Origin of the sequence: Phycicoccus mangrovi, from assembly GCF_018729305.1 — a bacterium.
GTDB classification, from domain to species: domain Bacteria; phylum Actinomycetota; class Actinomycetes; order Actinomycetales; family Dermatophilaceae; genus Phycicoccus; species Phycicoccus jejuensis.
The window spans coordinates 114,180-171,463 of sequence record NZ_JAHHWP010000011.1 but is presented as its reverse complement, the minus strand read 5'-3'; the positions used below and the strand labels follow the sequence as shown (position 1 = coordinate 171,463).

Here is a 57,284-nt window from a genome sequence, read left to right as displayed (position 1 = left end):
GCACGCACTACCCGCTGCTGACCGGCGTCATCTCCTACGTCATGGGGGACGACGTCACCCTCGTGTCCTCCGCCGAGGAGACCGCCAAGGACGTCTACCACGTCCTCGCCGACCGCGGCCTCCTGCGCCCGGACGACCTGCCGCCGCCGAGCCACGGCTTCACGACGACGGGTGACCCCGAGGAGTTCCGCCGCCTGGCGGTGCGCTTCCTCGGCGTCGGGTCGAGCGTCGAGCCGGTCTTCCCGTCGCCGCCGCTCGTCCGCCGGGCGGTGTTCGCGTGAGGCTCACCGTCGTCGGGTGCTCCGGCTCGTTCCCCGGCCCCGAGTCGCCCGCCTCCTGCTACCTCGTCGAGGCCGAGCACGAGGGACGCACGTGGCGCATCCTGCTCGACCTCGGCAGCGGCGCGCTGGGGCCGCTCCAGCGCCACGCCGACCCCACGGCGCTCGACGCCGTCCTCGTCAGCCACCTGCACCCGGACCACTGCGCGGACCTGCTCGGCCTGTACGTCGTGCGGCGCTATCGGCCGGAGGGTGCGCTGCCGGAGCGGCTCCCGGTCCACGGGCCCGCGGCCACCGGCGAGCGCCTGGCGATGATGTACCACGGGCTCGAGCCGGGCGGGATGGACGGCGAGTTCGCGTTCGTCCCGGTGCGCGACGGCGAGGCGTTCGAGGTCGGCCCGTTCCGGGTCACCCCGACGGGCGTCGAGCATCCGGTCGAGGCCTACGGCTACCGGGTCGAGGCGGACGGTGCCGTGCTCGCGTTCAGCGGCGACACGGACGACTGCCCGGGCCTGGACCGGCTGCTCGCCGGCGCCGACCTCGCGCTCCTCGACTCCGCCTTCGTCGACGGGCGCGACGACGCGCGCGGCATCCACCTGTCCGGGTCGCGCGCGGCCGCCGCGGCGCTGCGGGCCGGCGGGGTGCGCCGGCTCGTCCTCACCCACGTCCCGGCGTGGAACGACCGGGACGTCTGCCGCGCCCAGGCCGAGGCGGTGTGGGGCGGCCCCGTCGAGGTCGCGCGCGCGGGCGACGTGGTCGAGGTCGGCGCCGACGCCCCGACGGGGGAGCACGGCGTCGTCGTCGACCGTGCCTCCGCGTCGCGGATGTGGTCCGACTACCGGAGGGCCACGCCCGGGCTCACGCCGGAGGACGAGCCGTGGGTCGGGCACTTCGGCGACTCCCCGGCCATGGCGGACGAGCTGCTCGCGTACATCACCGACGGCCCGAAGCGGGCGACGGCCGGGCTCGTCGCCTCGTTCGAGCGCCACGGCGGGCCGCTCCCGCGCGTGGGGGGCCACTGGGTCGCGTGCGACGGCCGCGGGACCCCGGCGGTCGTCCTCCGCACCACCGAGCTGCGCATCGGGCCGCTGTCGAGCGTCGACGAGCGGTTCGCGTGGGACGAGGGCGAGGGTGACCGTTCGCTGGCCTTCTGGCTCGATGCGCACCGCAGCGCCTTCGGGCGCGAGTGCGCCCGGCTCGGCCTGGAGCTCTCCGACGAGCTCGAGGTCTGTTTCGAGCGCTTCCGCGTCGTGTGGCCGCCGGAGCACGCCGACGCCTGAGGCCGTGGCGCCGTCCGACCCGGGCCCGGGACGCAGCGAGGTCCGGGCCCGCCGATAGCCTGAGCGCATGACGCGACACGACGGACGGACCGCCGACCAGCTGCGCACGGTGCGCATCACCCGCAACTGGCTCGACCACGCCGAGGGGAGCGTCCTCGTCGAGTTCGGCCGCACCCGCGTCCTGTGCGCCGCCTCCTTCACCGAGGGCGTCCCGCGCTGGCTCAAGGGCAAGGGCACCGGCTGGGTCACCGCGGAGTACGAGATGCTCCCGCGCTCGACCAACACCCGCAGCGACCGCGAGTCGCGCCGCGGCAAGGTCGGCGGCCGCACCCACGAGATCAGCCGGCTCGTCGGCCGCAGCCTGCGCGCGGTCATCGACACCGCCGCGCTCGGCGAGAACACCCTCGTCCTGGACTGCGACGTGCTCCAGGCCGACGGCGGCACGCGCACCGCGGCCATCACGGGCGCCTACGTCGCGCTCGCCGACGCCATCGCGGACGCCCGGGCCAAGGGCCTCATCGCCGCCGGGGCGCAGCCGCTCACCGGCTCGATCGCCGCCGTGAGCGTCGGCGTCGTCAAGGGGGAGCCGGTGCTCGACCTCGACTACCCCGAGGACTCGACCGCCGAGACCGACATGAACGTCGTGATGACCGGCGACGGCCGCTTCGTCGAGGTGCAGGGCACCGCCGAGGGCGTGCCCTTCGACCGCGAGCTGCTCGGCCGACTCCTCGACCTCGCGACGACCGGGTGCGCCGAGCTGACCCGGGCCCAGTCCGAGGCGCTCGACGCCCCGGCCCGCGAGCGCGTGCTGTGACCCGCCGCGTCGTCCTCGCCACCCGCAACGAGCACAAGGTCCACGAGCTGCGGCAGATCCTCGCCGGGCTCGTCGACGAACTCGGCCTCGAGATCGTCTCGGCCGCCGAGGTCGGCGGTCCCGACGTGCCCGAGACCGAGGTGACCTTCCTCGGCAACGCGCGCCTCAAGGCCGTCGCGCTCGCCGAGGCCACCGGCCTGCCGTCGGTCGCCGACGACTCGGGCCTCGCGGTCGAGGTCCTCGGCGGCTCGCCCGGCGTGTTCTCGGCCCGCTGGTCCGGCTCGCACGCGGGCGAGGGTGCGCCGCGCGCGGAGGTCGACCGCGCCAACCTGTCGCTCCTGCTCGAGCAGGTCGCCGACGTGCCCGACGAGCACCGGTCGGCGGCCTTCGTGTGCGCGGCCGTCGTCGCGATGCCCGACGGCCGGGTCGAGGGTGTCGAGGGACGCGTCGAGGGCGCCATCGTCCGGGCGCCACGCGGCACGAACGGCTTCGGGTACGACCCGGTCTTCGTGCCGACCGGTGACACCCGGACGCTCGCCGAGTACACCGACGTCGAGAAGAACGCGATCTCGCACCGCGGCAACGCCTTCCGGGCGCTCGAGCCGGTCCTGCGCGGCCTGCTGGCCGTCGACGGCCCCGCCTGAGCGCAGCGGCGGGCAGGGCGCCCCGACGGCGGGCGGGGCGCCGATACAGTGGTCCCCGCGCGCGAGTGGCGGAACTGGCAGACGCGCCAGATTTAGGTTCTGGTGCCTTCGGGTGTGCGGGTTCGAGTCCCGCCTCGCGCACCACGCTCCTCGTCCCAACCGGGGGTCAAGACCGCCCCGGAGACACGCCCGGGCCGGGTCAAGCCCGCCCTACGGGACCTCAAAGAGTCGGTCAGGTTGGTCCGGTCGCGTTGCGACAGAGCCCGACCCGTGATGACGGTGGATGTCGGGCCCTTCGCGGGCCCTGTCAGAGCACCGGCCACCCCCGGTGCAGCCGACCCCTCAGGAGCACACCGTGAAGCACCGCAGCACCGTCATCGGCGTCCTGGTCGCGACCGCGGCCCTGGCCCTCGGCCCCGTCGCCGCGGCCGACACCCGGCCCGCGCCGGCGCCCTCGACCGGCGGCACCTCCGGATACACCCCGAGCCCCGCCGACGACGCGCAGAACGCACGCCTGCAGGCCATCGTCGACCGGGCCCTCGAGCAGCGTGAGAACGACGAGCGCAAGGGCATCAGCGACCGCGTCGCGGCCACGGTCGTCTACTACTCGACGAGCGGTGCCCCGTCGTTCCGGACCGAGATCTCGCAGTCCGCGCAGATCTGGAACTCGTCGGTGGGCAACGTGACGCTGCAACCCACCTCGAGCGGCGCCGACCTCGTCTACCGCGAGGGCAACGACCCGCGCGGCTCCTACGCGCAGGTCTACGGCCCGGGCAGCGGTTCGGTCTTCCTCGACTACTCCCAGAACCAGACCTACGACAGCCTGCGCGTCACCGCGCACGAGACCGGGCACATCCTCGGCCTGCCGGACAACTACTCCGGCCCGTGCAGCGAGCTGATGTCCGGCGGCGGCCCCGGCCCGTCCTGCACCAACCCCTACCCGAACGCGCAGGAGTCCGCGGAGGTCGACGCGGTCTTCGGCGGCGGCTTCGCGGCGCCGGGCCTCGCGGCCGCGGCCTTCGCCCCGACGCGCTGACCCCGACCCGGCTGCCGTCCACCACGCCGACCGGCGTGGTGGACGGGGCCCGGGCGGTCCGGGCGGCTCCTCCCCGACGGCGGGGCCGTACGGCGCGGTAGGTTGACCGGAACGGACCCGTTCCCCCACCCGCAGGAGTGCAGGACATGAGCGCGAGGCTCGAGGCCGGCGACGCCGCCCCCGACTTCACCCTTCCCGACGACACGGGGAAGGACGTGACCCTGAGCGACCTGCGCGGCCGCAAGGTCATCGTCTACTTCTACCCGGCGGCCATGACCCCCGGCTGCACGAAGCAGGCCTGCGACTTCAGCGAGTCCCTCGACTCCCTCGCCGCCGACGGCTACACGGTGCTCGGCATCTCGCCCGACGCACCGGCCAGGCTCGCGCGCTTCCGCGAGCGGGACGCGCTGACCCTCACCCTGCTCTCGGACGCCGACAAGGCCGTCATGACCGCCTGGGGCGCCTTCGGCGAGAAGAAGCTCTACGGCAAGGTCGTGCAGGGCGTCATCCGCAGCACGGTCGTCCTCGACGAGGAGGGCACCGTCACCCACGCCTGGTACAACGTCAAGGCCACGGGCCACGTCGCCAAGCTGCGACGCGACCTGGGGCTCGAGGGAGCGACCCGATGAGCCAGACCCCGTCGATCAGCCAGCTCGAGGCCGAGGTCGTCGCCCGCCGCGAGCGCCTCGCCCACACCGTCGACGAGCTCGTCGGCCGCGCGACCCCCAAGGCGATCTTCCAGCGCCAGAAGGAGGCCGCCCGGGCCCGCTTCGCCGACGTCGCGACCACCCCCGAGGGGGAGCTGCGGGTCGAACGCCTCGCGGCGGTCGTCGCGGTCGTCGCCGTCGTCGGGGGCGTCGTCGCCTGGCGGCAGCTCCGCAAGCGCTGACGTGGCCGCCGCGTCCGGCGGCCGGTCGCGGCTGCCCATCCGGATGCTCCACGACCGGGTGCTCGTGAGCCTCGAGGGCGAGGCGGGGGAGCGGCGCTCCGGCGGAGGCATCGTCATCCCGGCGACCGCGAACGTCGGCAAGCGGCTGTCGTGGGGAGCGGTCGTCGCGACCGGTCCCGGCGTGCGCCACGTCGAGCTCGGCGACCGGGTGCTGTTCGACCCCGAGGACCGCGCGGAGGTCGAGCTCGGCGCCGCCGAGTACGTGCTCCTGCGCGAGCGGGACCTGCACGCCGTCGCGGCCGAGCCGGCCGAGCCCGCGACCGAGGGCGGGCCCGGCCTGTACCTCTGATGGTCCCCGCCCGAGGGGGCGGTGCGCCGCCGCACGACGAAGGCCCCCCGGCTGACCGAGGGGCCTTCGTCGTCGTGCGTGGTGCGCCATCAGGGACTCGAACCCCGAACCCGCTGATTAAGAGTCAGCTGCTCTGCCAATTGAGCTAATGGCGCGCGTCGGAGACATTAGCAGCCCCCGTGCGTCGGAGCGAAATCGACCTCAGGCGACGGGGTCGGAGGGGCCGTCCGTGCCGGCGCGGCCGCCGCGGGCGAGCAGCACGCCCCCGCCGACGAGGAGCAGGAGCAGCACGACGAGGCCGACCGGCAGGAGCCATCCGGCACCGTCGGACGAGGTCTCGCCGGCCGCGACGTCCGTGGCGCTCGGGGAGGGCGTGGGGGTGCCGGCCGGCGTGGCGCTCGGCGAGGCGGACTCCGTCGGCGAGGGCGACGTGCTCGGCGTCGGCGAGGCGGAGGCGGCCTCCTGCGTCGTCGTGAAGGTCAGCGAGCCCGAGACCGGGTGGCCGTCGACGCTGACGACGCGGTAGGTGACCTCGTGCTCGCCGGCCGGGAGGTCGGCCGGCAGCGCCTGGGTCACCGTCGAGCCGTCGACCGTCGGCGCGCCGTCGGTCTCGTCACCGCCCGGACCCTCGACCTTGACCTGGAGGAACTCCTCGTTGACGTCCTCGCTGAAGGTCAGCGTCACCGCGTCCGCGGTCTTGACGCTGGCGCCGTCCTCGGGGGAGGTCCTCAGCAGCTGCGCGTGCATCGGGAGCGCGCTCGCGCTGCTCGCGAAGGTCGGCAGGGCGGAGGCCACGAGCCCGATCGTCACGAGGGCGACGAGGAGGACGGTGACGACGACGGACGCCTTGCGGGAGAACATGCGCCCCAGTCTCCCAGACCGACCCGGAAAGCCAGGAGAGGCCCGGAGCCGTGCGGCTCCGGGCCTCTCCTGTGTGTCCGGCGGACCGGACCGTGGGGTGAGCGACGGGACTTGAACCCGCGACCCTCGCGACCACAACGCGATGCTCTACCAGCTGAGCTACGCCCACCACGACGGGATCCGGACCTGCGAAGAGGCCCCGTGAGCCCGTGGCGCAGTTATCGTACCGGGTCCGCGGGGGTGGTCGTGACCACCCCCGGAACCTGCGCCCGTCAGTCGTCCGACGCGGTGGCGCCGGACGCCGCGCTCGCGGCCGACACCGGCGCCGAGTGGTCGACGACGTGCCGGGAGGCGAGATCGCGCAGCTCCTCGCTCGAGCGGCCGGGCGGGGCGACGAAGACGGCCTCGCGGTAGTAGCGCAGCTCGGCGATCGACTCGCGGATGTCGGCCAGCGCGCGGTGGCCGCCGCTCTTGGTCGGCGCCGAGAAGTACGCCCGCGGGAACCAGCGGCGCGAGAGCTCCTTGATCGAGGACACGTCGATGATCCGGTAGTGCAGGTGCGACTCGAGGGCCGGCATGTCGCGGGCGAGGAAGGCGCGGTCGGTCGCGACCGTGTTGCCGCCCAACGGAGCCCGGCCGGGCTCGGGCACCCACTGGCGGACGTAGTCGAGGACCATCCCCTCGGCGTCCTCGAGGGAGACGCCCGCGGCGAGCTCGTCGAGGAGCCCGGAGGTGGTGTGCATCCCGCGCACGAAGTCGTTCATCTGCTCGAGGGCGGCGTCCGGCGGCCGCACGACGACGTCGACGCCGTCACCGAGGACGGTGAGGTCGAAGTCGGTGACGAGCGCCGCCACCTCGACGAGCGCGTCGGCCTCGAGGGACAGACCGGTCATCTCGCAGTCGATCCACACGATGCGGTCGGTGTGGGTGCGGTCGGTGGTCGCGGACATGCTGGCCATGCTAGGCCGAGCCGACGCCGGTCCGGGCCCCGAACCCCGACTCCCCGCTAGGGTTCGGCGCATGAGCGGGGACCTCCGGGCGGCGCCGGCCGTGACGCAGCGGTCGGACCCGACGACCCGGTCGGCGCTGCGGTCCTGGGTGGTGGCGAGCGTCGCCGGCGTGGGGTTCCTCGTCGCCGCGCTCGTCGTGTCCGCCTACCTCGGAGCGACGTTCGGTCTCCAGACCGTGCTGCTCGCGCTCGCCGTCGCGGTCGTGCCGCTCGGGATCGTCATCCCCACCTTCCTCTGGCTGGACCGCTTCGAGTCCGAGCCGACGCGCTACCTCGTCGCCGCGTTCCTCTGGGGAGCGCTGGTGGCGACGCTCGTCGCGGCGGTGTTCAACACGAGCGCGATCGTGGTGCTGCGCAGCGCGACCGACCCCGACGCGGCCCTCGCGACGACCGCGGTGCTCGTCGCGCCCGTCGTCGAGGAGGCGCTCAAGGGGGCGTTCGTCCTCCTCGTGTGGTGGTTCCTGCGGCGCGAGTTCGACGGCGTGACCGACGGGATGGTCTACGCCGGCGTGACGGCCGCCGGCTTCGCCTTCACCGAGAACATCCAGTACCTCGCCCAGGCCTACACCGACGGCGGCCGTGAGGCGCTCACGGCGACCTTCGTGGCCCGCTGCCTGCTCTCGCCCTTCGCGCACCCGATGTTCACGATCCTCACGGGTGCCGGCATCGGGGTCGCCGCGACGAGCCGCTCCTGGGCCCTGCGGCTGCTGGCGCCCGTCGGCGGCTACCTCCTCGCCGTGGTCGCGCACGGCCTGTGGAACCTGGCGGCCGTGTCGGGCGGGACGGGGCTCGTCACCGTCTACGTCCTCGTCGAGGTCCCGGTCTTCCTCGCGTACGTCGCCTTCGTCGTCTGGGCGCGGCAACGGGAGGGACGCCTCATCGGCCAGTACCTGCGTCCGTACGCCGACGCGGGCTGGCTGACCCGGTCCGAGGTGTCGATGCTGTCCTCGATGGGCCGCCGGCGCGAGGCCCGGCTGTGGGCGCGGGCGAACGCCGGGACGCGCGGCCTGTCGGCGATGCGCGCCTTCCAGGACACCGCGAGCGAGCTCGCGCTGCTGCGGCGGCGGATGCACCACGACGCCGCGGACGAGCACGCCATCGGGCAGGAGCGCGAGCTGCTCGGCGCGCTGACCGCGCGGCGCGGCGAGTTCGTCGGCACCGCCGGCTGGTGATGGCAGGGTGGGCCGGGTGACCGCCTCCCTCGACACCGCCCACCGCCTCGGACCCGAGCTCGTCGCCCTGCGGCGGCGCCTGCACCGGATGCCCGAGATCGGGCTGCACCTGCCCGACACCCAGGCCGTCGTCCTCGAGGAGCTCGCCGGGCTCGACCTCGAGGTGACGACGGGGACGGGGCTGTCGTCCGTCGTCGCGGTGCTGCGCGGGCGGGCGCCGCACGAGGGGGAGCGCCCGGTGGTGCTGCTGCGCGGCGACATGGACGCGCTGCCGGTCACCGAGGACGTCGACGTCGACTACCGCTCCGAGCGGGTCGGGGCGATGCACGCCTGCGGCCACGACCTCCACGTCGCCGGGCTCGTCGGCGCGGCTCGGGTGCTGCACGAGCTGCGCGACGAGCTCGTCGGCGACGTCGTCCTCATGTTCCAGCCCGCGGAGGAGGGTCCCGGCGGCGCGGAGCCGATGATCGCCGAGGGGCTGCTCGAGGCCGCAGGCCGGCGGGTCGACGCCGCCTATGCGGTGCACGTCTACTCGGCCGACCACCCGCGGGGCACCTGGTTCGGCCGGCCCGGGCCGCTCATGGCCGCCGCCGACGAGCTGTTCGTCGACGTCCGCGGCGTCGGCGGGCACGGGTCGGCGCCGGAGCGGGCCAAGGACCCGGTGCCGGTGGCCTGCGAGATCGTCCTCGCGTTCCAGAACGCGCTGACCCGGCAGTTCTCCATCTGGGACCCGGTCGTGCTCACGGTCGGCAAGGTCGCCGCGGGGACGAAGGACAACATCATCCCGGACGACGCCCGCATCGAGGCGACGTTGCGGACGTTCTCGGCGCAGCAGCGGGCCAAGGCGCACGAGGTCTTCTCGCGCCTCGCCGAGGGGGTCGCGGCCGCGCACGGGCTGCGCGCCGAGGTGACCATCGCCAACGGCTACCCGGTGACCGTCAACGACGAGGCCGAGTTCGAGTTCGCGCGCTCGGTGGTGCTCGACCTGTTCGGCGCGCAGCGGTGGGCGGAGATGGCGAACCCCGAGGCCGGCTCCGAGGACATGTCGTTCGTCCTCGAGGAGGTCCCGGGCGCCTACCTCAACGTGTCGGCCTGCGCGCTCGAGGACCACACCCTCGCGGAGGACAACCACTCGCCGCGCGCCGCGTTCGACGACTCGGTCGTGCCCGACGTCGCCGCCGCGCTCGCCGAGATGGCGCTGCGGCGCTCGCGGGCGCTCGCCGGGGGCTGACCCGCCGTCCGGGTCGAGGTGATATCCGACCGCGAGCCGATCTCGTTTCACCTCGAACGGGGGGATGGCGCGTCGGGTCGAGGTGATACCCGACCACCAGCCGGTCTCTGTTCACCTCGATGCGGATGACGGGCGCCTCGGGTCGAGGTATCTCGCCGTCGTGAGGTGTCGGCCGGAGACCTCGACCGCGCTGGGGTGCCCGGTGGGTGCGCCTACGGCGGGTGCGCCCCCGGCAGGATCCGCCGTCGGGCTCTCCGCTCCTTCGTCGCGGCGAGCCCTCCGGCTCCCGTCGTCCCGCCGGGGTCGCCCGCTCCGATGCGCTCCACGCATCCGGACCGGCGCCCCCGGCAGGACTCGAACCTGCGACCTCGAGATTAGAAGGCTCTTGCTCTATCCAGCTGAGCTACGGGGGCCCGACGCCGTCGAGGCGCCGGCCCACAGTGTAGGGACCGCCCCGGACCGACCCGCACCCTCGCAAGAAGTGGGGACGGAGGCGCGGAGGGCGACCGAGACGCCAGGAGGACCGGAGCCGGCGGGGCGGGGCGGGCCGGTGGTCAGTCGGCGGTCGAAGCGCCGAGGGCGCACCGGGCCACGACCTCGTGCCGGGGCCGGTGGCCACGCTCCGTCGGCAGGTGCGAGTGGACGACGACGACCTCGTCGGCGATCCACTCCGGGCCGCGGTAGGTGTCGAGGACGCGCAGCCAGCGCGTCGGGTCGACCGGCCGCGGGAAACGCCCGAGGGTGAGGTGCGGCGTGAACGGCCCGCCCTCGGGTGCAGCGCCGACCACCGCGGCTGCGGAGCGCACGGCGCGCGACAGGGGCTCCAGCGCACCGCCGTCCTCCACACCGGCCCACAGCACCCGGGCGCGCGTGGGATCGGGGAAGCACCCTCCGCCCGCCAGGCGCAGCGTCAGCGGGGAGCGTTCTGCCGCAACGGACTCCACCGCATCGACGAGCGGTTCGAGCACGTGCGGCGGCATCCCGCCCGCGAACGCGAGCGTGAGGTGCCACTGGGCGGGAGACCCCCACCGCGGGCCCTCGACGTCCCGGCGGGGTTCGAGGAAGGAGTCGAGGTCCTCGACGACCTCAGGGGGCGGCAGGACCGCGACGAAGACGCGCACGAGCGACATCATCGTCCGCGGAGACGGGGAAACGCGGACCGGACACGGAGTCCTCTATAGGATTCGAGGGTGGGTGCGGACCGGGACGTGGAGGCCGTGGTCTCTGCCGTCGAGGGGCTGCGGACCGCGGTCGATGCGATGACCCTCCCGCTGGACGTCCCCGGACGGGACGCGGCGGAGGCCACGCGCCGCCAGCTGCTCGACCAGCTCGACGACTACGTCCTGCCCCGACTGCGCTCGCTCGACGCCCCGCTGCTCGCCGTCGTGGGCGGCTCGACGGGCGCCGGCAAGTCCACCCTCGTCAACTCCGTCGTCGGTGAGTCGGTGAGCCGCCCCGGTGTGCTCCGCCCGACGACGACGTCGCCGGTGCTCGTGCACCACCCCGACGACGCCCGCTGGTTCGAGGACGCCCGCGTCCTGCCCGGCCTGGCGCGCGTCACCGGCCACGACACCGGCGAGGACCAGCCCGGCACCGTTCGCCTCGTCCCCTCGCGGGCGCTGCGGCCGGGTCTCGCGCTCCTCGACGCCCCCGACATCGACTCCGTCGTCTCCGCCAACCGCGAGCTCGCGACGCAGCTGCTCGGCGCCGCGGACCTCTGGCTCTTCGTGACGACCGCGGCCCGCTACGCCGACGCCGTGCCGTGGGACCTGCTGCGGACCGCGGCCGACCGGGGCACCGCGGTCTCGGTGGTCCTCGACCGCGTCCCGCCCGAGGCCGTGGACGAGATCCGCCCGCACCTCGCGTCGATGCTCCGCGACCAGGGCCTGCCGACGGCCCCGATCTTCACCGTCCCCGAGACCCCGCTCGACGACACCGGCCGCCTCCCCGCCGAGGCCTTCGCCCGGCTGCGGGCCTGGCTCGAGGCGCTCGCCGGCGACGCGCGGGCACGGGACATCGTCGTCTCCCAGACGCTGCGCGGCGCCGTGGCCTCGCTCACCGGGCGGGCCGACGAGCTCGTCGCCGCCGGCCGCGAGCAGGACGCCGCCCGCGAGGCGCTCGAGGACGCCGTGACGGATGCCTTCGACGCCGGCCACCGGCGGGTCGCGGACGGGATGACCGACGGCGCGCTGCTGCGTGGCGAGGTGCTCGCCCGCTGGCAGGAGTTCGTCGGGACCGGTGAGTTCTTCCGTCAGGTGGAGTCCACGGTCAGCCGCTGGCGCGACCGCATCACCGCCGCCGTCACCGGTCGCACCGCGCCCGCCGAGGGCCTCGGGGAGGCGCTGCACACCGGCGTCGCCGCGCTGCTCCTCGCCAACCTCGAGTCGGCCGAGTCCGACACCGCCCGCACGTGGCGCCGGCTGCCCGGTGGGCCGGCCGTCCTCGCCGAGGTGCCGCCGGGGCCACGGGCGACCGGCGACACCTCCGACGTCGAGCGGCTGGTCCGCGACTGGCAGGGGGAGGTGCTCGAGCTCGTCCGCACCGAGGGCAAGGGACGGCGCACGAACGCGCGCGTGGCGGCCTACGGCGTCAACGCGATCGGTCTCTTCCTCATGCTCGTCGCCCTGGCCCAGACCGGCGGCCTCGTGGGGGCCGAGATCGGGATCGCGGGGGGCACCTCGGTGCTCGCCCAGCGCGTCCTCGAGGCCATCTTCGGCGACCAGGCGGTCCGCGACATGGCGGCGAAGGCGCGTGCCCGGCTGCTCGAGCTCGCCGACGAGCGGTTCCGGCAGGAGCGCGAGCGCTACGTCGGGGCGCTGGCCGCCCACGCTGCGCCGACGACGCAGGCCGACACCGTCGCGGCGGCCGCGGCCGGGCTGAGGGGGGTGCGGCTGTGAGCCCCCTCCTGATGGGCCGCGCCCAGGGCGCCACCGTGTCCCCCGAGCGCCTCGCCGCCGCCTCCGACGCCCTTGCGGCGGCCGTCGACGCAGGTGGCCGCGAGCTACCCGCGGCCGAGTCCGCCCGGGCGGCCCAGGTCGTCACCAAGGTGGGGCAGCGCACGGGGATCGCGGGCGGCCACACGGTCGTCGCGCTCGCCGGGGCCACCGGCAGCGGCAAGTCCTCCCTGTTCAACGCACTCGTCGGCGCCGACGTCGCCACCGTCGGGGTACGCCGTCCGACGACCTCGACCCCGACCGCCGCCGTCTGGGGCGACGAGCCCGCCGGCGAGCTGCTCGACTGGCTCGGGGTCGGCTCGCGCCACCTCGTCGAGGGGGAGGGACCGGGCGGTCAGCTCGGCACGCTCGACGGCCTCGTGCTCCTCGACCTGCCGGACGTCGACTCCCGCGAGACGCGCCACCGGGACGAGGCGTCGCGCGTGCTCGAGCTCGTCGACCTGTTCGTGTGGGTGACCGACCCGCAGAAGTACGCCGATGCCCGGCTGCACGACGACCACGTCGCCACCCTGGCGGCGCACGAGGCCGTGACGGTCGTCGTCCTCAACCAGGCCGACCGGCTCGCGGCCGAGGACGTCGCGCGCTGCCGCACCGACCTCGTGCGCCTCATGGAGCGGGACGGCGTCCCGGGCGCGACGGTCCTCGCGACCTCCGTGGCGAGCGGCGCCGGGCTCGACGAGCTGCGCCAGCGGCTGGCCAACGCCGTCGCGAGCCGGGCCACCGCCCGCGCACGCCTCGCCGCCGACGTCCGCTCCGTCGCCGGCGTCCTCGGGGGCGCGGTGGCCGACGCCGAGCCCGAGGTCGACGACGCGACCCGCGGCGAGCTCCTCGAGGCGCTGGCCCGCGCGGCCGGTGTCCCGACCGTCGTCGACGCGGTGGTGCGCGACTACCGGATGGAGGCCGCCTCCCGCACGGGGTGGCCGCTCAGCCGGTGGGTGCACCGGCTGCGGGCGCGTCCGCTGCGCCGCCTGCGCCTCGACGGGCGCGACGTCCGGGTGACCGAGTCCGACGTGCGCTCGGTGCTCGGGCGCTCGTCGCTCCCGCCGCCCACGCCGGCCGCGCGCGCCGCGGTCGCCCTGGCGACCCGCCGGGTCGCCGACCGTGCCGGTGGACCCCTGCCCGTGCCGTGGTCCGAGGCCGTCGAGCGCGCGGCGACGCCGGCCGGCCCCGAGATCGGCGACGCCCTCGACCAGGCCGTGGTCGGCACCTCGCTGCACGCCCGGCCCCCGGTCTGGTGGCGGGTCGTCGGTGCCCTGCAGTCGCTGCTGGCGGCCGCCGCGCTCGTGGGTCTGCTGTGGCTGTTCGCGTACGTCGTGGCCGGCTGGCTCCAGCTCGACACCCTCGTCCCCGACGTGCCGCGGGTCGGGGCGCTGCCGGTGCCGTTCCTCCTGCTCTTCGGCGGCCTGCTGCTCGGGCCGCTGCTCGCGCTGCTCGCCGCGTGGCTGGCCGCCGTGGGGGCTCGTCGTCGGGGCGCGGTGATGGACGCGCGCCTGCGCGCCTCGATCGCGCGGGTCGCCGACGCCGAGGTGCTCGGCCCGGTGCGGCTCGTGCTCGAGCGGCACGCGGCCACCCGTTCGGCCCTGCGCCGCGCCGCCGAGGTCTGAGCCGGCGCCCGCTCGGCCGCCGTCGTCCACAGGCCCGCTCCGCCACCGCCGTCGTCCACAGATCGCGCGCAGCCCGTTGTCGCCGTGCGCGGGGGCGTCGAGGGTGGTCCCGAGCGGTCCCGACGGTCGGGACCCGGGGAGGAGCACACGATGTACGAGACGCACGTGACGGTCCAGGGGCGCCTCGTCGCCGACCCCGTCGTCAAGCAGGGCCGCGCGGGGCCCTTCACCGTCTTCCGGGTCGCGCAGTCCGAGCGGCACCAGGACCGGACCGAGCCCGGCCGGTGGACCGACTCCGAGCCCAGCTACTACGACGTGACGGCCTACCGCACGATGGGCGACAACGCCGCGCGGTCGCTGCGCAAGGGACACCCCGTCGTCGTGCGCGGTCGTCAGCGGGTACGGCAGTTCCGCCGCGACGACGGCTCGTCCGGGGCGGTCGTCGAGATCGCCGCCGACGCCCTCGGCCATGACCTGCGGTGGGGGAGCACCAGCTACACCCGCAACGGGGATCTCGCGCCCGCGCTGCCGACGAACGGGTTCGGCGACCCGCTGCACGACGCCTACGAGGTGGTCGGCGAGGAGGTCGGTCACCGGGCCACGGCGGCCGACACCGGGCCGCTCGTGCCGCCGACCCGTGAGGACGCCGCCTGAGGGCGCGCGGCGGCGGTCGCCGCGGATTCGGGCAGGGGGTCTCGGCTCGTTAGGCTGGGGCCCATGCCCGAGTTCATCTACGTGATGTCGCGTGCCCGCAAGGCGCACGGCGACAAGGTCATCCTCGACGACGTCACGCTCTCGTTCCTGCCCGGCGCCAAGATCGGCGTCGTCGGACCGAACGGCGCCGGCAAGTCGTCCGTCCTCAAGATCATGGCCGGCCTCGACCAGCCGTCCAACGGCGAGGCGCGCCTGAGCCCGGGCTACTCGGTCGGCATCCTCATGCAGGAGCCGGAGCTCAACGAGGAGAAGACGGTTCTCGGCAACGTCGAGGAGGGCGCGGGCGAGATCAAGGCGAAGGTCGACCGCTACAACGCGATCTCAGCCGAGATGGCCGAGCCGGACGCCGACTTCGACGCGCTGATGGCCGAGATGGGCCAGCTGCAGGAGGCGATCGACGCCGCCGACGCCTGGGACCTCGACTCCCAGCTCGAGCAGGCGATGGACGCGCTGCGCTGCCCGCCGCCGGACGCCGACGTCACGGTCCTCTCCGGTGGTGAGCGCCGCCGCGTCGCCCTCTGCAAGCTGCTCCTGCAGAAGCCCGACCTGCTGCTCCTCGACGAGCCGACCAACCACCTCGACGCCGAGTCCGTCCTGTGGCTCGAGCAGCACCTCGCGAGCTACCCCGGCGCCGTCGTCGCCGTGACGCACGACCGGTACTTCATGGACAACGTCGCCGAGTGGATCCTCGAGCTCGACCGCGGCCGCGCCTACCCCTACGAGGGCAACTACTCGACCTACCTCGAGAAGAAGCAGGCCCGTCTGGCGATCCAGGGCAAGAAGGACGCCAAGCTCGCCAAGCGCCTCGCCGAGGAGCTCGAGTGGGTCCGCTCCAACGCCAAGGCCAAGCAGACCAAGTCCAAGGCCCGCCTCGCCCGCTACGAGGAGATGGCCGCCGAGGCCGAGCGCACCCGCAAGCTCGACTTCGAGGAGATCCAGATCCCGCCGGGTCCGCGCCTGGGCAGCAAGGTCATCGAGGTCAAGAACCTCACGAAGGGTTTCGGCGACCGCGTCCTCATCGAGGACCTGTCCTTCACCCTGCCGCGCAACGGCATCGTCGGGGTCATCGGGCCGAACGGCGTCGGCAAGACGACGCTCTTCAAGACGATCGTCGGGCTCGAGGAGGCCGACGGCGGCACCGTCGACGTCGGCGAGACCGTCAAGATCTCCTACGTCGACCAGAGCCGCGGTGGCCTGGACCCGACGAAGAACCTCTGGGAGACCGTCTCCGGCGGGCACGACTACATCAACGTCGGTCAGGTCGAGATCCCCAGCCGCGCCTACGTCAGCCAGTTCGGGTTCAAGGGCCCGGACCAGCAGAAGAAGGCCGGTGTCCTCTCCGGTGGAGAGCGCAACCGCCTCAACCTCGCGCTGACGCTCAAGGAGGGCGGCAACCTGCTGCTCCTCGACGAGCCGACCAACGACCTCGACGTCGAGACGCTCGGCTCCCTCGAGAACGCGTTGCTCGACTTCCCCGGCTGCGCCGTGGTCATCAGCCACGACCGGTGGTTCCTCGACCGCGTCGCGACGCACATCCTCGCCTACGAGGGGACCGAGGCGAACCCCTCGCGCTGGTACTGGTTCGAGGGCAACTTCGAGGCGTACGAGAAGAACAAGGTCGAGCGCCTGGGCGAGGACGCGGCGCGCCCGCACCGCGTCACGTACCGCAAGCTGACCCGCGACTGACCGACGTCGCGACCCGTGTCGCCCGAGCCCTCCGGAGCCGCCGTGCCGTCCGATGAGCAAGTCCCGCACCGGATCTCGGTCATCGTCCCGGTGTACCAGGGGCGCTCGACGCTGCCCGGCCTCATCACGGAGCTCGAGCCCCTGACGAGCGTCGGGACGACGCCGGCCGGCCGCGCGTACGTCGTCGACGAGCTCGTGCTCGTCGACGACTGCGGCCCGGACGGTTCCGATGCCGTGGTCCGCGCCCTCGCGGCCGAACACGACTGGGTGCGCGCCGTGTGGCTGAGCCGCAACTTCGGCCAGCACGCGGCGACGCTCGCCGGCATCTCGGCCTCGGGCGGCGAGTGGGTCGTGACGATGGACGAGGACGGTCAGCACGACCCGGCCCACATCGGCCTGCTCCTCGACGCGGCGATGTCCGAGCAGGCCGACGTCGTCTACGCGAAGCCGTCCAACGAGCCACCGCACGGTGCCGCCCGCAACCTCGCGTCGCGGTCGGCCAAGTGGCTCGTCGGGCGGATGGCCAAGGGGGCGCCGGCCGCGGACTTCAACAGCTTCCGGCTCGTCCTCGGGGAGGTCGCCCGCTCGGTCGCCGCCTACGCGGGGCCCGGCATCTACCTCGACGTCGCGATCTCGTGGGTCGCGCGACGCACGACGACGGCCGCGGTGCCGATGCGCGAGGAGGGCGGGCGACCCTCGGGCTACGACGTGCGCCGGCTCGCCTCCCACTTCTGGCGGCTCGTCCTGAGCAGCGGCACCACCCCGCTGCGCCTCGTGAGCGTGACCGGCGCCGGCGCGGTCGTGCTCGCCCCGCTCGTCGCGCTCGTCCTCGTCGTCGGCCGGGTGTCCGGCAGCTGGGAGGCGCCCGGCTGGACCTCGACGATGGTGCTGCTCATGGCCTCCACCGGCGCCATCCTCTTCGCGCTCGGTGTCATCGCCGAGTACGTCGGCATGGCCGTCAACATGGCGATGGGCAAGCCGCTCTACCTGCCGGTCCGCGACCGCCGGGACGGCCCCCTCGGGCGGGACGAGGCGTGACCCCCGGCCCCGCCGGCGCCCCCCTCGCCTGGGTCGTCGGCTCCGGCGGGCTCGTCGGACGGCACCTCGTGGCGGCGCTGCGCGCCGGTGGGCACGAGGTGACGACCTCGCGGGTCCCGTGGGCCGACGAGCACCGGTCCGTGGACGTGCTGCGGCGCGACCTCGACCTGTTCGCCGAGCGACGCGATGGCCGGCCGTGGCTGGTCGCCTGGTGCGCGGGCGCCGGCGTCGTGGCGACCGGGGCCGACGCCCTCGCCGCGGAGCAGCGCGTCTTCGAGCGTTTCTGCGCCCTGCTGCCGGAGGACCCGGACGGCGCCGGCGTCGTCGTGCTCGCGTCGTCCGCGGGCGGGCTGTACGCGGGGTCCGGTGCGCCGCCGTTCACCGAGGACACCGCCCCCGCACCGCTCGTCGCCTACGGCCGCACGAAGCTCGCGATGGAGGAGGCGCTGGCCGCAGCGGTCGCCCGCACCGGCAGCCGGGCCGTCGCCGCGCGGCTGGCCAACGTCTACGGTCCCGGCCAGACCCTGGGCAAGCCGCAGGGCCTGCTCTCGCAGCTCTGCCTCTCGGACGCCACCACACGGCCGCTCCCGGTCTTCGTGTCGCTCGACACCATCCGCGACTACGTCTACGTCGCGGACGTCGCGCGGATGCTGCTGCGCTGCGCAGAGCTCGTCCGGGACGAGCCGGCGGGTCGCCTCGTGCCGAAGGTCGTCGCCTCCGGGCGCCCCGTCACCGTCGGGCACCTGGTCTCGGAGGCGCGCCGGGTCTTCCACCGTCCCCTGCGCACGGCGATGGCGCCAGGCGGCCGGGGGCAGGTGCTCGACCTGCGGCTGGGCTCGGTCCGGTGGCCCGAGGTCGACGCCCTCGCGTCGACCCCGCTCGCGGCCGGGCTCGCGGCCACGGCTGCCGACGTGCGGGCCCGCGTCGTGGCCGGCGGTCCGCTCGACGCCTGAGGCGCGCGCCGCCGTCGGGGGTCAGCCGACCCGCGTGGCCCCGACGAAGACCGACGAGCCGAAGGGCAGGTCCGTCCGCGCGAGGAGGGCGCGGTCGAGCCGGCACATCCCGCGCAGGACCGCGTTGACCGGGCGGGGCACCTGCGGCACCTCGACGATGTCGGCGGCGCCGTCGGCGGTGCGATGGGTCACCTTGCGCGCGGCGCGCTCGGCGACGAACAGCGGGAAGACCGTCGTGAAGCCGTAGGTCGCCCGCTCGACGCGGAAGCCGGAGCGCTCCAGCGCCGCAACCGCGCGGCGTCGGGTGTACCGACGGTGGTGCCCGTTCGCGACGTCGAAGTCGCTCCAGGCCCAGGTGTACGCGGGGACGGACATGAGGAACCGGCCCCCGGGCCGCAGGACGCGGCGTACCTCGGCGAGGGCGTCGGCCTCGGGCGCGCAGTGCTCGATGACGTCGAAGGCGGCGACGGCGTCGAAGGAGGCGTCCCCGAAGGGGAGCGCGAGGGCCGAGCCGCAGACGCCGTTGGTCGTGAGCCCGCGCGGGTCGATGTCGAGCGACGCGGTGCGCCCCACCGACTCCCGGAACCAGGCGGCGCTCGGGCCGTCCGCGCTGCCGAGGTCGAGCGCGGTCCCGGCGCCGTCGACGAGGTCGCGCAACGCCGCCTCGAGGAGGTCGGCCCGCGCGACGTACCACCAGTAGTCGGGGGTCGCGATCGAGGGGGATCCGCCGTGGCCGTGCTCCGTCACCGCGTCAGGCTATCGGCCGGACGGGACCGGCCCGCGCAGCGCCCGTGGCGCCCGGCGCGGGCGGAGGGTCAGCGGCGTCCGCCGGCGAGGCGGACGGCGAGGTCGCCGTAGGTGCGCTCGACCATCTCGGGCGTGCGCCGGCCACCGGGGACGTACCAGCGGGCGACGTCGATGGCCATCGAGAGCAGGGCCAGCGCGGTCGCGGGGACGTCCTCGACGTCGAGCTCGCCGGACTCGACGCCGTCGCGCAGCACGTCGGCGACGACCCGGTCGATCTCCTTGCGCAGGTCGATGACCTCGGACTGGTGCTCCTCCGAGAGGTGGCGGAACTCGAACTGGACGATCCGGCCCAGCTGGTGGTGCTCGGCGTGCCAGCGCGAGAAGCCGCCGATGATCGCGCGAAGGGCCTCGGTGGGGGAGGCGGCGTCGGAGGCGGCGGCGACGAGGAGGTCGCGGGCCCGGGCGTGGCCGCGGCGGCTGATCTCGAAGAGCAGCTTCTCCTTGGACGAGAAGTGCACGTAGACGCCGGCGGGGGAGAGGCCGGCCCGCGAGGCGATGTCGCGCGTCGTCGTCGCGGGGAAGCCGTTCTCGGCGAACGCGTCGGCCGCGGCGAGCATCACGCGCGTGGCGGTGTCCCCGACGTCGGTGGCGCCACCCGGTCGCCCGCCCTCGGGCGCGAGCGCGGCGAGGACGGCGGTCTCGGTCGCAGGAGTGGTCGCGGGCACGGTTGACAGCATGCCGCACCGGCGTCAGACTAAGCAAGCGCTTAGTCAACGGTGGCGTGCCGCCGCCGTCCGCCCACCGAGCCGAGGAGCCGCATGCCCCGCAACGTCTACGCCGCCGAGCACGAGGACTTCCGCGCCTCCGTCGCCGAGTTCGTCGAGCGCACGCTCAAGCCGCGCGCCGAGCAGATGCTGGAGGTCAAGGCCGTCGAGCGCGACATCTGGAAGGAGGCCGGCAAGCAGGGCCTCTTCGGCCTCGACATCCCCGAGGAGTTCGGCGGGATGGGGGCCGAGGACTACCGCTTCAACGCGATCGCGGCCGAGGTCATCGCCGGCTTCAACTTCGCCGTGTCGTCGTGCTTCGGCATCCACTCCGACGTCTGCCCGCCGTACATCGTCGACCTCGGCACGCAGGAGCAGAAGGAGCGCTGGCTGCCCGGCATGGCGAACGGCGAGCTCATCGCCGCCATCGCGATGACCGAGCCGTCCGGCGGCTCCGACCTCGCGGCGCTGAAGACCACCGCCGTGCGCGACGGCGACCACTGGGTCCTCAACGGCAGCAAGACCTTCATCACGAACGGCTACCAGGCCGACCTCGTCATCGTCGCGGCCCGCACCGACCCGTCCAAGGGCGCCAAGGGCATCACCCTGCTCGTCGTCGAGGAGGGCATGGAGGGCTTCACCCGCGGCCGCAAGCTCGACAAGGTCGGGCAGGAGGAGGCCGACACCTCCGAGCTGTTCTTCGAGGACGTCCGCGTCCCCGACGCCAACCGGCTCGGCGAGGAGGGCATGGGCTTCATCGCGATGATGCAGCGCCTGCCGCAGGAGCGCATCGGCGCCGCCGTCGCCAACACCGCGCACGCCTTCCAGATCTTCCGCGAGACGGTCGAGTACACCAAGGAGCGCAAGGCGTTCGGGCAGCCCGTCGGCTCGTTCCAGCACAACAAGTTCAAGATGGCCGAGCTGCTGACCAAGCTCGAGGTCACCCAGGCCTACGTCGACGACTGCATCGCGGCCCACGCCGAGGGCAAGCTGACCCCGGTCGACGCCGCCAAGGCGAAGTGGTTCTCGGCGCAGGTGCAGAACGAGGTGCTCGACGAGTGCGTCCAGCTGCACGGTGGCTACGGCTTCATGAACGAGTACCGCGTGGCCCGCGCCTGGCGCGACGCCCGCGTCTCGAAGATCTGGGCCGGCTCGAACGAGATCATGAAGGAGCTCATCGGCCGCGACCTCGGCCTCTGAGCACCTGACGCGACGACGCCCCCGGACCGCAGCGGTCCGGGGGCGTCGTCGTGTCCGCGGGGTCGCGGTGTCGGGTCAGGACGGCTCGACGGCGCCGGGACCCCGGTTCGTCCACGAGACCCCGGTTCGGAACCGGGGTCTCGTGGACATTTCGGGGTGACCCCGAAAAGGGGAGGCGGGTGGGGAGCAGAGGTCAGTCGAGGGGGCCGCCGGCGACGTAGATGACTTGGCCGGACACGAAGCCGGCCTCCTCGGAGACGAGGAAGGAGATCGTCGCGGCGATGTCGGCGGGCTGCCCGACGCGCGCGACGGGGATCTGCGACGCCGTGTGGGTGAGGAAGTCCTCGAACGAGACCTTGAGCCGCTCGGCGGTCGCCCGCGTCATGTCGGTCTCGATGAAGCCGGGCGCCACGGCGTTCGCGGTGACGCCGAACTTGCCGAGCTCGATGGCGAGGGTCTTCGTGAAGCCCTGGAGACCGGCCTTGGCGGCGGAGTAGTTGGCCTGGCCGCGGTTGCCCTGCGCCGAGGACGAGGAGAGGTTGACGATGCGGCCGTAGCGCTCCTGCGTCATGTGCGCCTGGCAGGCCTTGGTCATGAGGAACGCGCCCTTGAGGTGCACGGCCATCACCGAGTCCCAGTCGCCCTCGGTCATCTTGAAGATGAGGTTGTCGCGGATGATGCCGGCGTTGTTGACGAGGACGACCGGCGGGCCGAGCTCGTCGGCCACCCGCGCCACGCCGGCCTCGACGGCGGCCGCGTCCGAGACGTCGACGCCCACCCCGAGCGCGCGGCCCCCGGCGTCGCGGATGCGCCCGGCGACCTCCTCGCAGGCGGCCTCGTCGAGGTCGAGGACGGCCACGGCGAACCCGTCGCGGGCCAGCCGCTCGGCGGTGGCGGCACCGATCCCGCGGGCGGCTCCGGTGACGACGGCGACGCGCTGGTCGGACATGGGGTTGCTCCTCGGGGTCGGGGGGTAGGGCTGGCCCGACAGTAACCGAGACCCGTGACGAGGGTTCGACGGCTTGGTCCGTCGCGTCGCACGTCACCGGTAGGTTGAGGAGTCCGCAGCGGCCGGTCGGCCGCGCGACGCCGGCAGCGCCGCTGGCCCTGCAGCGACACCCCACGAAAGGCATCACCTGTGGAGATCTGGCCCGGCACCTCCTACCCCCTGGGCGCCACCTACGACGGCTCCGGCGTGAACTTCGCGCTGTTCAGCGAGGTCGCCGAGCGCGTCGAGCTCTGCCTCATCGACGACGACGGCGCCGAGACCCGCATCGACCTGCCCGAGGTCGACGGCTTCGTCTGGCACGGCTACCTGCCGGCGATCCAGCCCGGCCAGCGCTACGGCTACCGCGTCCACGGCCCGTACGAGCCCGAGAACGGGCACCGCTGCGACCCGAGCAAGCTCCTCCTCGACCCCTACGCGAAGGCCGTCGAGGGCCAGGTCGAGAACGACCCCGCCCTGTTCAGCTACGACTTCGACGACCCCGAGGTCCGCAACACCGACGACAGCCTCGGCAAGACGATGCTCGGCATCGTCATCAACCCCTACTTCGACTGGGGCCACGACCGACCGCCGCGCCACGAGTACCACGAAAGCGTCATCTACGAGGCGCACGTGCGGGGCCTGACGATGACCCACCCCGAGATCCCCGAGGAGATCCGCGGCACGTACGCGGCCCTGGGCCACCCGGCGATCGTCGAGCACCTGACGAAGCTCGGCGTGACGGCCATCGAGCTCATGCCGGTGCACCAGTTCGTCCAGGACACTTCGCTGCAGGCCAAGGGCCTGACCAACTACTGGGGCTACAACACGATCGGCTTCCTCGCGCCGCACAACGCGTACGCGCGCGCCGACCGCGGCGAGCAGGTCACCGAGTTCAAGGCGATGGTCAAGGCGCTGCACGAGGCGAACATCGAGGTCATCCTCGACGTCGTCTACAACCACACCGCCGAGGGCAACGAGATGGGCCCGACGATCAGCTTCAAGGGCATCGACAACGCCGCGTACTACCGGCTCGTCGACGACGCCAAGGAGCACTACTACGACACGACGGGCACCGGCAACAGCCTGCTGATGCGCCACCCGCACGTGCTCCAGCTCATCATGGACAGCCTGCGCTACTGGGTCACCGAGATGCACGTCGACGGCTTCCGCTTCGACCTCGCCGCCACGCTGGCCCGCCAGTTCCACGAGGTCGACAAGCTCTCGGCCTTCTTCGACCTCATCCAGCAGGACCCGGTGATCAGCCAGGTCAAGCTCATCGCCGAGCCCTGGGACGTCGGCGACGGGGGCTACCAGGTCGGCGGCTTCCCGCCCCTGTGGACCGAGTGGAACGGCAAGTACCGCGACACCGTCCGCGACTTCTGGCGCGGCGAGCCGGGGTCGCTCGGCGAGTTCGCCTCGCGCCTCACCGGCTCGAGCGACCTCTACGAGCACAACGGCCGCAAGCCGATCGCGAGCATCAACTTCGTCATCGCCCACGACGGCTTCACGCTGCGGGACCTGGTGTCCTACAACGAGAAGCACAACGACGCCAACGGCGAGGACGGCCGCGACGGCGAGAGCCACAACCGCTCCTGGAACTGTGGCGTCGAAGGCGAGACCGACGACCCGGAGGTGCGCGCCCTGCGCCGCCGCCAGCAGCGCAACTTCCTCGCGACCCTCCTGCTCAGCCAGGGCGTGCCGATGATCGCGCACGGCGACGAGATCGGCCGCACCCAGCAGGGCAACAACAACGTCTACTGCCAGGACAACGAGCTGTCGTGGGTCGACTGGGACCTCGACGAGGAGCAGCGCGACCTCTTCGCCTTCACGAGCGCCGTCGCGAGGCTGCGCAGCGAGCACCCGGTCTTCCGCCGACGCCGCTTCTTCGCCGGCAGCGCCGACCACGGCGGCCAGTCCGAGCTCGGCGACATCGCGTGGTTCCAGCCCGGCGGCGAGCGGATGGGTGACGGCGACTGGAGCGACGGCGAGGCGCGGATGATGACCGTCTTCCTCAACGGAGAGGCCATCCCGAGCCCGGACCTGCGGGGCCGACCGGTCGTCGACGACGACTTCCTCGTCCTGTTCAACGCCGACCACGAGGACCACGAGTTCGTCCTGCCCGGCGACGAGTGGGGCGAGCGCTGGTGCACCGAGATCGACACCGCCGCCGACAGCGTCGAGCCCGAGTGGCACGACGCGGGCTCGACGGTCACGGTCTCGGCGCGCTCGGTCATCGTCCTGCGCGACCCCCGCGAGGTGCTCACCCCCGCGGCGGGAGCGGCCGGCGCGACGAGGGTCTGACCCGTGGTGGCCCACCGCCCCGACCCCTCCCGCGTCGTCCCGACGGCGACCTACCGGCTCCAGGTCCACGGCGGGTTCGGCTTCGACGACGCCGCGGCGCAGGTGCCCTACCTCGCGTCCCTCGGCGTCTCGCACCTCTACCTCTCGCCGATCCTCCAGCCCGCGCCGGGGTCGATGCACGGCTACGACGTGCTCGACCACACGCGGATCAGCGAAGAGGCGGGCGGGCGCGAGGCGTTCGACCGGCTCGTCGCGGCCTGCCGTGAGGCCGGCCTCGGCGTCGTCGTCGACGTCGTGCCGAACCACATGGCCGTGCCCTCGCCGGAGCACCTCAACGCGCCGTTCTGGTCGCTGCTGCGCGAGGGCCGGCGCTCGCCGTACGCCGGCTGGTTCGACGTGGACTGGGTGGCCGAGGACGACCGCATCCTCATGCCGGTGCTCGGCGCGTCGCTCGAGCAGGTCCTCGACCGTGGCGAGCTCGTCCTCGCCGCGGACGGCGGTCCGGGCGGGGCCGACCCGGTGCTGCGCTACTACGACCACGAGTTCCCGGTCGCGCCCGGCACCGAGGAGCTCCCGCTCGCCGAGCTCGTCGAGGCGCAGGCCTACCGGCTCTCGAGCTGGCGCGAGGGCGACGCCCTCAACTACCGGCGCTTCTTCGACGTGACGACGCTCGTCGCCGTCCGCGTCGAGGACCCCGTCGTCTTCACCGCGACGCACGCCCTGCTGCTCGCGCTGCACGGGCACGGCCAGGTCGACGGCTTCCGCATCGACCACCCGGACGGCCTCGCCGACCCCGGCGGCTACCTCGAGCGGCTCGCCGACGCCACCGGCGACGCGTGGGTCGTCGTCGAGAAGATCCTCGAGGGCGAGGAGCGGCTGCCCGACGCGTGGCGCTGCGCCGGCACGACCGGCTACGACGCGCTCTTGCGCGTCCAGCAGGTGCTCACCCCGGCCGACGAGACCGGCACGCTCGACCGCCTGTGGGCCGAGGTCGCCCCGGGGGAGGAGTCCCTCGAGGGGGTCGTCCAGGAGAGCAAGCGCCTGGTCGTCGACGACGTCCAGGCCGCCGAGGTCGACCGGCTGATGCGCCTGGCGCGCCGGGTCGTCCCGGACGCCGACGCGGTCGCCGTCCGCCGAGCCCTCGAGGCGCTCCTGGTCTCGATGGACCGCTACCGCGCCTACGTCGTGCCCGGTCGGGGCGTCGACCCCGAGCAGGCCGCGGTCGTCGACGACGCCGCCGCCCGGGCGCGCGGCATCCTCGCGCCCAGCGACGAGGACGCGCTCGACCTCGTCGTGCGCCTCGTGCTCGACCGCGACGTCCCCGAGGCCGCCCCCGACACCGGCCGCGTCGCCGACGAGCTGCGGGTGCGCTTCCAGCAGACCTGCGGGCCGGTCATGGCCAAGGGCATCGAGGACACCGCGTTCTACCGCTGGTTCCGGCTCTCCGGGGCCAACGAGGTCGGCGGCCACCCGGAGGTCCTCGCCTCCGACGTCGACGCCTTCCACGCGTGGTGCGCCCGGCAGCAGGCCGAGTGGCCGACGTCGATGACGACGCTGACCACGCACGACACGAAGCGCTCCGAGGACACCCGGGCCCGCCTCATGGTCCTCGCCGAGGACGCGCGCGGCTGGGAGCAGTGGCTCGCCCGTGCCCGCGAGCTCGCCGCGCAGTACCGCACCGAGCGTGTCGACGCCCCGACCGAGTACCTCGTCTGGCAGACGCTCGTCGGGACGTGGCCGGTCAGCGGGGCGCGCCTCGAGGAGTACCTCCTCAAGGCGGTGCGCGAGTCCAAGGTCCACACGGCGTGGGTCGACGGTGACGAGGAGTACGAGTCGGAGGTCGTCGCGTTCGCGCGGGCCGTCGGTCGCGACCTCGCCGTGCACGAGCACCTCGACGCGTGGACCGGGCCGCACGAGGCCTCGGTGCGCGCGAACATCCTCGGGCAGAAGCTCGTCCAGCTGACGATGCCCGGCGTCCCGGACGTCTACCAGGGCTGCGAGATCGGGATGCTCGCGCTCGTCGACCCCGACAACCGTCGGCCCGTCGACTGGTCCGACCGCGCCGAGCGGCTCGCGCGCGTCGACGACGACGAGCCCTGCTTCGACCTCGACGACGACAAGATGCGCCTCACCGCGCTCGCGCTGCGGCTGCGGCGCGAGCACCCCGAGGCGTTCGTCGGGCCGGACGCCACGTACGAGCCGGTCGACACCGGCAGCGAGCACGCGCTGGCCTTCGCCCGCGGCGACGCCGACGGAGCGCGTGCGCTCGTCGTCGTCACCCGCGCCGCGGGCCGGCTCGCCGACTCCGGTGGGTTCGGCGACGCCGCGCTCGAGGTGCCGGCGGGGGAGTGGACCGAGGTGCTGTCGGGCCGTCCCGTGGCCGCGGGCGCCGCGCCGCTCGACGAGCTGCTCGCCGACCGGCCGGTCGCCCTGCTCGTCCGGCAGGACCCGGAGACCGAGGTCGAGGCCGAGGCGGCTGACGCGGGCGTGGAGGACGCCGGCGCCGACGACGACACCGCGGAGGGGCACCCGTCGTGAGCGAGCACGTCATCGAGGTGTGGGCGCCGAGCGCGACCCGCGTCGACATCGAGTGGTCCCCGGCCCCCGTGGCGGCCGGTGTGCAGGAACCGACGAATGTGTCGAAAGATGCACACGCGGACGAGGGGTCCGGTGTGCAGGAATCGACACATTCGTCGGAAGATGCACGGACGGAGGACGGGCCGCGGCGTGAGCCGATGCACGCCGCCGACGACGGGTGGTGGCGCTGGACGCCGCCGTCCGGCACTGGCGAGCTCGACTACGCCTTCGTCCTCGACGGCGAGGAGCCCGCGCTCCCGGACCCGCGCAGCGCGTGGCAGCCCGAGAGCGTGCACGGCCCGAGCCGCACGGTCGACCCGGCGTCCTTCCCGTGGACCGACTCCGCCTGGCGCGGCCCGCGCGAGGGCGCCGGGGTGCTCGGGAGTGTCGTCTACGAGCTGCACGTCGGCACCTTCACCGCCGAGGGCACCTTCGACGCCGCCGTGGAGCGCCTCGACCACCTCGTCGCCCTCGGGGTCGACGTCGTCGAGGTGATGCCCGTCGCGGCCTTCCCCACCGACCGCGGCTGGGGCTACGACGGTGTCGGCCTCTACGCCGTCCAGGACGCCTACGGCGGGCCGCACGCCTTCGCCCGGTTCGTCGACGCCTGCCACGCGCGCGGCCTCGGGGTCTGCGTCGACGTCGTGCACAACCACCTCGGGGCGAGCGGCAACTACCTCGCGCGCTTCGGGCCGTACTTCACCGAGGCCCACCACACGCCGTGGGGCGCGGCCGTCAACCTCGACCACGAGGGCTCCGCGGAGGTCCGCCGCTTCCTCGTCGGCAACGCCCTCCGCTGGTTCCGCGACCTCCACGTGGACGCGCTGCGCCTCGACGCCGTCCACGAGCTCAAGGACGACTCGCCGCGGCACTACCTCGCCGAGCTGTCGGACGCCGTCGCCGCGCTCGCGGAGGAGCTCGGCCGCCCGCTCGAGCTCGTCGCCGAGTCCGACCTCAACGACACCTCGATGGTCACCCCCACCGCCGCCGGCGGGCGCGGGATGACGGCGCAGTGGGACGACGACGTCCACCACGCCCTCCACGTGGCGCTGACCGGCGAGACCCAGGGGTACTACGCCGACTTCGGCGGCACCCCGGGCAGCGGCGAGGAGGGCCCGCTCGCGGTGCTCGCGAAGGTGCTGACCCGCGGCTTCCTCCACGACGGGACCTTCTCGTCCTTCCGCGACCGCCCGTGGGGCGCCCCGGTCGACCGCGAGAACCTCGATGCCCGGCGCCTGCTCGGGTACCTGCAGACGCACGACCAGGTCGGCAACCGGGCTGTCGGGGAACGGATCTCGGCGCTCGTCGCCGAGCCTGCTCTGCAAGCGGCCGGCGCCGCCCTGTACCTCCTCGCCCCGACCACCCCCATGCTCTTCATGGGCGAGGAGTGGGCGGCGTCGACCCCGTGGCAGTTCTTCACGAGCTTCGCCGAGGACTGGCTCGCCGACGCCGTGCGCGAGGGGCGCCGGGCCGAGTTCGGCTCGCACGGCTGGTCGGCCGACGTGCCCGACCCGCAGGACCCCGCGACCCGCGACCGGTCGGTCCTGCGCTGGAGCGAGCTCGACGACACCGACCACGCGCGGATGCTGCGCTGGTACACCAACCTGACCGCGCTCCGGCGGCGGCTGCTGCCGGCCGGGCCGACGCGGTTCGCCGACGTCGAGGTGTCCTTCGACGAGGACGCGCGCTGGCTCGTCCTGCGCCACGCCCCGGCCGGCGGCGCCCCGTACGCGGTCGTCGTCACGCTCGGGGAGGACGGCGCCCAGGTGCCGGTCGCCGGAGCCGCCGAGGTCCTGCTCGCCTGGGGCGACGAGGTCGAGGTGGACGCCGACCGCGTCGGGCATCGTTGCCGAAGCGTGTCCGTCGTGCGCGTGGAGCGGTCCTGACCCGGGGCTAGGGTGCCGCGGGGGCGGAGGGTCCGCCCGCGGGAGGAGCGCTCGGCGTGGGTGGTGCACGGCTGCTCCGCCGTCGGCTGGGCGCCCACCCGGTGGCCGTCGCCGCCATCACGGTCTCCGTGCTCGCGTCCCTCGTCGTCGTCACCGCCCTGCAGCTGCTCTCGGCCCGGATCACCGACGCGGGCGTGCGCTCGGCGCTCGACGTCCCGCCGGTCGACCGGTCGGTCGTCGTCACCGGCTCGCTGCGCCCGGGGGAGCTCGGCGCCACGGACGCGGCTGTCCGTGCGGCGCTCTCGCCGCTGGCCGGCGCCACCGTCACCCGGGTCGGCACGGCGACCTCCCGGGGCATCGCGGGGCGCGGCTCGAGCGACCGGGCCGCGCTGGCCGACGTCGAGGGGCTCCAGCAGGCCGCCGAGCTGACCGCGGGACGCTGGCCGCAGCGGCCCGCTTCGTCGTCGGCCTCCCCCCGGCAGGTCGAGGTCGTCCTCCCGGACGCCGCCGCCACGGCCCTGGCCGTCGCGCCCGGGAGGACCCTGGACCTGACCGACCTCGTCGACCCGCAGGCCCCGCGCGTGACGGCCGAGGTGGTCGGCACCTTCCGGCCGCGTGACGCCGAGGACGGGCTGTGGAGCGACCTGCCGCTGGCGCTCGACGGCGTCGTGGCGTCCGACTTCACGTCCTACGGGCCCCTCGTCGTCGCCCCGGGCACCTTCGACGGCTCCCTCGTCGGCACCTCGACCGTCACGTGGCGGGCGGTGCCCGACCTCGGCGACGTGCGGGCCGGAGGGCTCGCCGGGGCCGGCACCCGGACCGATGACGTCCTGACCCGGCTGCGCGCCCTCACCGGGCTGCCGACCGTCGCGGGGGTGCAGGCGAGCGCCGGGCCGGCCACGGTCCCGCTGCGCAGCCCGCGCGTGTCGAGCGACCTGCCCGCGCTCGTCGACGGCGCCGCCGTCGTCGGCGACCGCGTGCGCGTCTCGCTGCTCACCCCGGCCGTGCTCCTCGTGCTCCTCGGCAGCGTCGCCCTCGTCGGCGCCGCCGCCCTGCTCGCGACGCTGCGCGACGGCGAGACCCGCCTGCTGCGGGTCCGGGGGGCCTCGACGCGGCGGCTCGCCGGGCTGGCGCTGGGCGATGCCGTCGTCGTCGCCGTCGTCGGCGTCCTCGGGGCGGTGCTCGTCGCCCCCGTGGTCACGCGCGCGGTCTCGGGCAGCGGGGCGTGGTGGTCGGCGACGGTGCTGCGCGACGCCACCCTCTGGCGGGCCCTCGTGCCGCTGGCCCTCCTCGCGGTGGCCGTCACGGTGGCCACGACGCTCTGGGTCGGCCGCTCCCGCGAGGACGCGCGCAGCCGGCGGGCCGGCCTGCGGCTCGCCGCGGGGTCGGGCCTCGACGTCGTGCTCGTCGTGCTCGGCGCGCTGGCGGCCGTCCAGCTGCGCCGCTATCACGCGGTGGGCCAGCGAAGCGTCGACCCCGTGACGACCATCGCACCGGCCCTCGTCGTCGCGGGGCTCTCCGTCCTGGCCCTGCGGCTGCTCCCGCTCCTCGCCCGGGTCGTGGCGCGGTGGGGCGCCCGACGCCCGGGGCTCGACGCCGCCTGGGGCGGATGGCAGTTCGCGCGGCGGGCGGCCACCCAGGGCGGCACGCTCCTCCTCGTCCTGCTCGCCGTCGCGATGGGCACGATCGCGCTCGGGCACTCGGCGACCGTCGGCCGCGCCGTGGCCGACCAGTCGGCGTTCGACACGGGTGCACCGCTGCGGGTGGTCCAGCAGGTCGCCGGCCCGGCCGCCGGGGCGACCGGCGCGCTCGTCGACCGCGCCGTGGGGGACCCGGGGCGCGTCACCCCGGTCTGGCGCACGTCCCTCGACCTCGGCAGCGTCGAGGGCGTCACCGTGCTGGGGATGGACGCCCGCGCCGGGGCCCGGGTGCTCCAACCCCGGCCGGACACGCTCGACGCGCCGTGGTCGGAGGTCACGGCTCGCCTCCTCGCGGGGCGCGACATCGGGGACGGTCTCGCCCTGCCCGGGTCCCCGCGCGAGGTCTCGGTCACGGCGAAGATCGTGACCACCGGCAGTTCGAGCGCGGTCGGCCCCGAGGGGTTCGCGGCGTCACTCGCCGTGCGGGACGCACGCGGCATCGTCACGTCGGTGCCCCTCGGCGCCGTGGGCCCGGAGCAGCGCACCCTCACCGCGGACCTGTCCCGCCTCGGTCTCGTCACCCCCGTGAGCGTCGTGGGCCTCTCGGTCCCGCTGCCCGACTTCGTCTACTTCTTCGTGCCCGAGCCGACCTTCGAGCTCGTGCTCACGTCGCTCGCGGCGGACGGCACCGACGTCCCGCTGGGCCGGGTGCTGGCGCCGCACTCCGACCGCGCCGGGCTCTGGCTCGCCGCGGCACCCGGCCGGACGAGCGCCGTCCCCGCCGTCGTGACGCGCGAGGTCGCCGACGCGCTGCGGACCGGCCGCGGCGGGCGGGTCACGCTGCCCCTCGGCCTGCGCGAGCTGCCGGTCGAGGTGGTCGCCGTCGTCGACTCGCTCCCCACCGCGCAGCGGGCCGGACGGGGCGTCCTCCTCGACCTGCCGACCGTCGAGGCCACCGCCGAGCGCGTCGGCGGTGGCTCGGACGTCCGCAGCCGGCTCGTGCTCGAGCCCCAGGAGTGGTGGGCCGCCCCGGCCGACCCCGCGCGGGCGGCCTCCGCCGTGCGCGCCGGGCTGCCCTACGGCACGAGCCTCGAGGTGGTGGACGAGCTGGCCGCGCAGCGCCTGCGCGACCCCGTCAACGCGGGGATGCGCTCGGCGATGCTCCTCGTCACCCTCGCGTCGGTCCTGCTGGCCGGGGTCGGCTTCGCGGCGAGCACCGCGGCGCTCGGGCGGGCCCGGCGCCACGAGAACGCCGTCCTCCTCGCGCTCGGCTCACCGCCCGAGCGCATCCGGGCCGTCCTCGTCCTCGAGCGCGTCCTCGTGGTGGTTGTCACCGTCGTCGTGGGGCTCGTCCTCGGCGTGGTCGCGGCCGTCACCGTCGTGCCGCTGCTCGTCGGCGGCGACGGGCACCCGCAGGTACCGCCGGTGCGCGTCGAGCTCCCGGCCGGCCTGCTCACCGGGTACGTGCTCCTGCTCGTGCTCGCCCTCTCGGCGGTGGGCGCCGCCGTGCTGCGCAGCACCAGTCGCGACCTCGCGGGTGAGCTGCGGCGGGGGGAGTCGGCGTGAGCGGCCGCGCGACGCCGGGCCGGCACGTCACCGTCAGGGGTGGACGCGCCGAGGGTGCCGCCGCCCTGGGGGCCCGTGCGCTCGCGCTCCGGGCGCTCGCGACCTCGCGGGCCCCGGCCGTCGTCCTTGCCCTGCTGGCCGCGCTCACGGCCGCCTACCTCGTCGCCACCCCCCGGGCCGTCTCGGTGGCCACGGACGACGCCGTGGGCGACACCGTGGCGGCCGCCCGGGCCCAGGCGCGTGAGGTGGGGGTGCGCGCCGCCGCCGCGCCCTCCTACGACGTCCCGTCTCCCTCGGAGACACCCGGTGACGGGCCCTCGGCGCCCTTCACCGCGGTGGACGAGGCCGTCCGCAGCGTCCTCGGACCCACGGTCGGGCGCCTGCTCGCCGACCCCACGTGGGCGGCGCAGAGCGGCTCGACCACGCTGACCCGCACCGACGGGACCACGCTGCGCCCCGACGGCTCGCGGGCGGTCGTCCGGGTGCAGAGCGGGCTCGACGCCCACGTCCGGTGGACCTCGGGTGCCGCCCCCGGCGCCCCGAGCGGTACGCGCTCCCTCGCGCCCGTCCTGCGCGGCCACGTGACGGCCGAGGTCCCGGTCGCGCTCGCCGACGCGACCGCCCGCTTCTGGGGTGTCCGCACCGGCGACCGGCTCGTCGTGCAACCCGGAGACCGGTTGCTGCCCCTCGCGGTCGTCGTCACCGGCACCTTCGACCCCGTCGACCCCACCGACGGCTTCTGGCAGGCCGAGCCGCGGATGACCGGCCTCGCGCGGATCGCGACCCCGCAGGGCGGCGTCGTCACCGAGGGCGCCGTCGTCGCGGACGCCTCGTCCTACGGCGCGGTCTCCGACGGGATGGCGCGGCCGGTCGCCGGCGTGGTCGTCGCCGGCGACTCGACCGTGCTCGCGGCGTCGTGGCGCTATCCCCTCGACGCCGGCCGGCTGCTCGCCGCCGACGTCGCCCCGCTGCGCGACGCCCTCGTGCGCCTCGACACCGACTCCCGCCTCGACCGCCCGGGTCTCCCGCCCCTCGAGGTCTCGACCGGGCTCGCCTCCGTGCTCGACGACTACGAGGCCTCGGTCCGGGCCACCGGGGTGATGACGACCTTCGCGACGGCGGGCCTCACCGCCCTGGCGGTGCTCGTCCTCGCGCTCACCGCGGTCGTCGCCGTGGCGCGGCGCGGACCCGAGGTCGCCCTCGTGCGGGCGCGCGGAGGGACCGTGGGCCAGGTGGTCGGTCAGGTCGTCGCGGGGAGCGCCCTGCCCGCCCTCGTCGCCGCCGGGCTCGGGGCCGTCCTCGCGGTGCTCCTCGTCCCCGGGCGGCTCGGCGCCGGCTCGTGGCTCGAGGTGGTCGCCGTCTCGCTCGTCCCCGTGCTCGCCGGGTCGGTGGCGGTCCTCCTGCGGGTCGGTGCGGTCGAGCGCGACGACTCCTCCGAGGAGTCGGTCCGCCGACGGCGGGTCGTCCGCGCGGCCCGGCGGGTGGTCGCCGAGCTCGCGGTCCTGGCCCTCGCGGCGGCCGCCGTCGCGACGGTCCGCCGACGGGGCTCGGAGATCGCCGCCGGGACGACCGACTGGTGGGCCGCGCTCGCCCCGGACCTCGCTGCCGCGGTCGCCGCGCTCCTCGTCCTCCGGCTGCTACCCGCCCCGTTGCGCGCGCTCGCCCGCTTCGCCTCACGCAGACGGGGACTCGTGACGTTCGTCGGGCTCGCGCGGGCGGCGCGCACCGGGGCGAGCGCCACGCTGCCCGTCCTCGCGGTCGTCGTCGGCGCGGCGATGCTCGCCCTGCTGGCGTCGCTCACCCTCGCGGTGCAGGACCAGCGCGAGGTCTCCGCCCAGCGGCAGGTGGGGGCCGACGTGCGGGTCGACGCGGTCCGGGTCGGTGACGACGACGTGCGGGCGCTCGCCGCGCGTCCGGGGGTCCGGGGTGTCGTGGCGGCCTACGTCGCGGACGCCACCGTCTCGTCCGGGAGCCGGGCCACGCCGGTCGTCCTCGTGGCCACCGACCCGGGCGCCTACGCCGACCTCCTCGCCGGCACGCCGCTCGCCGTGCGGACCCCGCCGACGCCGTCGGGCCAGGGGCTCGTCGCCGTCGTGGGTCCCGGGGTCGACGCCGGCGACGGCGCCGAGGTGGTGGTGCGGGGCGAGCGGATCCCGCTGGGCCGCACCGTGGTCGATCCCGATCTGGTGCGCCTCGAGGCCGGCCGCCAGGTCTCGGCGGTGCTCGTGCCGCTCGACCGGCTGACCGCACTCGCACCGGCGGCGACCCCGCAGACCGCCTTCGTCGCGGCCGATGCGTCCGCGGCACGGTCCCTCACCGGTCTGCGCGACCCCGGGGCGGCCACCCCGAGCGGCCGGGTCGGTGCCGTCGACTCGGCCCTCGCCGCGCAGGACCGCGTCGCCGACCGCGCGCTCTCCCGGCTCGTGGCGCTCACCTACGCCGTCGGCGCCGTCCTCGCCGGGACCCTCACGCTGCTCGCCCTCGCGCTGCTCCTCGTCGCCACGCGTCCCGACCGCGCGGCCCTCGTCGTCCGGCTGCGGACGATGGGCCTGCCGCACGGGCTCGAGCGGCGCCTGGCCTGGACCGAGGTCCTCCCGGTCGTCGCCGTCGCGGCCCTGGCGGGGGCGACCGCCGGCGCCCTCGCTCCCGCCCTCGTGGGTCCCGCGGTCGACCTCGCGCCGTTCACGGGCTCCGCGCCGTTCCCGCCGGTCGACCTCAGCCTCCCGGCCGCCGCGGGCGCCGCCCTGCTCGTCCTCGTCCTGGGGGCGCTCGCCCTCGTCCTCGACGCCGCGGCCACCCGCCGCGGCCACCTCGCCGACCACCTGCGCACGGGAGACACGGCATGACCACGACCACCACGCCCCGCCGCCGCCGCGACTCCGGCCGCCCGGACGGCCCGGACATCCTCTGCGAGAACCTCGTCCGCATCTACCGGGCCGAGGGCATCGAGGTCGTCGCCCTCCAGGGCCTCGACCTGCGGGTGGCCCGGGGTGAGCTCGTCGCCCTCGTCGGCGCGTCGGGGTCGGGCAAGTCGACCCTGCTCGGCATCCTCTCGGGGCTGGACCGGCCGAGCGCCGGCGTGGCCCGGGTCGCCGGGCACGACCTCGGCGCGATGCAGCGGCGTGAGCGGCTGGAGTACCGGCGCCGCACGGTCGGGTTCCTCTTCCAGCAGGCCGCCGCCAACCTCCTGCCCTACCTGAGCGCCGCGGAGAACGTCGAGCTGCCGATGATGCTCGCCGGCGTGCGGTCGGGGGAGCGCGCCCGGCGGGCCCGCGAGACCCTCGGCGTCCTCGGCATCCCCGAGTGCGCCGACCGGCGGCCGGGTGAGCTGTCGGGCGGCCAGCAGCAGCGGGTCGCGCTCGGGGTGGCCGTCGCCAACCGGCCGAGCGTCCTGCTCGCCGACGAGCCCACCGGCGAGCTCGACACCCGCAGCAGCGACGAGGTCTTCGAGGCCATCCGCCGCGCCAACACCGAGCTCGGGACGACGACCCTCGTCGTCACCCACGACGCGCACGTCAGCGAGCAGGTGGCCCGCACCGTCGGCATCCGCGACGGGCGCACGGCCACGGAGGTGCTGCGGCGCGACGCCGTGGGCGAGGACGGCGAGACCGGCCGGGTCGCCGAGGAGTACGCGGTGCTCGACCGCGCCGGGCGCCTCCAGCTGCCGGCGGCCTTCACCGGCGCGCTCGGGATGCGCGACCGGGTGCGGCTCGGGCTGGAGCCCGACCACATCGCGGTGCGACCGACGCGCGACGACGAGGAGTAGGCATGACCGGGGAGCCGCTGCGGGTGCGCGAGGTGCACCGCACGTTCGGGTCGGGGGAGACGGCCGTCCACGCGCTGCGCGGGGTCTCGCTCGACGTCGCGCCCGGTGAGCTCGTGGCGCTGCGGGGCCGCTCGGGCTCGGGCAAGACGAGCCTGCTCAACGTCATCGGCGGGCTCGACCGGCCGGACGCAGGCACCGTGCACCTCGGAGACCTCGAGGTGACGACGATGACCGACGCCGACCTCCTCGCGCTGCGCCGCGGGCCCGTGTCGTACGTGTTCCAGTCCTTCGGCCTGGTGCCGGTGCTCACCGCCCGCGAGAACGTCGGCGTCCCCCTGCGACTGCGCGCGGTCGACCCCGCCGAGCGCGAGCGCCGCGTCACCGAGGCGCTCGAGCACGTCGGCCTCGGCGGGCACACGGAGCACCGCCCGGACGAGCTGTCCGGCGGCCAGCAGCAGCGGGTCGGCCTGGCGCGGGCGCTCGTCGCGGAGCCCGGGCTGCTCCTCGCCGACGAGCCGACCGGTCAGCTCGACTCCGAGACCGGGCGCGACATCATGCGGCTCATCGCGCGTCTCGCGAAGGAGCGGACGATGACGACGCTCGTGACGACGCACGACCCCGCCCTGCTCGCCGTGGCCGACCGCGTGGTCGAGATCGCCGACGGCCACCTCGTCGACGCGGGCTGAGCGCCCGCGCGAGCGGGTCGAGGTGAAACCCGACCGCGACAGGGTCGGATCTCACCTCGACCCGGGGTCACTCGGGGACGCGGACCATCCCCTCCTGGGCGACGGTCGCGACGAGCGTGCCGTCGGCGGAGAACATCCGGCCGATGCCGAGGCCGCGGCCGCCCTGCGCCGACGGCGACTCCTGCGAGTAGAGCACCCACTCGTCGGCGCGCGCCGGGCGGTGGAACCACATCGCGTGGTCGAGGCTGGCCATCTTCAGGCCCCGGGTCGTCCACGGCAGGCCGTGCCGGCGCAGGACCGGCTCGAGGAGGCTGTAGTCGGACGCGTAGGCGAGGACGGCGTCGTGGACGAGCGGGTCGTCGGGCAGGCGGCCGACCGCGCGCATCCACACGTGCTGCTCGGCGACCTGCTCGGCCGGCGGCCCGGCGAACAGGTTTCCCTCGACGTGCCGCAGCTCGATGGCGCGGCGCGAGATGTGCTGTGCGCGAGGGTCGTCCATGCCGGCGAAGAGCTCGGCGAGGGACGGGACCGACTCGGGGTCGGGCACCTGCGGGGCGGTGTCCTGGTGGTCCAGGCCGCCGTCGGGGGCCTGCCACGAGGTGCTCATCGAGAGGATGGGGTGCCCGTGCTGCACGGCGTGCACGCGCCGCGTCGAGAACGAGCGGCCGTCACGCATCCGCTCGACGCTGAAGGTGATCGGCTGCGTGTCGTCGCCGGGGCGCATGAAGTAGGCGTGGAGCGAGTGCAGCCGGCGCGGGACGTCGCCGACGCCGGCGACGGTGCGCCCGGACGCGACGACGCCCTGCGCGAGGACCTGGCCGCCGAAGACGCGGCCGTGCGGCTGCTTCTGGCTCGAGCCGCGGAAGAGGGTGACGTCCTCGGCGAAGGTGTCGGGCAGCTCGACGCCGGGCGCCGCCGCGAGGCTGCGCGGCTGCACGCTCACCTGCGCCGAGCCGAGCTCCTCGAGGTCGAGGGTCTGGAGGAGGTCGACGAGCGGGTCCGGGTGCGGGTCGGTCACGGGGAAACGATAGCCAGCGCGCGTCAGGCGACGAGCGGGCGGCCGGGGCGCGCCCGCCCGGTGCGACCGCCCCGCACCCGCTCCGCGGCGCGGCCGAGGCGGGCGGCCGCCTCGCCCATCGTCTCCGGCGGCAGCACGTGCGGCAGGCGCAGCCAGCGGTCGAGCCCGCCGTCGAGCGCGAAGCGCGGGCCGGCGGCGACGAGCAGGCCCTCGTCCTCGGCGGCGGCCGCCAGGCTGCTCGAGGGCAGGTCGGCCGGCAGCTCGCACCAGAGCGAGAGGCCGCCGCGCGGCACCCGGAAGGACGCCTCGGGCAGGTGCTCCCGCAGCCCCGCGGCGAGGGCGTCGCGCGCGGCGACGATCGCGTCGCGGCGCTCGGTGGTGACACCGGGGGAGCGGCGCATCAGCTCGACGAGGACGAGCTGCTCGAGGACCGGGGCGCCGAGGTCGCTCGTGACCCGGGCCTCGACGAGCGACCGCAGCGCGCCGCGCGGGGCGCGGACCCATCCCGTGCGCAGGCCGCCCCAGTGCGACTTCGAGGAGCTGCCGATGCTCACCGCGGTCGGCGCGTGGGCCGCGAAGGGCAGCGGCATCGCCCCGCCCTCGAGGTCGATCTCGACGATCGTCTCGTCGACGACCGGCACGGTGCCGGCCGCGGCGAGGGCGCGACCCAGCCGGGCGCGGTCCTCGTCGTCGAGCAGGGCGCCGGTCGGGTTGTGGAAGTCCGGGATGAGGACGGCGGCCCGCGCCCCGGCCGTCGCGACCGCGCGCACCGCCTCGTCGACGTCCCAGCCGGTCGGGTCGACCGGCAGCCCGCGCAGCCGCGCGCCGGCGCCGCGCAGCGCGTCGAGGGTGTTCGGGTAGCTCGGGTCCTCGACGACGACGCGCTCGCCCGGCCGCAGGAGCGCGCGCACGACGACGGCGAGCCCGGCGACGGCGCCGGAGGTGACGAGGACGTCGTCGGGGCTCGTCGGCAGGCCGCGGGCGGTGTAGCGGTCGGCGACCGCCTCGCGCAGCTCGGGGACGCCGTAGGTGAGGTAGCCGGCGCCGCAGAGGTAGGAGGGCAACCGCTCGAGCGCCCGCTCGTAGGCCTCGAGCACCCCGGCGGGCGCGCGGGTCGCGGCGCACGTGAGGTCGAGGACGTCGTCGGCGACGTCGGCCGGGAACAGGCCCCCGGTGCCACGCCGGCGCGCGCCGTCGGGGAGGGTCGCGACCGACCCGGAGCCCTGCCGCGAGGTGAGGTAGCCGAGCTCGCGCAGGACGTCGTAGGCGCGCGTCACCGTCGTGCGGCTCACCCCGAGGTGGGTCGTGAGGTCGCGCTCGCTCGGCAGGCGGGTGCCGACGGCGATGCGGCCGTCGGCGACGGCGAGGCGCAGCGCGTCGGCGAGGCCGCGGTACGCGGGGCGGGTGGCCCCGAGGTCGCCGACGAGCCGGGCGGTCCGGGCGGCGCTGACGCTGGGGACGGTGCTCACGTGGCCACTGTCGCACGATTGGCCCTCGATTCACAGGCCAATCCCGCGTCAGGATGGGCGGCATGTCACCGCTCCAGCTGGCCCGCCGCGGGATGACCCGCCGGGTCCCCCTCGTCCCGATGACCCCGCTCGAGCAGCTGCGGGCCGGGCGGCTACCGCACCGGCTCGCGCAGCTGCTCGTCGGGCTCGGGCTGTTCGGCGTGACGATGGGGCTGATGCTGCGCGCCGGCCTCGGGGTCGAGCCGTGGGGCGTCCTCACGACGGGGCTGATCCGCTACGTGCCGATCACCTACGGCGAGATGGTCATCGCCACCTCGTTCGTCGTGCTCCTGCTGTGGCTGCCGCTGCGCCAGTGGCCGGGTGTCGGGACGGTGGCCAACGCGGTCGTCATCGGACTCGCGACGGACGCCACCCTCGCCGTCGTCCCGCCGGTCGAGGGCCTCGGCTGGCGCGTCCTCGTCATGCTGCTCGGCGTCGTCGGCAACGGCGTGGCCGGCGCGATGTACATCGGCAGCCAGCTCGGACCGGGGCCGCGCGACGGGCTGATGACCGGCCTGACCCGGCGCACCGGCCGGTCGGTCCGCCTCGTGCGGACCTCGCTCGAGGTGACCGTCGTCGTCCTCGGCTGGCTGCTCGGCGGGGTGGTCGGCCTCGGGACGCTCGTCTACGCGCTGCTCATCGGGCCGGTCGTCCAGCTCTTCCTGCCGCTGCTCACGGTGCGGGTCGACCCGCCGCCCACGCGCGGTACGCGCTGACGAGGGAGCGGGTGAAGGCGCCCGCGTCGTGCGGGCGCAGGGTGAGCGAGCCGCCGGCCGCGAGCGGGACCTCGACCACGGCCCGCCGGCCGGGCGGCGCGTCCGGCAGGACGGTCGTGCCGTCGGCGAGCTCCGCGAAGCCGAAGGTCACCTCGTCGACGACGAGCCGGTCCGCGCCCACGGCGAGGCCGGACGGCTGCGGCCAGTCGCCCCAGGCGCCGTCCCCGAGGACGAGCCAGGCCGGGACGGCGGCGAGGGCGAGGACCGCGACGAGCCAGTCGAGCGGGCCGTCCGGGGTGAGGTCGAGCCCGCCGTCGCGGCTGCGCAGCAGGGCACCGGCGACGAGCACGGACAGGGCGAGGACGACGACGAGCACGGTCAGCGACCGGCGCGCGTGCTCCTCGACGTACGTGTAGGCGGGGTGGGCCATGACCCCATCCTCACCCGGGGACGACCGGTCAGCCGACCCGGGCGTCGGGCTCGCGCCGCCAGGACCAGACGGCAGCCGCCCAGGCCGTGAGCAGCAGGACGACGGAGGCGCCGAGCGCCCAGCGCAGCGCGGTACTGGGGTCCTCGGTGCGGCCCACCGCGACCTGGTAGGTCGTCATGAGCACGGCCGCGCCGATGGCCGCGCCGATCCGCTGGCCGGTCTGCAGGGCCCCGCCCGCGGCGCCACCCATCGACGGCGGGACCTCGGCGAGCGAGAGCGTGATGTTCGGCGAGACGACGGCGCCTCCGCCGAGGCCGGCGACGAGCAGGGGGAGCGCGAGCAGCCACCACGGCAGGTCGCGGTCGGCCGCCGGGACGACGGCCGCGAGGGCGACGAGGCCGACCATCATCACGGCGAGCGCGACGACCGTCAGCGGGCGGCCGACGCGGCTGACCGCCCGGCCGGCCAGCGGGCTCGCGACGGCCGACCCGACGGCGAAGGGCGTGAGGAGGAGCCCGGCGTGCAGCGGCGTGAACCCGAGCCCGTCCTGGAGGAACACGCTGAGCACGAGGAAGATCCCCGTGAACCCGGTGAAGTAGAGGCTGCCGATGACGATGCCGCTGGCGTACCCGGGCGTCTCGCGCAGCAGGCCGAGGTCGAGCAGCGGCGCGCCGCCGTCGCGCACGACGCGCCGCTCGTGGCGGACGAAGGCGGTGCCGGCCAGCGGCACGAGGGCGAGGAGCAGGAGCGGCCAGCGGCTGCCGGACTCGAGGCTGACGATCGGGTAGAGGAGCGCGAGGACCGTCACCCCGAGGAGCGCCGCGCCGGGGAGGTCGAGGTGGGTGTCACCGGTCGTGTCGTCGGTGCGGCCGGGGACGAGCCGGGCGATGCCCACGAGGAGCACGAGGCCGATCGGCACGTTGACGAGGAAGATCCAGCGCCAGCCGCTCTCCTCGCCGAACGCGGCGATGAGCAGCCCGCCCAGCACCGGCCCGACGGCCGACGACACCGAGACGGTGAACCCGAACAGCCCGAAGGCGGTCCCGCGCTCGCGCCCCTGGAACAACGACTGGATGAGCCCCGAGCTCTGCGGTGTGAGGATGCCGGCGGCGAACCCCTGGACGAGGCGCGCCGCGACGAGGACGCCGATGTTCGGCGCGAACCCCGCGGCCGCGCTCGCGACGACGAAGCCGCCGAGGCCGAGCAGCATGATCGCCCGGCGGCCGTGCGCGTCACCGAGGCGCCCGCCGATGACGAGCATCAGCCCGAGGGCGAGGGCGTAGCCGGACACGACCCACTGGACGCCGCCCGCCGAGGTGTCGAGCCCGGTCCGGATGGAGGGGATGGCGACGTTCACGATCGTCACGTCGAGCAGCACCATGAACCCGACGACGAGGGTGACGCCGAGGATGCGCCAGCGGCGGGGGTCGGGCGCGTCGTCGCGGGTGGTCTCGGCGCGTTCCTCGGTCTCCTGGCTCACCGCTCCACGCTAGGGGCCGTCGGGGTCGGTGACGCCGTCGGGTGCGCGGCGAGCGAAGGGAGCGCGAAGGTCGTACGGGGTATTGACAACAGACTGTCAAGAATGCAGGATGCTGTCATGACCTCCACCACCGTGCACCTCGCCGTCCTCGACACCATGGCCGACTGGGAGGTCGGTCACCTCGCCGCGCACCTGCGCCACCTCGGCGGGCAGAGCCCCGTCGGCGGCTTCACCCTCGCGACCGTCGCCGCCCGGCCCGGCCCGGTGCGCACGATGGGCGGCCTCACGGTGCTGCCCGACCTCGTGCTCGCCGACCTCGACCCCGCCGGGTCCGCGATGCTCGTCCTCCCCGGCAGCCAGACCTGGACGGACCCCGAGGTGGCCGGCCCGTTCGTCGACGCGGCGCGCGCGCACCTCGCGGCCGGGGTGCCCGTCGCGGCCGTCTGCGGCGCCACGTGGGCGCTCGCCGCGGCGGGGCTGCTCGACGACGTGCGCCACACGAGCAACGACCCCGGCTTCCTCGCCTCCAGCGGGTACGCGGGCGGCGAGCGCTACGTGCACGAGCCGGCGGTCGTCGACGGCGACGTCGTGACGGCCACGGGCATCGACCCGGTCCACTTCGCGATGGCCGTCTTCCGGCGGCTCGGTGCGCACCCCGCGGAGCGGATCGACTCCTACGGGCGGCTGTACGCCGACCACGACCCGGCGGGGTACTTCGAGCTGGAGAGCGCGTGAGCGGCCGGCGTGCCGAGCCGACGCCCGAGCAGACGCTGCTGGCCGACAGCGCGCTCGCGGTCTTCCGGCTCAACGGCCAGTTCCTCGCCCTCGCCGAGGAGCTGGCCCGGCCGGCCGGCCTGACCGCGGCGTGGTGGCAGGTGCTCGGCGCCGTCCTGCCGACACCCCTGCCGGTCTCGGGCATCGCGCGGGAGATGGGCCTGACCCGGCAGAGCGTGCAGCGCATCGCCGACCTGCTCGTCGAGCGAGGGTTCGCCGCCTACCGCGACAACCCGGCGCACCGCCGCGCCAAGCTCGTCGAGGTGACCCCGGCGGGCCTGGCGGCCGTCCGCGACATCGCGCCCCAGCAGCGGGCCGCGGCCCGACGGCTCGTCGACGAGCTGGGGGAGCGGCGCGCACGAGAGGTGAGGGACGCGCTCCAGGAGCTCGTGGCCGCGATGGAACGCCTCGGCGACGGGGTGTGATCGACACGGCGTCCGGGCATCCGGGGGACCCGTGCGGGTGGTGCCTCAGCCGTCGACGGCGAGGACGAGCGGCAGCACCGCCGGAGCCCCGGCCTGCCGCAGCGCCCGCCCGGCGACGGTGAGGCTCCAGCGCGAGGACACGACGTCGTCGACGAGGAGCACCGGCCCCGGGCAGTCGGCGAGCTGCGCGGCGAGGTCCGGGCCGACGACGACGCGGTCCCAGACGCCGGCCAGCCGGTAGGCGCTGTTGCCACCCATCTCGCCGGTCGGCCCGCCGTGGGCGAGGTCGAGGGTGCCGAGGTCGCGCAGGCGCCCCATCTCGGCGAGTCCGGCCGCGAGCGACCGGACGAGCTGCGGGTGCGAGCGCGAGGGCATCGCGACGACCGCGACCGGGCGCTGCGCCCAGCCCCACTCGGCGAGGACGGGCACGCAGGCCCGGAGGAGCTCGGGGGAGGCGGGGGCGTCCTCGCGGAGCACCTCGCGCAGCCGCTGCCCCCAGCCGAGGTCGGACAGCCGGGCCAGCGCGCGGCCGGGCTCGAGCTGCTCGTCGGCGGCGATCCGGCCCTTGACCGGCACACCGAGGCGGTCCATCCCCGAGGGCCACTGGGCGCGCGGGTCGATGACGGTGCCCACCTTCTGGAGGCGCTCGCGCGCGGCACCGACGACGGTGTCGGGGACGTCGGTCGGGTACCAGGGCCCGGCGCAGCCGTCGCAGCGGCCGCAGGGGACGGCGCTGTCGTCGTCGAGGCACTCCTGGAGGAAGGCCATCCGGCACGCGTCGGTGCGCTCGTAGTCGACCATCAGCTGCTGCTCGTCCTGCCGGGCCGCGGCGACCCGGTCGTAGCGCTCGGCGTCGTAGGTCCACGGGACGCCGGTGGAGGCCCAGCCGCCGGAGACGCGCTGCACGGCGCCGTCGACGTCGAGGACCTTGAGCAGCAGCTCGAGGCGGGTGCGGCGGACGTCGACGATCGTCTCGAGGGCGGCGGTCGACAGGGGGCGTCCCGCCTCGGCGAGCGCCGTGAGGACGGCGGCGGCCTGGTCCTCGCGCGGCATCGAGACGCTCGCGAAGTAGCGCCAGATGTCGCGGTCCTCGGGGCCGGGCAGGAGGAGGACGTCGGCGCGGTCGGTGGCGCGCCCGGCGCGGCCGACCTGCTGGTAGTAGGCGACCGGGCTGCTCGGCGCGCCGAGGTGCACGACGAAGCCGAGGTCGGGCTTGTCGAAGCCCATCCCGAGCGCGGAGGTCGCGACGAGCGCCTTGACCTCGTTGTGCCGCAACGCCTCCTCGAGGCGCTCACGGTCGGCCGGGTCCGTGCGGCCGGTGTACGGCGCGACGGCGTGACCGGCCTCGCGCAGGGACGCCGCGACGTCCTCGGCCGCCGAGACGGTCAGCGCGTAGACGATGCCCGAGCCGGGCAGGTCGCCGAGGTGCGCCAGCAGCCAGCCGAGCCGCTGCTCGGGGGACATCGAGCGGAGCACGCCGAGCCGCAGCGAGTCGCGGGCCAGGCCGCCGCGCACCGTGAGCACCGGCCTGCCGCCGGTGGACAGCTGCTCCTCGACGTCGTGGACGACCCGGGCGTTGGCCGTCGCGGTCGTCGCGAGCACCGGGACGTCGGCGGGCAGGCCGTCGAGGAGGTCGCGGATGCGCCGGTAGTCGGGGCGGAAGTCGTGCCCCCAGTCGCTGACGCAGTGCGCCTCGTCGACGACGAGCAGGCCGCAGCGCCGGGCGAGGTCGGGCAGCTGCTCGTCGCGGAAGCGTGGGTTGTTGAGGCGCTCGGGACTGACGAGGAGGACGTCGACGGCGTCCTCGGCGAGGGAGGCGCGCACCTCGTCCCAGTCCTGCGCGTTGGCCGAGTTCATCGTCACGGCGCGGATGCCGGCGCGGCCGGCGGCGGCGATCTGGTCGCGCATCAGCGCCAGGAGCGGACTGATGATGACCGTCGGCCCGGCACCCTCGGCCCGGCGCAGCGCCGTCGCGACGAAGTAGACGGCCGACTTGCCCCATCCGGTGCGTTGGACGACGAGGACGCGCGAGCGGTGCTCGACGAGGGCCGAGACGGCCTCGAGCTGGCCGTCGCGGAAGTCGACGTCGTCGCGGCCGACGAGCCGCCGCAGCGCCGTGCGGGCGCGGTCGGCGACCTCGGGGGACGGGGGAGCGAGGACCTGGGCCGGTGTCGTCATGGTCCGCCCACCGTACGCACCCCGGCCGACACCGGGTCGCCCGCCGTCCACAGGCCGGGGGGCGACCGACGGCGCACCGGGACGACCCGACCTCGCTGGGGAAGGGTGCGCTTCGCGGGGGTACCGAACTCGGGTGGAGCGCGGCCGTATCGGGTCACCCGATACGCGTGGGACTGGAGGGGTGGGGGGACGGGGCGGGGTGCGGGTGGGGCGGGGGTCAGTGCCAGCCGAGGTCGTCGACGCCGCCGGGCACGTCGCTGTCGGGCGCGTAGGGGGTGCGCGAGAAGCGGAACGACGCGAGGTCGAGGTGCGAGACCGTGCCGTCCGCCCGGCGCACGACCCGCAGCGGCTCACCGGTGTGGTACCCGTCGAGCCCGACCCAGGCGTCGGGACCGACCGGCGCGAAGCGCGACCCGCGGCCCTGCCCGGGCTCGCCGAGGACGAGGTGCTCGCCGACGACCTTCGCCGTCGTCGTCGACGCGCCCCAGTGCCACGTGCCGACGAGCTCGAGCAGCGCCGGGTCCCCGTCGGCCGACCACGGCTCGACGGCCGCCGGCTCCTCGGTGCGCAGCACGTCGAGCAGGTCGTCGCCCAAGCCCTTGAGCGCCGGCGACGCGGTGGTGTTGGTCAGCGTGACGACGCCGTCGCCGCCGTCGAGCCGCACGCGAAGCCCGGCGAGGAACCCGGGCATCGAGCCGCCGTGACCGGCGTGGCGGACGCCGTCGACGTTCCAGACCTGCCACCCGAGCCCGTGGGCGCCGGTCCACGGCTGCCCCGGCTCGTCGACGACGTGGTGCGGTTCGCACATCTCGGCGAGCGTGTCGGTCGAGAGCAGGCCCGCCGTGTCGCCGCCGAGGAACGCGGCCCAGCGGGCGAGGTCCCCGACCGTCGTCCACAGCTGGCCGGCGGGAGCCATCGCCCCGCCGTCGTGCTCGGGCTCGCGCAGGAGGACGTCGGCGAAGGGGTGGACGGCCAGCCCCTGCGCGGCGCGCCCGTCCGGCCGGGTGGTCGTCCGGGTCATCCCGAGCGGCTCGAGGAGCTCGGTGCGCACGACCTCGGCCCACCCGGTGCCGTGCGCCACCTCGAGCAGGCGGCCGAGCGCGCCGTACCCGACGTTGGAGTAGTGGAAGCGGCGGCCGGCCCGGAATCGCTGTCCCGCACCGGTCCCCACGAGGTGGTCCCAGTCGCCGCCGGGGGTGCGCTCCCACCAGGGGCCCTCGGTCTCGGCCTGGGTCCCGCCCGCGTGGCTCAGCAGCTGCTCGACGGTGACCCCGCCGAGGGCCGAGCCGGGCACGTGCTGCTCGAAGCGGTCCGTGAGGTCGAGGCGGCCCGCGTCCCGCAGCCGCAGCACGCACACGGCGACGAAGGTCTTGGTGACCGAGCCCATCCGGTACTGCGTGTCGGCGTCGGCCGGCGCGCCGCCCGCCCGGCCGTCGAGCGTCCCCACCGCCCCGCTCCACACGAGCTCCCCGGCGCGGACGAGCCCGGCCACGACGGACGGCAGCCGTCCCTCGCGCTGGGCGGTCGCGAGGCGGTGGTCGAGCAGGGTCGCGGTGCGGGGCAGGACGGTCACCCGGCCACCCTAGGACCGCGCCGTCGGGCCGTGGCTGCGAGGATGGCCCGCATGGCCGACCGCTACGTCGTCGAGGTCCCGCTGCGCTGGTCCGACATGGACGCCTACGGGCACGTCAACAACGTCCAGTACCTCCGCCTGCTCGAGGACGCCCGGGTCATCGGCTTCCGCGAGTGGTTCCCGGACCGCCCGACGCTCCTCGACGAGGGGATCGTCGTCTCCCGGCACGCCATCGAGTACCGCGCCCCGCTGACCTACCGGCCGGAGCCCGTCGAGGTCGACATGTGGGTGACCCGCGTCCACGGCGCCGGGTTCGACCTCGGGTACGTCGTGCGCGACCCCGCGTCGGTCGGCGAGGCGGTGTACGCCGTCGCCGAGACCGGCCTCGTCCTCTACGACTTCGCGACCGCGCGCCCGCGCCGGCTCGAGGCCGCGGCCCGCGAGGCCCTCGCCGGGCACGTCGGCGAGCCCGTGACCTTCCGGTGGGGTGGCCGGTGAGCGACGTGCTCCACCTCGTCGACGTCGCGGCGCTCGGTGACCTCGGGCGCTTCGCCGGCCGGGCGCGGGCGCTCGACGAGCAGGGCGCGATGCGGCTGCAGGCCTCGGGCGACGTCCTCGCCGCGTGGGTCGGGGTGCTGCCGGGCAGCGGCATCCTCTCCGAGGGCGCCGTGCTCGGGCTGCGGACGTTCGCCCTCGCCGAGCCCGCGACGTGCGACGCCGTCGTCCCGCTCGGGGCGGTGACCGACCGCACCTCGCGGCCCGGGCGCGACGCGACCTTCCCGCTGCCGCCGACGCGCGCGCTCGCCGCGTGGTCGGCCGTCACCCCGCCGCGCTCCGGCTGGGAGCCCGCGGGCGAGCTGCCGGCCGACACCCTGGCCGAGGCCGCCCGCAGCGGTCTCGTCGAGGTCGGGGCGGCCGTCCGCGAGCGGGGCGCGGCCGCCGGCTTCGTCCGCGACCGCGTGTGGGGGCGCGACGTCGACGGTGTGCGCGCGGGCGGTGCGTTCGCCGCGTTCTCGCTCGGCTTCCTCGCCCCCGGGTCGAGCGTGCGCGTGCTGCGCGCGAACCGGTGGACCCGGCTCAGCTGCGCCGGCGGTCACGTCCTGATGCGCTGACCCGTCGGGTAGACGACGGCGGCGACGACCGCCAGCCCGAGGAAGATCGCCCCGAAGAGCGCGTTGTCCTCGCCGGGGTCGTGGGCCGCGGCGAACGCGGCGGTCGCGCCCGCGATGCCGAGCACGCTGCCGAGGACGTCGGACAGCTGGATGGACGACGAGGTCTCGCCGTGCGCCTCGACCGGGCTCAGCTCGAGCGCGAGGATGGTCGTCGTCGTGACGCCGGTGCCCATCGCGAAGCCGGCGAGCAGCAGCGCGAAGACGCTCAGCCACGCCGGCAGGTTGACCCACGCGACGAGCGAGAGCCAGCCGAGCCCGACGGCGAGCACGAGCCCTCCCACCTCGATGAGCCGGTGGCGCGGCAGGTGCAGCGCGTCGTGGCCCTGGTAGAGCGCGCCGAGCGCCCAGCCGACGGCGCCCACCGCGAGGGCGAGCCCGGCCACCTGGAGGCTGGCGCCGCGCTGGCCGGCGAGGAAGAGCGGGACGTAGGTGATGCCGCCGTAGAAGGCGGCGCAGAGCAGCGCCCGCGCGAGGACGACGCTCGGGACGCCGTGGCGCATGACGAAGGTGCCGGTCGGCAGCAGCCGCGGCGCGACGACGACGACGCCGACGAGGCCGACGACGGCGACCACCGTCTTCCACGACCACGTGAAGACGAGCTCGTGCGTTCCCACCTGCAGCGCGCCGGCGGCGAGGGCGACGGCGAGGCCGGCCCAGGCGGTGCGGACGTGCGTGCCGTGGTCGCGGTTCGACACCGCCTCCTGGAGCCGGCTGACGTCGACCCGGCGCTGGGCGCGCCACAGCGAGATCCCCGTGACGATGACGGGGGCGACGACGATCCAGAAGACCCAGCGCCACGAGATGTTCTCGGTCAGCCAGGCCGACAGCGGCGGCCCGGCGAGCGAGGGGACGACCCACGCGGCGGAGATGTACGTGAACAGCCGCGGGCGGATGGCCTCGGGGTAGACCCGGCCGGCGATGACGTAGAGCATGACGACGAGCAGACCGCCGCCGAGGCCGGTCAGCGCGCGGCCGACGAGGAAGACGTCGAGGCGGGTCGCGCAGCCGCAGGTCGCGGCGCCGACGGCGAGCAGCCCCTGGCCGACGAACGTGCCGGGCAGCGGGCCCGACCGGTCGGTCCAGACGCCGGCGAGGACGATGCCGAGGAGCTGCGCGGTGAGCATCACCGAGAACGCGAAGCCGTAGGAGCGCACGGCGTTCAGCTCGCGGGCGACGTCGGGCATCGCGGTGGAGACGGCCATCGACTCGAACGCGACGATCGTCACGAGGGCGAGGACGGCGAGGGTGACCTCGAGGTAGGACCGACTGAGCGGCCCACCCGTGGTCGTGTCGCTCCCCGTCGTGCGCATCGTCGTCACAGTAGCCCTCCGTCCTGAGGTGTGAGGGGCGAACCCCGCTGTGCCAGCACTTCGGCGAGGACGTCGATCCGATCGGCCACGAGGCCGTCGACCCCGAGGTCGAGCAGGCGGTGGAACTCGGCGGCGTCCTCGAGCCGGCCGTCGTGGAACCAGACGTGCACCTGCTTGCCGAGGTCGTGCGCCCGCCGGACGAGCCCGGGCGTCACGAGGACGAGGGTCCGGCCGGCGACGTGGTGCTCGGCCGGGATCTGGAGGACCGGCGCCGGGGTGTGCAGCATCCGGGCGAGCAGGACAGGGGAGAAGCGCAGCGCGGCGGTGCCGACCTGTCCGGCGGCGGTGGCGACGCGGGGGCCGAGGGCGCGGCGCAGCGCCCGGATGCGGCGTGGTGAGAACGACCCGAGGCAGACCCGGTCGAGGGCGTCGTGCTCGCGCAGGAGCGCGACCGTCGGCTCGAGCGCGGCGTCGGCCTTGACGTCGATGTTGAAGCGGGTCGTCGGGAACGCCTCGAGGAGGTCGCCCAGCAGCGGGACGGGCTCCGTGCCGCCGACCCGGGCCTCGCGGACCTCGTCCCACGTGAGGTCCGCGACGGCGCCGCGGGCGTCCGTCACCCGGTCGAGGACGGTGTCGTGGAACGCGACCACCTGCCCGTCGCGCGTGGCGTGCACGTCGGTCTCGAGGTAGCGGTACCCGAGCTCGACGGCGCGGGCGAACGCGGCCCGGGTGTTCTCGAGCCCGACGTTCGCGGGCAGGAGCGAGCCCCCGCGGTGCGCCAGCGCCAGGGGCGCCGGGTCCGAGAGGTAGGCGTGGTCGGCGGCCCGCACGGTCAGCGGGCGGCGGGGCGCAGCCAGACCGTCGTGTCGCCGGGCAGCGTCCCCGGGTGCTCGAGGGGGCCGGAGGCGACGAGGACCTCTCCGTCCGGGAGGCCGACCGGCGCCTGGCCGGTGTTCGTCACGACGAGCACGGCGTCGGCACCCTCACCGGAGCGGTAGGCCACGACGTCGCCGTCGGTCAGGGCGTCCCAGGTGAGGGCGTTGCCGCCGAGGCCGAGCTCGCGGCGCAGGCGCAGGAGGGTCCGGTAGAGCTCGAGCGTCGAGCCCTCGACGCCCTCCTGCCGGTCCACCGCCAGCGCGGCGTACGCCTCGGGCTGGGGGAGCCACGGGTGGTCGCCCGGGCCGAAGCCGAGGCTCGGGCCGTCGGCGGTCCACGGCATCGGGACGCGGCATCCGTCGCGGCCGACGACCTCGCCCTTGGTGTGGTGGAAGGTCGGGTCCTGGCGCACGTCGTGGGGCATCGTCGTGTGCTCGGGCAGGCCGAGCTCCTCGCCCTGGTAGAGGTACGCGCCGCCGGGCAGGCCGAGCATGAGCGCGGTCGCGGCGCGGGCCCGTCGCAGGCCGAGCTCGGCGTCGGGCTGGGGGTCGTCGGCGGCGATGCCGTTGGGCCGCGGGCCGTCCTGCGGCAGGCCGAGGCGCGAGGCGTGGCGGACGACGTCGTGGTTGGACAGGACCCACGTCGTGGGCGCGCCGACGGCGTCGTTGGAGCGCAGGGAGGACTCGATGACGGCCGCGAGCTCGCCTGCGTGCCACGGCGTCTCGAGGAAGTCGAAGTTGAACGCCTGGTGCATCTCGTCGGGGCGGACGTAGAGGGCGAGGCGCTCCTCGGGCTTGACCCACGCCTCGGCGCAGAGGATGCGGTCGGGTTCGCCGTAGGAGTCGAGGACCGTGCGCCAGGAGCGGTAGATCTCGTGGACGCCGTCCTGGTCCCACATCGGGGCGCGGCCGGTGCCGGTGTGGTCGAGCACGGTGCTGTCGGCGTCGGCGTCGGCGTCGGCGTCGACTCCGTCCTGCGGGCCGTCCTCGGTGAGGACCTCGTCGTAGAGGCCGACCGCGCCGTGCCAGTCGGGCAGGCCCTCCTCCTTGACCAGGCCGTGGGCGACGTCGACGCGGAAGCCGTCGACGCCGCGGTCGCACCAGAAGCGCAGGATGGACTCGAGCTCCTCGCGGACCTCGGGGTTCTGCCAGTTGAGGTCGGGCTGCGTCACGTCGAAGATGTGGAGGTACCACTGGCCGGGGGTGCCGTCGGCCTCGGTGACGCGGGTCCAGCCCTTGCCGCCGAAGACGCTGGGCCAGTTGTTCGGCGGCTCGTCACCGTTCGGGCCGCGGCCGTCGCGGAAGACGTAGCGGTCGCGCTCGGGGCTGCCGGGGGCGGCGGCCAGGGCGGCGCGGAACCAGGCGTGCTCGCTGCTCGTGTGGTTGGGGACGAGGTCGACGAGGACCTTGAGCCCGAGGTCGTGGGCGGTGGCGAGGAGGCGGTCGGCGTCCTCGAGGGAGCCGAACAGCGGGTCGATGTCGCGGTAGTCGGCGACGTCGTAGCCGGCGTCGTTCATCGGCGAGACGTAGAAAGGGCTGAGCCAGACGGCGTCGACGCCGAGGTCGCGCAGGTGGGGCAGGCGCGCGGTGATGCCGGGGAGGTCCCCGATGCCGTCGCCGTCGGCGTCGGCCCAGCTGCGCGGGTAGACCTGGTAGATGACGGCGTCGTGCCACCACGGGGCGCCGGGTGCGTCGGCCGGGTGGACCGTCGTGCCGGGGGCGGTCAGGGGGCTGCGGGAGGTCTGCGCGCTCACCGTGCCCATGCTCCCAAACAGCGGCGGCCGGCGCGAAACGAGGTCGGCGTGTCTCGCAGGGCGGGCCGCGTGGGATGGGGGTGCGACCCGGCTCGGTCGCCGGCCCGGACCGTCCAGCCCGGCCGGGCGGTAGGTGCTCTCCCAGCCTCCTTGCCGATGCGAGGTTTACCTTGCGCGCCGTAAGGAATCACTTCCGGCTGGAAGGTTTCCCTTCCGGGGTGCACGTACGTGGTTGCGAGTGGAAGGGAAACCTTCCGGGGTAGCAGGAGGCTGGGGGAGTACCTGTCTCCCGGCCGCTCTCAGGTTCGCGGGCGCGTCGCCCCACGGCTGCGGTGTCAGGGTGTCAGGGGCGGGTGCCCGTGCCCGTCGTCGGTGTTGACGAGCATGTGCGCGGCCCGCAGGAAGTAGTCGCGCATCTGCTCGGCCTGTGGCTCGGGGATGCCGGCCGCCTCGACCGCGCCGAGCATCGCCCGCATCCACCGGTCGCGCATGTCGAGCGTCACCGCGAACGGCACGTGCCGCATCCTCAGCCGGGGGTGACCGCGCTCCTGGCTGTAGGTCGTCGGCCCGCCGAAGTACTGCTCGAGGAACATCCGCAGCCGCCGCTCCGCCGCCGCGAGGTCCTCCTCGGGGTAGAGCGCGCGCAGCGGCTCGTCCGCGCGCACGTTCTCGTAGAACGCGTGGACCAGCCGCTCGAACGTCGGCGCGCCGCCGACCTCCTCGTAGACGCTCACGAGTGCGCCCCCGTCGCGAACGGCGGCAGCGGCGGGCCCTGGATGCCGGCCGCGTCGAACGCGTCCTTGAGGCGCAGCCGCAGCTCGCGCTGCACCCCGAAGTTCTCGCCGGGCAGGCACTTGACGAGCACCCGCACCGTGACCGTCTGGCCCGTGATCGCGTCGACGCCGAGCACGGTCGGCGGCTCGGTGATCTTCGGCTCCCACTCGGGGTCGTTGCCGAAGTCCTCGGTCGTGCGGCGCACGACGTCGAGCACCTTCTCGATCGGCTCGAGGTAGGACACCGGCATGTCGATCCACGCCGCCGCATACCCCTGCGACAGGTTGCCGATCCGGATGACCTCGCCGTTGCGGACGTACCAGGTCACGCCGTTGGCGTCGCGCAGCCGGGTCACCCGCAGCGTGACCTCCTCGACCGTGCCGATCGCCTCGCCCGTGTCGATGACGTCACCGACCCCGTACTGGTCCTCGAGGATCATGAAGATCCCCGAGAGGAAGTCCTTGACCAGGCTCTGCGCCCCGAAGCCGATGGCCACGCCGCCGACGCCGGCCGAGGCCAGCAGCGGCCCGAGCGGGAGCCCGAGCAGCGCCATCACCGTCAGCGCGGTGATGATCGCCAGGACGAAGGTCGAGATGCTGCGCAGCAGCGACCCCATCGTCTCCACGCGCTGGCGGTGCCGTTCGTTGGCGATGCCGGTCGCGTTGGCGAGGACCCGCCCCGCCCCGCCGCTCGTGGCCAGCCGGCTGGCGGTCCGCGAGGTCATCGTCGCGACGACCCGGCCGATGAGTCGGTGCGCCGCCCAGCGGGCGACGAACCCGAGGACCAGCACGAGGACGATCTTCACGCCGTTGGTGAGCGCCCACTCCTGGAGCTTGTCCCAGTAGGTGCTCACCTCCTCGGCGGTGGGGGTGGCGGCGTCGAGCAGGGAGAGCAGGTCAGTCACGGGCATCGCGCTCCTGGGCGGCGAGGGCGCGTGCCACCGGGTCACGGTTCTCGGCGACGAGGCGGCGCAGCGCGGCGGGGGCGTCGGACGTGCCGTCGAGCCAGGCCTGCGTGGCCTCCAGCAGGTGGGCGTCGACGAGCGGGTGCGGGTAGAAGCCGGCGACGATGGACTCGACGAGGGCGTGGGAACCCTTCTGCTGCACCGTGTCCAGCATCGCGTGGTAGCGCTCCACGAACGGTGCGAGGAGATCGGCCGGGGTGCCGGGGCGGGCGAAGCCCATGCCGCTGGCGTCGACGATCGCGTTCGGGCGGCCGGTCTCCTCGACCGCCTCGCGCCAAGCGCGCTCCTTCGCCTCGGTCGTCGGCACCGCGGCGAGGGTCCGGGCCGCGCGCTCGCGAGCGGTCGCGGTGTCCTCGCGGCGCAGCTCGGCGGCGACCTCGTCCTCGGACGACGCCCCGGCGGCGGCCAGCGCGGTGAGCAGCGTCCAGCGCATCTCGAAGTCGACGTCGAGACCGTCGAGCACCTCGGTGCCCTCGTAGAGCCCGCGCAGCGTCGTGGCGTCGTCGCCGGCCGAGGTGAACCCGGCGGCGGCGGTGACGAGCTGGAGCTGCGCGTCGCTGCCGGGGGCGGCGGCGCGGGCGATCTCCCACAGCCGGTCGCGGGTCGCCGCACGCGTCGAGTCGCGGTGCGCGGGAGCCGTGTACGACAGCACCGCGGTGCGCAGCTGCATGAGCAGCGTGCGCAGCAGGGTCGAGTCGCTCTCGCCGGGAAGGCTCGCGAGGACGAGGTCGGCGAAGCGGCGGGCGCCCATCTCGCCGTCGCGGGTCATGTCCCACGCCGAGGCGAGGACGAGGGCCCGGGGGAGCGACGAGGTGAAGCCGCGCGGGTGGGCCAGCGCCGTCGCGAGCGAGCGCTCGTCGAGCCGGATCTTGGCGTAGGCGAGGTCGTCGTCGTTGACGAGCAGCAGGTCGGGCTGCTGCCGGCCGACGAGCGCGGGCACCTCGGTGCGCTCACCGTCGACGTCGACCTCGAGGAGGTCGGTGCGGTGCAGCCCGCCGTCGCGCTCCTCGTAGAGACCGATGCCGAGCCGGTGCGGGCGCAGCGTCTCGTAGCCCTCGGCGAAGGTCTGCTCGACGGCGGCCGAGGTGATGCGGCCGTACTCGTCGACCTCGACGACCGGCCGCAGCGTGTTGACGCCGGCCGTCTCGAGCCAGAGGCGCGACCAGGCGCGCAGGTCCCGACCCGAGGTGGCCTCGAGCTCGGTCAGCAGGTCGTCGAGCGTCGTGTTGCCCCAGGCGTGCTTGCGGAAGTAGGTGCGCAGGCCCTCGCGGAACGCGTCCCGGCCTACGTACGCCACGAGCTGCTTGAGCACCGACGCGCCCTTGGCGTAGGTGATGCCGTCGAAGTTGACCTCGACGTCCTGCAGGTCGTTGATCTCGGCGACGATCGGGTGGGTCGTCGAGAGCTGGTCCTGGCGGTAGGCCCAGTCCTTCTCGTAGGTGCCGAACGTCGTCCACGCGTCGACCCACTCGGTGGCCTCGGCCTGGCACGTCGTCGACGCCCACTCGGCGAAGGACTCGTTGAGCCACAGGTCGTCCCACCAGCGCATCGTCACGAGGTCGCCGAACCACATGTGGGCGAGCTCGTGCAGGACGGTCAGGGCGCGGCGCTCCACGAGCGCGTCGGGGACCTTCGAGCGGAAGACGTAGACCTCGGCGATGGTGACGCAGCCCGCGTTCTCCATCGCGCCCATGTTGTACTCCGGCGAGAAGAGCTGGTCGTACTTCGCGAACGGGTACGCGCAGGCGAACTCCTCCTCGAAGAAGGCGAAGCCCTTCTTCGTCAGCGCGAAGAGGTTGTCGGCGTCGAGGTAGGGCGTCAGCGACTTCCGGCAGAAGATGCCGAGCGGCACCTCGCCGCCGCGCGTGCTGACCGAGTCGCGGACGACGTCGTACGGCCCGGCGACGAGCGCCGTGATGTAGCTGGAGATCCGCGGCGTGCGCTCGAACTCCCACGTCGCGGTGCCCTCGCCGGCCGGCTGCGGCTCCGGCGTCGGGGAGTTGGAGACGACCTGCCAGTGCGCCGGCGCCGTGACCGTGAAGGCGAACTCCGCCTTGAGGTCGGGCTGCTCGAAGACGGGGTACATCCGACGGCTGTCCGGGACCTCGAACTGCGTGTAGAGGTAGACCTCGTCGTCGACCGGGTCGACGAAGCGGTGCAGGCCCTCGCCGGTGTTCGTGAAGCGCCCGGTCGCCTGGACGACGACCTCGTTCTGCTCCGCGAGGCCGGTCAGCCGGATGCGGCTGTCGGCGAAGTGGGCGGCCGGGTCCAGCGCGGTGCCGTTGACCGTGATCGACTCGACGGAGGCGCCGACGAAGTCGAGGAAGGTCTCGGCGCCCGGCTGCGTGCACGTGAACCGGATGGTGCTCCGGGTCGGGAATGTCGCCTCGCTCGCCGTCACGTCGAGGACGACGTCGTGGGTGTCGACGGAGACGAGGGCCGATCGGGCCGCTGCCTCGTCTCGCGTGAGGTTCGTGCCGGGCACGGGTGCTCCTGTCGTTCGCAAGCGTGGAAGGGCGCCCGTCCACGGGCGCCCCGAGGACCATCCTGTCACGGGCCGCCACCCCGCGACCGGCGGCGGGGTCACGGTGGCAGGATGACGCGGGTGAGCACCGAGACCACCCCCACCGCCCGCGCCTCCGCCGAGTTCTGGTTCGACCCCCTGTGCCCCTGGGCCTGGATGACCTCCCGCTGGATGGGCGAGGTCGAGAAGGTCCGCGACGTCGACGTCACCTGGTCGGTCATGAGCCTGTCGGTCCTCAACGAGGGGCGCGACCTGCCCGAGGAGTACCGCGCGTTGATGGAGAAGGGCTGGGGGCCGGTGCGCGTCGTCGTCGCCGCCCGCGCCGCGCACGGGGACGACGTCGTCAAGCCGCTCTACGACGCGATCGGCACCCGCATCCACCACGAGGAGCAGGACTACGACACCGCGATCGCCGGGGCGCTCGAGGAGCTCGGGCTGCCGGCGGACCTCGCGGGCGCCGCGACGTCGGACGCGCACGACGCCGAGCTGCGCGCGAGCCACCAGCGCGCGATCGACCTCGTCGGCGACGACGTGGGCACGCCGGTCGTCGCCGTCGACGGCGTCGCGTTCTTCGGCCCGGTCGTCACCCCCGCCCCGAAGGGCGAGGCGGCCGGCCTGCTCTGGGACGGCTGCGTCCTCGTCGCCCGCACCCCGGGGTTCTACGAGCTCAAGCGCTCGCGGACCCAGGGCCCGATCTTCGACACCGAGGGCTGAGCGGTGGCCCGCGTCCACCTCGGCGCCGACCACGCCGCCTTCGAGATGCTCCACGACCTCGCGGCCTTCCTCGAGGCCGAGGGTCACGAGGTGACCAACCACGGTCCGCACACCTACGACGCGCTGGACGACTACCCGGTGTTCGTCCTGCGTGCGGCGCAGGCCGTCGCGGCCGACCCCGAGGCGCTCGGGGTCGTGCTCGGCGGGTCGGGCAACGGCGAGCAGATGGCGGCCAACAAGGTCCCCGGCCTGCGCGCCGCTCTCTGCTACGACGAGGAGCTCGCCCGCCTCGCGCGCGAGCACAACGACGCCCGTGTCATCTCGATCGGTGCCCGGATGACCGACCCCGAGCTCGCCCGGACGATGGTGCGCACCTTCGTCGCGACCCCCTTCAGCGGCGAGGAGCGGCACGTGCGCCGCCTGCGGATGATCGAGGCCTTCGAGGCGGACGGGACCCTGCCG

49 protein-coding genes and 4 tRNA genes (2 of these 53 cut by a window edge) are annotated in these 57,284 nt (G+C 74.9%); 32 read left to right on the top strand and 21 right to left on the bottom strand.

Features of this window, described 5'->3' with window-relative positions:
* The 9 genes from murI to KMZ30_RS09485 form a co-directional block, all read left to right on the top strand.
* Positions 1-281: the final stretch of a glutamate racemase gene (murI, locus tag KMZ30_RS09530; protein WP_215512705.1), read on the top strand. 547 nt of this gene lie to the left of the window's left edge; only the last 281 of its 828 coding nucleotides appear in the window; its start codon lies beyond the left edge, outside the window; it ends in the stop codon at positions 279-281.
* Positions 278-1,558, top strand: a complete 1,281-nt coding sequence (locus KMZ30_RS22345) for an MBL fold metallo-hydrolase (protein WP_308279711.1) — start codon at positions 278-280, stop codon at positions 1,556-1,558. Before murI ends, KMZ30_RS22345 begins: the two co-directional genes overlap by 4 nt.
* 67 nt (positions 1,559-1,625) lie before the next feature.
* Positions 1,626-2,372, top strand: coding sequence for a ribonuclease PH (gene rph, locus KMZ30_RS09515; protein WP_173029423.1), 747 nt, complete (start codon positions 1,626-1,628; stop codon positions 2,370-2,372).
* Positions 2,369-3,016, top strand: a complete 648-nt coding sequence (rdgB, locus tag KMZ30_RS09510; RefSeq protein WP_215512704.1) for an RdgB/HAM1 family non-canonical purine NTP pyrophosphatase — start codon at positions 2,369-2,371, stop codon at positions 3,014-3,016. The genes rph and rdgB overlap by 4 nt, the downstream gene beginning before the upstream one ends.
* Before the next feature lie 59 nt (positions 3,017-3,075).
* A tRNA-Leu gene (locus KMZ30_RS09505) sits at positions 3,076-3,160 on the top strand.
* A 211-nt stretch (positions 3,161-3,371) separates the two neighbouring features.
* Positions 3,372-4,052 carry a snapalysin family zinc-dependent metalloprotease gene (locus KMZ30_RS09500; RefSeq protein WP_308279710.1) on the top strand — a complete coding sequence of 227 codons (681 nt, stop codon included), beginning with the start codon at positions 3,372-3,374 and terminating at the stop codon, positions 4,050-4,052.
* Between the two features lie 146 nt (positions 4,053-4,198).
* Positions 4,199-4,681 carry a thioredoxin-dependent thiol peroxidase gene (gene bcp / locus KMZ30_RS09495; RefSeq protein ID WP_215512703.1) on the top strand — a complete coding sequence of 161 codons (483 nt, stop codon included), beginning with the start codon at positions 4,199-4,201 and terminating at the stop codon, positions 4,679-4,681.
* A complete protein-coding gene (locus KMZ30_RS09490; RefSeq protein WP_215512702.1) occupies positions 4,678-4,941 on the top strand; it encodes a DUF3618 domain-containing protein in 264 nt (87 codons plus the stop codon). The genes bcp and KMZ30_RS09490 overlap by 4 nt, the downstream gene beginning before the upstream one ends.
* 43 nt (positions 4,942-4,984) lie before the next feature.
* A complete protein-coding gene (locus KMZ30_RS09485; protein WP_215512857.1) occupies positions 4,985-5,290 on the top strand; it encodes a GroES family chaperonin in 306 nt (101 codons plus the stop codon).
* Between the two features lie 79 nt (positions 5,291-5,369).
* On the opposite strand, the gene KMZ30_RS09480 is transcribed toward KMZ30_RS09485, so the two are convergent.
* From KMZ30_RS09480 to orn, 4 genes are all read right to left on the bottom strand, one after another.
* Positions 5,370-5,445, bottom strand: a tRNA-Lys gene (locus tag KMZ30_RS09480).
* Positions 5,446-5,491: 46 nt separating this feature from the next.
* Positions 5,492-6,151 carry a copper resistance CopC family protein gene (locus tag KMZ30_RS09475; RefSeq protein WP_215512701.1) on the bottom strand — a complete coding sequence of 220 codons (660 nt, stop codon included), beginning with the start codon at positions 6,149-6,151 and terminating at the stop codon, positions 5,492-5,494.
* 93 nt (positions 6,152-6,244) lie between these two features.
* Positions 6,245-6,320: transfer RNA gene (locus KMZ30_RS09470), tRNA-His, on the bottom strand.
* Positions 6,321-6,423: 103 nt separating this feature from the next.
* Positions 6,424-7,101 (bottom strand): oligoribonuclease, encoded by a 678-nt coding sequence (gene orn, locus KMZ30_RS09465; RefSeq protein ID WP_372447513.1) that lies wholly within the window; start codon positions 7,099-7,101, stop codon positions 6,424-6,426.
* A 70-nt stretch (positions 7,102-7,171) separates the two neighbouring features.
* Between orn and KMZ30_RS09460 the strand changes: the two genes are divergently transcribed.
* Positions 7,172-8,332, top strand: coding sequence for a PrsW family intramembrane metalloprotease (locus KMZ30_RS09460; protein WP_215512699.1), 1,161 nt, complete (start codon positions 7,172-7,174; stop codon positions 8,330-8,332).
* A gap of 16 nt (positions 8,333-8,348) precedes the next feature.
* Positions 8,349-9,563, top strand: coding sequence for a M20 metallopeptidase family protein (locus KMZ30_RS09455; RefSeq protein ID WP_308279709.1), 1,215 nt, complete (start codon positions 8,349-8,351; stop codon positions 9,561-9,563).
* Positions 9,564-9,902: 339 nt separating this feature from the next.
* Here the strand turns inward: KMZ30_RS09455 and KMZ30_RS09450 are convergent.
* A tRNA-Arg gene (locus tag KMZ30_RS09450) sits at positions 9,903-9,976 on the bottom strand.
* A gap of 141 nt (positions 9,977-10,117) precedes the next feature.
* A complete protein-coding gene (gene thpR / locus KMZ30_RS09445; protein WP_215512698.1) occupies positions 10,118-10,684 on the bottom strand; it encodes an RNA 2',3'-cyclic phosphodiesterase in 567 nt (188 codons plus the stop codon).
* Between the two features lie 69 nt (positions 10,685-10,753).
* Between thpR and KMZ30_RS09440 the strand changes: the two genes are divergently transcribed.
* The 6 genes from KMZ30_RS09440 (at position 10,754) to KMZ30_RS09415 (ending at position 18,512) form a co-directional block, all read left to right on the top strand.
* A complete protein-coding gene (locus tag KMZ30_RS09440; RefSeq protein WP_308279708.1) occupies positions 10,754-12,460 on the top strand; it encodes a dynamin family protein in 1,707 nt (568 codons plus the stop codon).
* Positions 12,457-14,121: a YfjP family GTPase gene (locus KMZ30_RS09435; RefSeq protein WP_308279707.1), complete on the top strand. Its 1,665-nt coding sequence runs from the start codon at positions 12,457-12,459 to the stop codon at positions 14,119-14,121. The genes KMZ30_RS09440 and KMZ30_RS09435 overlap by 4 nt, the downstream gene beginning before the upstream one ends.
* A gap of 150 nt (positions 14,122-14,271) precedes the next feature.
* A complete protein-coding gene (locus tag KMZ30_RS09430; RefSeq protein WP_215512697.1) occupies positions 14,272-14,775 on the top strand; it encodes a single-stranded DNA-binding protein in 504 nt (167 codons plus the stop codon).
* Between the two features lie 63 nt (positions 14,776-14,838).
* Positions 14,839-16,521 (top strand): energy-dependent translational throttle protein EttA, encoded by a 1,683-nt coding sequence (gene ettA / locus KMZ30_RS09425; RefSeq protein ID WP_215512696.1) that lies wholly within the window; start codon positions 14,839-14,841, stop codon positions 16,519-16,521.
* Positions 16,522-16,563: 42 nt separating this feature from the next.
* Positions 16,564-17,559, top strand: coding sequence for a glycosyltransferase (locus KMZ30_RS22340; protein WP_215512695.1), 996 nt, complete (start codon positions 16,564-16,566; stop codon positions 17,557-17,559).
* Positions 17,556-18,512 carry an NAD-dependent epimerase/dehydratase family protein gene (locus KMZ30_RS09415; protein ID WP_215512694.1) on the top strand — a complete coding sequence of 319 codons (957 nt, stop codon included), beginning with the start codon at positions 17,556-17,558 and terminating at the stop codon, positions 18,510-18,512. Before KMZ30_RS22340 ends, KMZ30_RS09415 begins: the two co-directional genes overlap by 4 nt.
* Positions 18,513-18,533: 21 nt before the next feature.
* On the opposite strand, the gene KMZ30_RS09410 is transcribed toward KMZ30_RS09415, so the two are convergent.
* Positions 18,534-19,259: a class I SAM-dependent methyltransferase gene (locus KMZ30_RS09410; RefSeq protein WP_215512693.1), complete on the bottom strand. Its 726-nt coding sequence runs from the start codon at positions 19,257-19,259 to the stop codon at positions 18,534-18,536.
* 68 nt (positions 19,260-19,327) lie between these two features.
* Positions 19,328-19,984 (bottom strand): TetR/AcrR family transcriptional regulator, encoded by a 657-nt coding sequence (locus KMZ30_RS09405; RefSeq protein ID WP_308279706.1) that lies wholly within the window; start codon positions 19,982-19,984, stop codon positions 19,328-19,330.
* Between the two features lie 93 nt (positions 19,985-20,077).
* On the opposite strand from KMZ30_RS09405, the gene KMZ30_RS09400 reads away from it, so the two are divergent.
* Positions 20,078-21,223, top strand: a complete 1,146-nt coding sequence (locus KMZ30_RS09400; RefSeq protein ID WP_215512691.1) for an acyl-CoA dehydrogenase family protein — start codon at positions 20,078-20,080, stop codon at positions 21,221-21,223.
* A gap of 193 nt (positions 21,224-21,416) precedes the next feature.
* On the opposite strand, the gene fabG is transcribed toward KMZ30_RS09400, so the two are convergent.
* Positions 21,417-22,172, bottom strand: a complete 756-nt coding sequence (gene fabG, locus KMZ30_RS09395) for a 3-oxoacyl-ACP reductase FabG (protein WP_207022780.1) — start codon at positions 22,170-22,172, stop codon at positions 21,417-21,419.
* Positions 22,173-22,361: 189 nt separating this feature from the next.
* Here fabG and glgX point away from each other — a divergent pair, with 189 nt between their 5' ends.
* From glgX to KMZ30_RS09360, 7 genes are all read left to right on the top strand, one after another.
* Positions 22,362-24,512 carry a glycogen debranching protein GlgX gene (glgX, locus tag KMZ30_RS09390; protein ID WP_215512690.1) on the top strand — a complete coding sequence of 717 codons (2,151 nt, stop codon included), beginning with the start codon at positions 22,362-22,364 and terminating at the stop codon, positions 24,510-24,512.
* Positions 24,513-24,515: 3 nt separating this feature from the next.
* The gene (gene treY, locus KMZ30_RS09385) at positions 24,516-27,050 is read left to right on the top strand and encodes a malto-oligosyltrehalose synthase (protein WP_215512689.1); all 2,535 of its coding nucleotides are present in this window, start codon (positions 24,516-24,518) and stop codon (positions 27,048-27,050) included.
* 197 nt (positions 27,051-27,247) lie between these two features.
* Positions 27,248-28,975: a malto-oligosyltrehalose trehalohydrolase gene (gene treZ, locus KMZ30_RS09380; RefSeq protein WP_215512688.1), complete on the top strand. Its 1,728-nt coding sequence runs from the start codon at positions 27,248-27,250 to the stop codon at positions 28,973-28,975.
* 56 nt (positions 28,976-29,031) lie between these two features.
* Entirely contained in the window at positions 29,032-32,181 is a 3,150-nt protein-coding gene (locus KMZ30_RS22335; protein ID WP_215512687.1) for an FtsX-like permease family protein, read from the top strand.
* Positions 32,178-35,027, top strand: a complete 2,850-nt coding sequence (locus KMZ30_RS09370; protein WP_215512686.1) for a hypothetical protein — start codon at positions 32,178-32,180, stop codon at positions 35,025-35,027. The genes KMZ30_RS22335 and KMZ30_RS09370 overlap by 4 nt, the downstream gene beginning before the upstream one ends.
* Positions 35,024-35,947 (top strand): ABC transporter ATP-binding protein, encoded by a 924-nt coding sequence (locus tag KMZ30_RS09365; protein WP_215512685.1) that lies wholly within the window; start codon positions 35,024-35,026, stop codon positions 35,945-35,947. The genes KMZ30_RS09370 and KMZ30_RS09365 overlap by 4 nt, the downstream gene beginning before the upstream one ends.
* A 2-nt stretch (positions 35,948-35,949) precedes the next feature.
* Entirely contained in the window at positions 35,950-36,633 is a 684-nt protein-coding gene (locus KMZ30_RS09360; RefSeq protein WP_030527449.1) for an ABC transporter ATP-binding protein, read from the top strand.
* A 67-nt stretch (positions 36,634-36,700) separates the two neighbouring features.
* On the opposite strand, the gene KMZ30_RS09355 is transcribed toward KMZ30_RS09360, so the two are convergent.
* Positions 36,701-37,651, bottom strand: coding sequence for an acyl-CoA thioesterase (locus KMZ30_RS09355; protein WP_215512684.1), 951 nt, complete (start codon positions 37,649-37,651; stop codon positions 36,701-36,703).
* 23 nt (positions 37,652-37,674) lie between these two features.
* Complete coding sequence (gene yczR / locus KMZ30_RS09350; RefSeq protein ID WP_215520004.1) at positions 37,675-39,120, bottom strand: MocR-like transcription factor YczR; 1,446 nt, start codon at positions 39,118-39,120, stop codon at positions 37,675-37,677.
* A 62-nt stretch (positions 39,121-39,182) separates the two neighbouring features.
* Between yczR and yczE the strand changes: the two genes are divergently transcribed.
* Positions 39,183-39,875 carry a membrane protein YczE gene (gene yczE / locus KMZ30_RS09345; protein WP_226902252.1) on the top strand — a complete coding sequence of 231 codons (693 nt, stop codon included), beginning with the start codon at positions 39,183-39,185 and terminating at the stop codon, positions 39,873-39,875.
* On the opposite strand, the gene KMZ30_RS09340 is transcribed toward yczE, so the two are convergent.
* Entirely contained in the window at positions 39,832-40,305 is a 474-nt protein-coding gene (locus tag KMZ30_RS09340; protein ID WP_215512682.1) for a hypothetical protein, read from the bottom strand. The genes yczE and KMZ30_RS09340 overlap by 44 nt on opposite strands.
* A gap of 28 nt (positions 40,306-40,333) precedes the next feature.
* A complete protein-coding gene (locus KMZ30_RS09335) occupies positions 40,334-41,785 on the bottom strand; it encodes an MFS transporter (protein WP_308279705.1) in 1,452 nt (483 codons plus the stop codon).
* A 117-nt stretch (positions 41,786-41,902) separates the two neighbouring features.
* Between KMZ30_RS09335 and KMZ30_RS09330 the strand changes: the two genes are divergently transcribed.
* Together KMZ30_RS09330 and KMZ30_RS09325 are read left to right on the top strand one after the other, a co-directional pair.
* A complete protein-coding gene (locus KMZ30_RS09330; RefSeq protein WP_215512681.1) occupies positions 41,903-42,520 on the top strand; it encodes a DJ-1/PfpI family protein in 618 nt (205 codons plus the stop codon).
* Complete coding sequence (locus tag KMZ30_RS09325) at positions 42,517-42,984, top strand: MarR family winged helix-turn-helix transcriptional regulator (protein WP_207022789.1); 468 nt, start codon at positions 42,517-42,519, stop codon at positions 42,982-42,984. The genes KMZ30_RS09330 and KMZ30_RS09325 overlap by 4 nt, the downstream gene beginning before the upstream one ends.
* 45 nt (positions 42,985-43,029) lie before the next feature.
* On the opposite strand, the gene KMZ30_RS09320 is transcribed toward KMZ30_RS09325, so the two are convergent.
* Both KMZ30_RS09320 and KMZ30_RS09315 read right to left on the bottom strand, forming a co-directional pair.
* A complete protein-coding gene (locus KMZ30_RS09320) occupies positions 43,030-45,162 on the bottom strand; it encodes a RecQ family ATP-dependent DNA helicase (RefSeq protein WP_215512680.1) in 2,133 nt (710 codons plus the stop codon).
* A gap of 217 nt (positions 45,163-45,379) precedes the next feature.
* Positions 45,380-46,735 (bottom strand): serine hydrolase domain-containing protein, encoded by a 1,356-nt coding sequence (locus KMZ30_RS09315; protein ID WP_215512679.1) that lies wholly within the window; start codon positions 46,733-46,735, stop codon positions 45,380-45,382.
* Positions 46,736-46,786: 51 nt separating this feature from the next.
* Here KMZ30_RS09315 and KMZ30_RS09310 point away from each other — a divergent pair, with 51 nt between their 5' ends.
* Entirely contained in the window at positions 46,787-47,233 is a 447-nt protein-coding gene (locus KMZ30_RS09310; protein ID WP_215512678.1) for an acyl-CoA thioesterase, read from the top strand.
* Complete coding sequence (locus KMZ30_RS09305) at positions 47,230-47,847, top strand: DUF8185 domain-containing protein (protein ID WP_215512677.1); 618 nt, start codon at positions 47,230-47,232, stop codon at positions 47,845-47,847. The genes KMZ30_RS09310 and KMZ30_RS09305 overlap by 4 nt, the downstream gene beginning before the upstream one ends.
* Here the strand turns inward: KMZ30_RS09305 and KMZ30_RS09300 are convergent.
* The 6 genes from KMZ30_RS09300 to pepN all read right to left on the bottom strand — a co-directional run bounded on the left by KMZ30_RS09300 (position 47,829) and on the right by pepN (position 56,069).
* Entirely contained in the window at positions 47,829-49,217 is a 1,389-nt protein-coding gene (locus KMZ30_RS09300; protein ID WP_215512676.1) for an MFS transporter, read from the bottom strand. The genes KMZ30_RS09305 and KMZ30_RS09300 overlap by 19 nt on opposite strands.
* Before the next feature lie 5 nt (positions 49,218-49,222).
* Positions 49,223-50,047 carry a glycerophosphodiester phosphodiesterase family protein gene (locus KMZ30_RS09295; RefSeq protein WP_215512675.1) on the bottom strand — a complete coding sequence of 275 codons (825 nt, stop codon included), beginning with the start codon at positions 50,045-50,047 and terminating at the stop codon, positions 49,223-49,225.
* A gap of 2 nt (positions 50,048-50,049) precedes the next feature.
* Positions 50,050-51,855 (bottom strand): glycoside hydrolase family 13 protein, encoded by a 1,806-nt coding sequence (locus KMZ30_RS09290; RefSeq protein ID WP_215512674.1) that lies wholly within the window; start codon positions 51,853-51,855, stop codon positions 50,050-50,052.
* A 326-nt stretch (positions 51,856-52,181) separates the two neighbouring features.
* Complete coding sequence (locus KMZ30_RS09285) at positions 52,182-52,580, bottom strand: globin (RefSeq protein WP_030527435.1); 399 nt, start codon at positions 52,578-52,580, stop codon at positions 52,182-52,184.
* A complete protein-coding gene (locus tag KMZ30_RS09280; protein ID WP_215512673.1) occupies positions 52,577-53,530 on the bottom strand; it encodes a mechanosensitive ion channel family protein in 954 nt (317 codons plus the stop codon). The genes KMZ30_RS09285 and KMZ30_RS09280 overlap by 4 nt, the downstream gene beginning before the upstream one ends.
* Positions 53,517-56,069, bottom strand: coding sequence for an aminopeptidase N (pepN, locus tag KMZ30_RS09275; protein WP_215512672.1), 2,553 nt, complete (start codon positions 56,067-56,069; stop codon positions 53,517-53,519). Before pepN ends, KMZ30_RS09280 begins: the two co-directional genes overlap by 14 nt.
* Positions 56,070-56,180: 111 nt before the next feature.
* Between pepN and KMZ30_RS09270 the strand changes: the two genes are divergently transcribed.
* Positions 56,181-56,822 carry a mycothiol-dependent nitroreductase Rv2466c family protein gene (locus tag KMZ30_RS09270; RefSeq protein WP_215512671.1) on the top strand — a complete coding sequence of 214 codons (642 nt, stop codon included), beginning with the start codon at positions 56,181-56,183 and terminating at the stop codon, positions 56,820-56,822.
* Between the two features lie 3 nt (positions 56,823-56,825).
* Positions 56,826-57,284, top strand: the 5' portion of a protein-coding gene (locus KMZ30_RS09265; protein WP_256437935.1) for a ribose-5-phosphate isomerase. 12 nt of this gene lie beyond the right edge of the window; only the first 459 of its 471 coding nucleotides appear in the window; the start codon lies at positions 56,826-56,828; the stop codon falls past the right edge of the window.

What these genes read in the sequence shown, in the direction of transcription:
- rph (WP_173029423.1), top strand. Translation starts at nt 1,626, where the DNA reads ATGACGCGACACGACGGACGGACCGCCGACCAGCTGCGCACGGTGCGC.
- bcp (WP_215512703.1), top strand. Translation starts at nt 4,199, where the DNA reads ATGAGCGCGAGGCTCGAGGCCGGCGACGCCGCCCCCGACTTCACCCTT.
- KMZ30_RS09490 (WP_215512702.1), top strand. Translation starts at nt 4,678, where the DNA reads ATGAGCCAGACCCCGTCGATCAGCCAGCTCGAGGCCGAGGTCGTCGCC.
- KMZ30_RS09485 (WP_215512857.1), top strand. Translation starts at nt 4,985, where the DNA reads ATGCTCCACGACCGGGTGCTCGTGAGCCTCGAGGGCGAGGCGGGGGAG.
- KMZ30_RS09475 (WP_215512701.1), bottom strand. Translation starts at nt 6,151, where the DNA reads ATGTTCTCCCGCAAGGCGTCCGTCGTCGTCACCGTCCTCCTCGTCGCC.
- orn (WP_372447513.1), bottom strand. Translation starts at nt 7,101, where the DNA reads ATGTCCGCGACCACCGACCGCACCCACACCGACCGCATCGTGTGGATC.
- KMZ30_RS09460 (WP_215512699.1), top strand. Translation starts at nt 7,172, where the DNA reads ATGAGCGGGGACCTCCGGGCGGCGCCGGCCGTGACGCAGCGGTCGGAC.
- KMZ30_RS09430 (WP_215512697.1), top strand. Translation starts at nt 14,272, where the DNA reads ATGTACGAGACGCACGTGACGGTCCAGGGGCGCCTCGTCGCCGACCCC.
- ettA (WP_215512696.1), top strand. Translation starts at nt 14,839, where the DNA reads ATGCCCGAGTTCATCTACGTGATGTCGCGTGCCCGCAAGGCGCACGGC.
- KMZ30_RS09400 (WP_215512691.1), top strand. Translation starts at nt 20,078, where the DNA reads ATGCCCCGCAACGTCTACGCCGCCGAGCACGAGGACTTCCGCGCCTCC.
- fabG (WP_207022780.1), bottom strand. Translation starts at nt 22,172, where the DNA reads ATGTCCGACCAGCGCGTCGCCGTCGTCACCGGAGCCGCCCGCGGGATC.
- treZ (WP_215512688.1), top strand. Translation starts at nt 27,248, where the DNA reads ATGCACGCCGCCGACGACGGGTGGTGGCGCTGGACGCCGCCGTCCGGC.
- KMZ30_RS09365 (WP_215512685.1), top strand. Translation starts at nt 35,024, where the DNA reads ATGACCACGACCACCACGCCCCGCCGCCGCCGCGACTCCGGCCGCCCG.
- KMZ30_RS09360 (WP_030527449.1), top strand. Translation starts at nt 35,950, where the DNA reads ATGACCGGGGAGCCGCTGCGGGTGCGCGAGGTGCACCGCACGTTCGGG.
- yczE (WP_226902252.1), top strand. Translation starts at nt 39,183, where the DNA reads ATGTCACCGCTCCAGCTGGCCCGCCGCGGGATGACCCGCCGGGTCCCC.
- KMZ30_RS09340 (WP_215512682.1), bottom strand. Translation starts at nt 40,305, where the DNA reads ATGGCCCACCCCGCCTACACGTACGTCGAGGAGCACGCGCGCCGGTCG.
- KMZ30_RS09330 (WP_215512681.1), top strand. Translation starts at nt 41,903, where the DNA reads ATGACCTCCACCACCGTGCACCTCGCCGTCCTCGACACCATGGCCGAC.
- KMZ30_RS09320 (WP_215512680.1), bottom strand. Translation starts at nt 45,162, where the DNA reads ATGACGACACCGGCCCAGGTCCTCGCTCCCCCGTCCCCCGAGGTCGCC.
- KMZ30_RS09310 (WP_215512678.1), top strand. Translation starts at nt 46,787, where the DNA reads ATGGCCGACCGCTACGTCGTCGAGGTCCCGCTGCGCTGGTCCGACATG.
- KMZ30_RS09300 (WP_215512676.1), bottom strand. Translation starts at nt 49,217, where the DNA reads ATGCGCACGACGGGGAGCGACACGACCACGGGTGGGCCGCTCAGTCGG.
- KMZ30_RS09290 (WP_215512674.1), bottom strand. Translation starts at nt 51,855, where the DNA reads ATGGGCACGGTGAGCGCGCAGACCTCCCGCAGCCCCCTGACCGCCCCC.
- KMZ30_RS09280 (WP_215512673.1), bottom strand. Translation starts at nt 53,530, where the DNA reads ATGCCCGTGACTGACCTGCTCTCCCTGCTCGACGCCGCCACCCCCACC.
- KMZ30_RS09270 (WP_215512671.1), top strand. Translation starts at nt 56,181, where the DNA reads ATGACGCGGGTGAGCACCGAGACCACCCCCACCGCCCGCGCCTCCGCC.